This window comes from Enterococcus quebecensis (assembly GCF_001730365.1).
GTDB classification, from domain to species: domain Bacteria; phylum Bacillota; class Bacilli; order Lactobacillales; family Enterococcaceae; genus Enterococcus_L; species Enterococcus_L quebecensis.
Genome location: NZ_MIKB01000016.1, coordinates 115,343 through 173,013 on the forward strand (window position 1 = coordinate 115,343; position 57,671 = coordinate 173,013).

Annotated in this window: 52 protein-coding genes (2 of these 52 running past the window's edge); 36 read left to right on the forward strand and 16 right to left on the reverse strand. The window is 34.7% G+C overall.

The window, feature by feature from the left end; translation table 11 throughout:
* The 8 genes from BCR23_RS11740 to BCR23_RS11770 form a co-directional block, all read left to right on the forward strand.
* A protein-coding gene (locus BCR23_RS11740; protein WP_069635673.1) for a sensor histidine kinase crosses the window boundary here: on the forward strand, positions 1–380 show its end. The gene continues 1,009 nt to the left of window position 1, outside the view; the window shows 380 of its 1,389 coding nt (coding positions 1,010–1,389); its start codon lies off the left edge, out of view; it ends in the stop codon at positions 378–380.
* Between the two features lie 87 nt (positions 381–467).
* Positions 468–737, forward strand: a complete 270-nt coding sequence (locus tag BCR23_RS11745; RefSeq protein WP_069635674.1) for a hypothetical protein — start codon at positions 468–470, stop codon at positions 735–737.
* 275 nt (positions 738–1,012) lie between these two features.
* Entirely contained in the window at positions 1,013–2,770 is a 1,758-nt protein-coding gene (locus tag BCR23_RS11750; protein WP_069635675.1) for an immunoglobulin-like domain-containing protein, read from the forward strand.
* Positions 2,771–2,910: 140 nt separating this feature from the next.
* Positions 2,911–4,656, forward strand: coding sequence for an immunoglobulin-like domain-containing protein (locus BCR23_RS11755; protein ID WP_069635676.1), 1,746 nt, complete (start codon positions 2,911–2,913; stop codon positions 4,654–4,656).
* A gap of 163 nt (positions 4,657–4,819) precedes the next feature.
* A complete protein-coding gene (locus tag BCR23_RS11760) occupies positions 4,820–5,395 on the forward strand; it encodes a TetR/AcrR family transcriptional regulator (protein WP_069635677.1) in 576 nt (191 codons plus the stop codon).
* A gap of 109 nt (positions 5,396–5,504) precedes the next feature.
* Positions 5,505–7,199: an oleate hydratase gene (locus BCR23_RS11765; protein WP_069635678.1), complete on the forward strand. Its 1,695-nt coding sequence runs from the start codon at positions 5,505–5,507 to the stop codon at positions 7,197–7,199.
* A gap of 186 nt (positions 7,200–7,385) precedes the next feature.
* Complete coding sequence (locus BCR23_RS14790; protein ID WP_167352176.1) at positions 7,386–7,562, forward strand: hypothetical protein; 177 nt, start codon at positions 7,386–7,388, stop codon at positions 7,560–7,562.
* A 524-nt stretch (positions 7,563–8,086) separates the two neighbouring features.
* On the forward strand, positions 8,087–9,610 hold the full coding sequence (locus BCR23_RS11770) for a helix-turn-helix domain-containing protein (RefSeq protein WP_069635679.1): 1,524 nt from the start codon (positions 8,087–8,089) through the stop codon (positions 9,608–9,610).
* A gap of 9 nt (positions 9,611–9,619) precedes the next feature.
* Here BCR23_RS11770 and BCR23_RS11775 read toward each other — a convergent pair whose 3' ends face one another.
* Positions 9,620–11,119, reverse strand: coding sequence for a helix-turn-helix domain-containing protein (locus BCR23_RS11775; protein WP_069635680.1), 1,500 nt, complete (start codon positions 11,117–11,119; stop codon positions 9,620–9,622).
* 367 nt (positions 11,120–11,486) lie between these two features.
* Here BCR23_RS11775 and BCR23_RS11780 point away from each other — a divergent pair, with 367 nt between their 5' ends.
* The 18 genes from BCR23_RS11780 (at position 11,487) to BCR23_RS11865 (ending at position 30,540) form a co-directional block, all read left to right on the forward strand.
* On the forward strand, positions 11,487–12,077 hold the full coding sequence (locus BCR23_RS11780; protein WP_240482553.1) for a winged helix-turn-helix domain-containing protein: 591 nt from the start codon (positions 11,487–11,489) through the stop codon (positions 12,075–12,077).
* A 198-nt stretch (positions 12,078–12,275) separates the two neighbouring features.
* Positions 12,276–14,741 (forward strand): L-type lectin-domain containing protein, encoded by a 2,466-nt coding sequence (locus tag BCR23_RS11785; RefSeq protein WP_143140064.1) that lies wholly within the window; start codon positions 12,276–12,278, stop codon positions 14,739–14,741.
* A gap of 17 nt (positions 14,742–14,758) precedes the next feature.
* Entirely contained in the window at positions 14,759–15,127 is a 369-nt protein-coding gene (locus BCR23_RS11790; RefSeq protein WP_069635683.1) for an LPXTG cell wall anchor domain-containing protein, read from the forward strand.
* A gap of 3 nt (positions 15,128–15,130) precedes the next feature.
* Positions 15,131–15,937 (forward strand): WxL domain-containing protein, encoded by an 807-nt coding sequence (locus BCR23_RS11795; RefSeq protein WP_069635684.1) that lies wholly within the window; start codon positions 15,131–15,133, stop codon positions 15,935–15,937.
* A 30-nt stretch (positions 15,938–15,967) separates the two neighbouring features.
* Positions 15,968–16,732 carry a WxL domain-containing protein gene (locus BCR23_RS11800; RefSeq protein WP_069635685.1) on the forward strand — a complete coding sequence of 255 codons (765 nt, stop codon included), beginning with the start codon at positions 15,968–15,970 and terminating at the stop codon, positions 16,730–16,732.
* Between the two features lie 115 nt (positions 16,733–16,847).
* Positions 16,848–17,927, forward strand: coding sequence for a WxLIP family cell surface protein (locus tag BCR23_RS11805; RefSeq protein WP_069635686.1), 1,080 nt, complete (start codon positions 16,848–16,850; stop codon positions 17,925–17,927).
* A 21-nt stretch (positions 17,928–17,948) separates the two neighbouring features.
* On the forward strand, positions 17,949–18,614 hold the full coding sequence (locus BCR23_RS11810; RefSeq protein ID WP_069635687.1) for a hypothetical protein: 666 nt from the start codon (positions 17,949–17,951) through the stop codon (positions 18,612–18,614).
* Between the two features lie 21 nt (positions 18,615–18,635).
* Entirely contained in the window at positions 18,636–19,391 is a 756-nt protein-coding gene (gene lepB / locus BCR23_RS11815; protein ID WP_069635688.1) for a signal peptidase I, read from the forward strand.
* A 24-nt stretch (positions 19,392–19,415) separates the two neighbouring features.
* On the forward strand, positions 19,416–20,048 hold the full coding sequence (gene lepB / locus BCR23_RS11820) for a signal peptidase I (protein WP_071870057.1): 633 nt from the start codon (positions 19,416–19,418) through the stop codon (positions 20,046–20,048).
* 28 nt (positions 20,049–20,076) lie between these two features.
* Positions 20,077–22,677 carry a YfhO family protein gene (locus BCR23_RS11825; RefSeq protein WP_069635689.1) on the forward strand — a complete coding sequence of 867 codons (2,601 nt, stop codon included), beginning with the start codon at positions 20,077–20,079 and terminating at the stop codon, positions 22,675–22,677.
* Positions 22,674–23,648 carry a DUF5067 domain-containing protein gene (locus tag BCR23_RS11830; protein ID WP_069635690.1) on the forward strand — a complete coding sequence of 325 codons (975 nt, stop codon included), beginning with the start codon at positions 22,674–22,676 and terminating at the stop codon, positions 23,646–23,648. The genes BCR23_RS11825 and BCR23_RS11830 overlap by 4 nt, the downstream gene beginning before the upstream one ends.
* Positions 23,645–24,391 carry a hypothetical protein gene (locus tag BCR23_RS11835; protein ID WP_069635691.1) on the forward strand — a complete coding sequence of 249 codons (747 nt, stop codon included), beginning with the start codon at positions 23,645–23,647 and terminating at the stop codon, positions 24,389–24,391. Before BCR23_RS11830 ends, BCR23_RS11835 begins: the two co-directional genes overlap by 4 nt.
* 88 nt (positions 24,392–24,479) lie before the next feature.
* The gene (locus BCR23_RS11840) at positions 24,480–26,153 is read left to right on the forward strand and encodes a glycosyltransferase family protein (protein ID WP_069635692.1); all 1,674 of its coding nucleotides are present in this window, start codon (positions 24,480–24,482) and stop codon (positions 26,151–26,153) included.
* A gap of 49 nt (positions 26,154–26,202) precedes the next feature.
* Positions 26,203–26,616: a GtrA family protein gene (locus BCR23_RS11845; RefSeq protein WP_069635693.1), complete on the forward strand. Its 414-nt coding sequence runs from the start codon at positions 26,203–26,205 to the stop codon at positions 26,614–26,616.
* Between the two features lie 80 nt (positions 26,617–26,696).
* A complete protein-coding gene (locus BCR23_RS11850; RefSeq protein ID WP_069635694.1) occupies positions 26,697–28,283 on the forward strand; it encodes a hypothetical protein in 1,587 nt (528 codons plus the stop codon).
* A gap of 37 nt (positions 28,284–28,320) precedes the next feature.
* On the forward strand, positions 28,321–29,049 hold the full coding sequence (locus tag BCR23_RS11855; protein WP_069635695.1) for a glycosyltransferase family 2 protein: 729 nt from the start codon (positions 28,321–28,323) through the stop codon (positions 29,047–29,049).
* A gap of 21 nt (positions 29,050–29,070) precedes the next feature.
* Complete coding sequence (gene glf, locus BCR23_RS11860; RefSeq protein WP_069635696.1) at positions 29,071–30,186, forward strand: UDP-galactopyranose mutase; 1,116 nt, start codon at positions 29,071–29,073, stop codon at positions 30,184–30,186.
* Between the two features lie 135 nt (positions 30,187–30,321).
* A complete protein-coding gene (locus tag BCR23_RS11865; RefSeq protein ID WP_069635844.1) occupies positions 30,322–30,540 on the forward strand; it encodes a hypothetical protein in 219 nt (72 codons plus the stop codon).
* 150 nt (positions 30,541–30,690) lie between these two features.
* Here BCR23_RS11865 and BCR23_RS11870 read toward each other — a convergent pair whose 3' ends face one another.
* Entirely contained in the window at positions 30,691–31,425 is a 735-nt protein-coding gene (locus BCR23_RS11870; protein ID WP_069635697.1) for a class A sortase, read from the reverse strand.
* Between the two features lie 265 nt (positions 31,426–31,690).
* Here BCR23_RS11870 and BCR23_RS11875 point away from each other — a divergent pair, with 265 nt between their 5' ends.
* Positions 31,691–32,473 (forward strand): hypothetical protein, encoded by a 783-nt coding sequence (locus BCR23_RS11875; RefSeq protein ID WP_083241963.1) that lies wholly within the window; start codon positions 31,691–31,693, stop codon positions 32,471–32,473.
* Between the two features lie 89 nt (positions 32,474–32,562).
* Here the strand turns inward: BCR23_RS11875 and BCR23_RS11880 are convergent, their stop codons facing one another.
* The 5 genes from BCR23_RS11880 to BCR23_RS11900 all read right to left on the reverse strand — a co-directional run bounded on the left by BCR23_RS11880 (position 32,563) and on the right by BCR23_RS11900 (position 35,555).
* A complete protein-coding gene (locus tag BCR23_RS11880) occupies positions 32,563–32,964 on the reverse strand; it encodes a DUF1622 domain-containing protein (RefSeq protein ID WP_069635699.1) in 402 nt (133 codons plus the stop codon).
* A 372-nt stretch (positions 32,965–33,336) separates the two neighbouring features.
* Positions 33,337–34,071 carry a class I SAM-dependent methyltransferase gene (locus tag BCR23_RS11885; RefSeq protein ID WP_069635700.1) on the reverse strand — a complete coding sequence of 245 codons (735 nt, stop codon included), beginning with the start codon at positions 34,069–34,071 and terminating at the stop codon, positions 33,337–33,339.
* Between the two features lie 65 nt (positions 34,072–34,136).
* Positions 34,137–34,517: an ACT domain-containing protein gene (locus BCR23_RS11890; protein WP_069635701.1), complete on the reverse strand. Its 381-nt coding sequence runs from the start codon at positions 34,515–34,517 to the stop codon at positions 34,137–34,139.
* 20 nt (positions 34,518–34,537) lie between these two features.
* Complete coding sequence (locus BCR23_RS11895; RefSeq protein ID WP_069635702.1) at positions 34,538–35,005, reverse strand: GNAT family N-acetyltransferase; 468 nt, start codon at positions 35,003–35,005, stop codon at positions 34,538–34,540.
* A gap of 184 nt (positions 35,006–35,189) precedes the next feature.
* Positions 35,190–35,555 carry a hypothetical protein gene (locus tag BCR23_RS11900; protein ID WP_069635703.1) on the reverse strand — a complete coding sequence of 122 codons (366 nt, stop codon included), beginning with the start codon at positions 35,553–35,555 and terminating at the stop codon, positions 35,190–35,192.
* A 249-nt stretch (positions 35,556–35,804) separates the two neighbouring features.
* Here BCR23_RS11900 and BCR23_RS11905 point away from each other — a divergent pair, with 249 nt between their 5' ends.
* The 3 genes from BCR23_RS11905 to BCR23_RS11915 all read left to right on the forward strand — a co-directional run bounded on the left by BCR23_RS11905 (position 35,805) and on the right by BCR23_RS11915 (position 38,028).
* Entirely contained in the window at positions 35,805–36,569 is a 765-nt protein-coding gene (locus tag BCR23_RS11905; RefSeq protein ID WP_069635704.1) for a C39 family peptidase, read from the forward strand.
* An 89-nt stretch (positions 36,570–36,658) separates the two neighbouring features.
* Positions 36,659–37,357, forward strand: coding sequence for a glucosamine-6-phosphate deaminase (locus BCR23_RS11910; RefSeq protein ID WP_069635705.1), 699 nt, complete (start codon positions 36,659–36,661; stop codon positions 37,355–37,357).
* 110 nt (positions 37,358–37,467) lie between these two features.
* Complete coding sequence (locus tag BCR23_RS11915) at positions 37,468–38,028, forward strand: DNA-3-methyladenine glycosylase I (RefSeq protein WP_069635706.1); 561 nt, start codon at positions 37,468–37,470, stop codon at positions 38,026–38,028.
* Between the two features lie 143 nt (positions 38,029–38,171).
* Here BCR23_RS11915 and BCR23_RS11920 read toward each other — a convergent pair whose 3' ends face one another.
* Positions 38,172–39,635, reverse strand: coding sequence for an AcpB/EbpR/MafR family transcriptional regulator (locus BCR23_RS11920; RefSeq protein ID WP_069635707.1), 1,464 nt, complete (start codon positions 39,633–39,635; stop codon positions 38,172–38,174).
* 391 nt (positions 39,636–40,026) lie between these two features.
* Between BCR23_RS11920 and BCR23_RS11925 the strand changes: the two genes are divergently transcribed.
* Positions 40,027–41,511: a lytic polysaccharide monooxygenase gene (locus BCR23_RS11925; protein ID WP_069635708.1), complete on the forward strand. Its 1,485-nt coding sequence runs from the start codon at positions 40,027–40,029 to the stop codon at positions 41,509–41,511.
* Between the two features lie 166 nt (positions 41,512–41,677).
* On the opposite strand, the gene BCR23_RS11930 is transcribed toward BCR23_RS11925, so the two are convergent.
* Both BCR23_RS11930 and BCR23_RS11935 read right to left on the reverse strand, forming a co-directional pair.
* The gene (locus tag BCR23_RS11930; protein WP_069635709.1) at positions 41,678–42,028 is read right to left on the reverse strand and encodes a DUF4260 family protein; all 351 of its coding nucleotides are present in this window, start codon (positions 42,026–42,028) and stop codon (positions 41,678–41,680) included.
* The gene (locus BCR23_RS11935) at positions 42,028–42,453 is read right to left on the reverse strand and encodes a MerR family transcriptional regulator (protein ID WP_069635710.1); all 426 of its coding nucleotides are present in this window, start codon (positions 42,451–42,453) and stop codon (positions 42,028–42,030) included. The genes BCR23_RS11930 and BCR23_RS11935 overlap by 1 nt, the downstream gene beginning before the upstream one ends.
* A gap of 164 nt (positions 42,454–42,617) precedes the next feature.
* On the opposite strand from BCR23_RS11935, the gene BCR23_RS11940 reads away from it, so the two are divergent.
* Positions 42,618–43,238: a GyrI-like domain-containing protein gene (locus BCR23_RS11940; RefSeq protein WP_069635711.1), complete on the forward strand. Its 621-nt coding sequence runs from the start codon at positions 42,618–42,620 to the stop codon at positions 43,236–43,238.
* Positions 43,239–43,291: 53 nt separating this feature from the next.
* Here BCR23_RS11940 and BCR23_RS11945 read toward each other — a convergent pair whose 3' ends face one another.
* From BCR23_RS11945 to BCR23_RS11955, 3 genes are all read right to left on the reverse strand, one after another.
* The gene (locus tag BCR23_RS11945; RefSeq protein ID WP_069635712.1) at positions 43,292–44,965 is read right to left on the reverse strand and encodes a glycoside hydrolase family 13 protein; all 1,674 of its coding nucleotides are present in this window, start codon (positions 44,963–44,965) and stop codon (positions 43,292–43,294) included.
* Between the two features lie 117 nt (positions 44,966–45,082).
* Positions 45,083–46,732 (reverse strand): glycoside hydrolase family 13 protein, encoded by a 1,650-nt coding sequence (locus BCR23_RS11950; protein ID WP_069635713.1) that lies wholly within the window; start codon positions 46,730–46,732, stop codon positions 45,083–45,085.
* Positions 46,653–48,518 carry a glycoside hydrolase family 13 protein gene (locus BCR23_RS11955; RefSeq protein ID WP_069635714.1) on the reverse strand — a complete coding sequence of 622 codons (1,866 nt, stop codon included), beginning with the start codon at positions 48,516–48,518 and terminating at the stop codon, positions 46,653–46,655. The genes BCR23_RS11950 and BCR23_RS11955 overlap by 80 nt, the downstream gene beginning before the upstream one ends.
* A 370-nt stretch (positions 48,519–48,888) precedes the next feature.
* Here BCR23_RS11955 and BCR23_RS11960 point away from each other — a divergent pair, with 370 nt between their 5' ends.
* From BCR23_RS11960 to BCR23_RS11970, 3 genes are all read left to right on the forward strand, one after another.
* Complete coding sequence (locus tag BCR23_RS11960) at positions 48,889–50,124, forward strand: extracellular solute-binding protein (protein ID WP_069635715.1); 1,236 nt, start codon at positions 48,889–48,891, stop codon at positions 50,122–50,124.
* Between the two features lie 96 nt (positions 50,125–50,220).
* The gene (locus tag BCR23_RS11965; protein WP_069635716.1) at positions 50,221–51,576 is read left to right on the forward strand and encodes a carbohydrate ABC transporter permease; all 1,356 of its coding nucleotides are present in this window, start codon (positions 50,221–50,223) and stop codon (positions 51,574–51,576) included.
* A gap of 6 nt (positions 51,577–51,582) precedes the next feature.
* Positions 51,583–52,422, forward strand: a complete 840-nt coding sequence (locus BCR23_RS11970) for a sugar ABC transporter permease (RefSeq protein ID WP_069635717.1) — start codon at positions 51,583–51,585, stop codon at positions 52,420–52,422.
* A 38-nt stretch (positions 52,423–52,460) separates the two neighbouring features.
* Here BCR23_RS11970 and BCR23_RS11975 read toward each other — a convergent pair whose 3' ends face one another.
* The 3 genes from BCR23_RS11975 to BCR23_RS11985 form a co-directional block, all read right to left on the reverse strand.
* A complete protein-coding gene (locus tag BCR23_RS11975; RefSeq protein ID WP_069635718.1) occupies positions 52,461–53,096 on the reverse strand; it encodes an NAD-dependent epimerase/dehydratase family protein in 636 nt (211 codons plus the stop codon).
* A 119-nt stretch (positions 53,097–53,215) separates the two neighbouring features.
* A complete protein-coding gene (locus tag BCR23_RS11980) occupies positions 53,216–54,040 on the reverse strand; it encodes an endonuclease/exonuclease/phosphatase family protein (RefSeq protein WP_069635719.1) in 825 nt (274 codons plus the stop codon).
* Positions 54,041–54,124: 84 nt separating this feature from the next.
* Positions 54,125–56,302 (reverse strand): PTS transporter subunit IIBC, encoded by a 2,178-nt coding sequence (locus BCR23_RS11985; protein WP_069635720.1) that lies wholly within the window; start codon positions 56,300–56,302, stop codon positions 54,125–54,127.
* A 183-nt stretch (positions 56,303–56,485) separates the two neighbouring features.
* Between BCR23_RS11985 and BCR23_RS11990 the strand changes: the two genes are divergently transcribed.
* A protein-coding gene (locus BCR23_RS11990) for a glycoside hydrolase family 65 protein (protein WP_276205080.1) crosses the window boundary here: on the forward strand, positions 56,486–57,671 show its 5' portion. 1,154 nt of this gene lie beyond the right edge of the window; 1,186 of the gene's 2,340 nt are visible here — the first part of the coding sequence; it begins with the start codon at positions 56,486–56,488; its stop codon lies beyond the right edge, outside the window.

Below are 57,671 nucleotides of genomic sequence, written 5' to 3' on the forward strand. Positions count from 1 at the left end.
CTTTTGAGGTGAAATTAGAAGAGGTAATGATTGATTGCAATAGAGAAGAGATGAAGCGAGTGATCACGAATCTTCTGAGCAATGCTGTGAAATATACGAAAAAAGGCGGGGTAGTCACTATTCTTTTGACATCAAGGTCTCTGGTCATTGAAAATCAGTGCACGCCATTGGAACAAGAAGAAGTTGATAAGATATTTCTCCCCTTTTATCGACCTGACTATGCTCGTGCGAGAAAAGATGGAGGAACGGGATTGGGATTGTATATTGTCTCAAAACTATTACTGAAAAATGATATTGCATTTACGTTTGAACCAATGGAAAATAAAACTGGCATGAAATTTACACTAACATTTTCTTCTGGTGTTAAATCAATAGAATAATACAGGTAAAATCCACAGTCCATGCAAATAGAATCTACATTCCTCTGATAAACTAACTGTATTGAGAGATTTAGGAGGAATTCAGTTATGAGAAAAAGAAGACTTGCTTTACTAGTATTATCAGCGGTACTAATGGTTACATTAACAGCTTGTGGTGCTAAAGCCGAAAAAGATACAGAAAATAAAGGTGAATTAAAAGGGGAAAAAATAGATAAAAAAGAATCAGATGTTGTCAGTGAACGTACAGAAGAAATTGATGGTCAAAAAGTGACCATTAAAACATTTAAAGACGGCACAGAATTAACACTTCCAGAAGGTATAAATCTGGATGATGTAGATATTCAAGGTTTGGACTAGTAGAAATAGTTGTTTCAAGATGAATAGAAATAAATTGTAATAAAACATAAAAAGGCATAGCCAAAGCTATGCCTTTTTATGTTTTTAATTGTGGGATAAGGAGGATTCGAAGGAACTTCAGTTGTGTGTAACAATTGACATAAAAAAGTTATTGAACGAGTTTCCAGTGAGCATTTTTTATCTATATCATATTTATATAAAATTTTTATATACTTCTTTTTGTAATTATAATTATACATATGGTATGATTATATATATTGTGAGGAGGAGAGAGAATGAAACATAGAAAAAGTGTTACGTTAGTTAGTTGTTTGGTGTTACTTACTTCATTTGGCAGTAATTTTTCACTGCTAGCGACAGCACAAGAGCAAGAAGCAGGGAAAATTGAATTAAAAATGGTCAAGAATGAACTGATTGCCTCAGATTCTTTTAAGCTAGGGCAAGATAACTACGTGACAGGTTCGGTAGATAAAACAATCAAAAAAGTAGAATTGCATGTCAATGGAGTATCTGTCAGTAAGGGGAAAATATATATAGAAGAAAATTTCAATACTTTTGAAATCGCAGCAGAACAAGTCATCAAGAATCTAGATGATAAGGTAGAAGTCGTGGGGTTAACGAGTAGAGGCAAAGAACTAGCACGCCAAACTGTTTCAATAGAAAAAGCCGAAATTATATTAACTGCCAATGACTTTACTCTACATGACGAAGAGATTACCGGAGTGGCAGGAAATAAAATGGATGAAGTGTCACTATTAATTGATGGAGAAATCATTGATACAGTCAAAGTCGAGTCAGACCAAACATATGTCATGCCGATTGAAGAAGATGATATTAGAACTGTTGAGGATCAGGTGGAAGTTGTTGGTTCCACTTTAGGCAAAGAATTAGGAAGAGTTTCTGTAGCGATCAACCCACTTGGATTAGATGGGATTATTCCAGACTATATTCTGGGACAGGTAAACAAAGTGACGGGAGAGTTGACAGGAAAAGATTTGGCGAAAGCCAAAAAAGTTCGTTTATTCGTAAATAAGAAACGATATACCGAAGCAATGATTAATCCAGATGGAACATTTGAACTAGACGCAACAGTGTTTATTACAGATATCAAAGATAACGTCCAAGTTTCAGTAGTAAATGAAAAAGACAATGAAATCGGACGCTATCAAGTTAAAGTAGTAACGAATGAAACAATTGAGAAAAAAGCTATTAATGAATGGTTCCCAGATCCAGTGATGGCACAATTGATTGCGGATAAATTAGGTAAACAACCAACAAATATAGTGGAAAAAGATATATTTTTAGGTATCACTGAGTTTAGTTTTAGGGCAAAAGTTTATGATTTAGAAGGGATGCAACATCTAAAAAAACTAAGGTATCTTAATTATTACGGTAGTGGGGAAAGTTTAAGAGAGGTAAGTGATATAAGTAAGTTAAGTAATTTAACATCACTCGTTTGGCTTGACTTGTTGGATGCCCCCATTAGTGATGTTCGTCCGTTAAGAAATTTATATAATCTTGAAACGTTGCTATTAGATGGAAACAAAATTAGCGATATTAGTTCTTTAAGCAACTTAAAATCTCTCAGAGCACTCCGTATAAGTAATAATCAAATAAAAGATATCAGCGTATTGAGGAATTTTACTAAGCTGAAAGAAATTAATTTTTCTGATAATCAAATCAGTGATGTTAGTCCATTAAAAAAACTTGAACGATTGGAGTCTGCTGATTTTAGTAATAATCAAATCAGTGATATTAGTTTTTTGGACTCACTACCGATAATATTTCCAAATTTTTATGGTCAAAAAATCACGTTACCAAAGCAGAAACTATCTGCAGGAAATCGTCTGGAATTGACTAGTCCGGTTCAAATTTCTAAACTGATTAATATTAGTGATAATGGAAGTTATACAGCAGAAACCAACCGGCTAACTTGGGAGAATTTAAAGGATTCAGGGGAAGTAAGCTATGAGTTCAATGGGAAACTTAATTGGAGATTTTATGGCACTGTAACGATTCCTTACGAAAAATAAAAAGAATGTCGTTGTTGGTAAGTTAAGTCAGTTTTTATAAATAGCTAAGGAAACAAAACTGTTAATTTAAGAACATTATTTTTGTTCATAATAGTATTCATGTGGTTTGCTTAGATAGATACTTACAAGGAGGAGCTAAAATGAACTATAGAAAAAGTGTTACGTTAGTTAGTTGTTTGGTGTTACTCATTCCATTTGGCAGTAATTTTTCATTATTAGCAACAGCGGAAGAACAAAGCTCAGGAAAAATTGAATTGAAAATGGACAAGAATGAACTGATCGCTTCTGACTCTTTTAAGCTGGGGCAAGATGACTATGTGACAGGTTCGGTAGATAAAACAATCGGAAAAGTAGAATTACATGTTAATGGATTGTATGTTGCTGAAGGAGATATCTTTGCAGACGATACTTTTGAAATTGAAGCAGAACAGGCGATTAAGAGTATAGATGATAAGGTAGAAGTCGTAGGATTAACAATTAATGGTAAAGAAATAGCTCGTCAAACTGTTTCAATAGAAAAAGCTGAAATTTTGTTAAACGCTAACGACTACACTTTACATGATGAAGAAATTACTGGAATTGCAGGCAATCAAATGGATGAAGTTACATTATTAATAGGCGGAGAAATTATTAAAACAGTCAACGTCAAAATGGATCAAACCTACAACATTTCAATTGAATCAGACTATATCAGATCAGTTGATACTCAAGTTGAAATCGTTGGTTCCACACTTGGAAAAGAGTTAGGTAGAACGCCAGTTGCTATTAATCCAATTGGAATAGATGCGAATATTCCTGATTATATTTTGGGACAAGTCAATAAAGTAACAGGGAATTTGACTGGTCGAGATATAGCGAAAGCTAAGCAGGTTTCTTTATTTGTAAACAAAAAACGTCGCACAAAAGCAACGATTAATCCAGACGGAACATTTGAACTAGACGCAACAGTGTTTATTACAGATATCAAAGATAACGTCCAAATTTCAGTAGTAAATGAAAAAAACAAAGAAATCGGACGGTATCAAGTTAAGGTAGTAACCAATGAAACAATTGAGAAAAAAGCTATTAATGAATGGTTCCCAGATCCAGCGTTGGCACAAATGGTTACGCATAGATTAGGTAGACAACAATCAACGGATATAGTTGAAAAAGACGTATTTTTAAGTATCACGGAGCTAGATTTAACGAGAGAAGTTTATGATTTAGAAGGAATGCAATATCTTAAAAAATTAATGTCTTTTAATATTTATAGCAATAGTAACAATTTAAAGAATGTAACTGATATAAGTAAGTTAAGTAACTTGACATCACTCATTTGGCTAGAGTTGGCAGGTGCCCCCATCAGTGATGTCAGTCCGTTGAGAAATCTATACAATCTTGAAACTCTTGTTTTAAAAGATAATAAAATTAGCAATATTAGCTCGTTAAGCAACTTAAGATCTCTTAGAGCGCTTAATATGAGTGAGAACCAAATAAAAGATATCAGTGTATTAAGGAACTTTACGAAATTGATTGATATTGATTTTTCTGATAATCAAATAGAAGATATAAGTGCTTTGAAAGATCACACACGATTAAGGTATGTTAATTTTGATAGAAATCAAATCAGCGATGTGAGCGTCTTTGGACCTTCTACAAATCCGAGTGTTGGAGATCAAAAAATCACATTGCCTAAGAAGAAACTATCTGCAGGAAATCGTCTTGAACTAGAAAGCCCCGTATCCATTGATAAATTAAATAAAATTAGTGATAATGGAAATTATATATCAGAAACAAATCAGCTAACCTGGGAGAATTTAAAGGATTCAGGGGAAGTAAGCTATGATTTTCAGGGTAAACTTCATGGGAGATTTTTCGGCACTGTAACGATTCCTTACGAAAAATAAACAATAGTAACTCTTAATTTAGAAATGAGTCATGACTTTTCTAAATTAAGAGTTTTTCTATATTCACAACCATTAACAATCCTTAAAAAAATCTACACAATCTTATATTTTCACCCATTTTTTTGGTATGATGTATCTAACTAAAAAAAGCGAGGAAAAAATTATGAGTGAATCACAAATAACCAAAAAAGCCATTTCATCCGCATTGATCGAATTATGTGGTCGAAAATTATACAGTAAAATTAGTGTTCAAGATATCACCAAAGAAGTTGGATTAAATCGCCAAACCTTCTATTATCATTTTACTGACAAAAATGATTTATTGCGCTGGATCTATACTCACGACGCATTAATTTATTTAGATTCCCCAGACGTAAGCATTGATAACTGGGAAGAGCAAGCGCTAAAAATGCTAAAAGCAATCCAGTCGAAAAGTGATTTCTACTATAATACAGTCAGTTCAGACTCAGATATATTGAGAATATGCTTTTCAGCAATCACCAACAAACTTTTCATCAATTTATTCAATCAAGTCGATAAGGAAAATCAGTTGTTACCAGAAGACAAAGTATTTTATGCACGTTTCTTCTCCTATGGCTGCAGTGGTGTTTTGATTGATTGGATTTTAGGTAGTTATAAAGAATCGCCATTGGAAATTGCGACACAGCTGTTTCGCTTAGCAAAAGACACAGAATTCTTCTCTTATCGGTTATACGCACAGGAAAATGAATTATTGTGACAAACTGTTTAAAGTGTCTAAAAAGAAGACGGAATGGAAAGGCTATCACAAGACTTTTATGAGAAATCGTTGTACGCTAGGTTCAATAAAATGAATCGGAGGGATTCTCATGAAAAAAAGTCACATTGGATTAGCTGCAGCAGGTGCATTAGGTGCAGCCTATCTTGCTAAAAAAGTATCCGCTGAAAAGAAAGTAGAAAAAGTTGCTGAAGTAGAAGAAGAAATCAATAGCCGATATTATGGAGACAAACAAGTGTATCTAATTGGTGGTGGGATTGCTACAATGGCCGCAGCAGCTTACTTGATTCGTGATGGGAACTTTAACGGAAAGAACATCCATGTGATCGAAGGCATGAAAATCCTAGGCGGCAGTAATGACGGCATCGGTACGAACGACAAAGGGTTTGTTGCTCGTGGTGGACGGATGTTAAATGAAGAAACCTATGAAAATTTCTGGGAACTATTTGATAGTATTCCATCTCTTGAATGGCCTAATCATAGTGTGACAGAAGAAATTTTAAACTTTGATCATTTGCATCCCACTCATGCACAAGCACGTTTAGTGACAAAAGATCAAGAAATCGTTGATGCTCACACGATGGGATTTGACAATGAAGATCGACTAGCAATGACGAAATTACTAGCAGCTTCTGAAGGAAGTTTGGATGACATGACTATCGAAGAATGGTTTGCTCCTCACTTTTTTGAAACCAATTTTTGGTATATGTGGCAAACAACCTTTGCCTTCCAAAAATGGAGCAGTGTTTTTGAGTTACGTCGTTATATGAATCGAATGATTTTAGAATTTTCCCGTATTGATACTTTAGAAGGGGTAACGAGAACTCCTTTGAATCAATACGATAGCGTGATTCTTCCTTTGAAAACATTTTTAGACAAACATGGTGTTGATTTTACTTTGAATGAAGATGTTATTGATCTGGAATTTAAACCAGGTTCAGAAATTACTGTTACTGCGTTGAAACTAGGAAATGGTGAGACTATTGAACTTGCTGAAGATGATGTTGTGATTATGACGAATGGGACAATGACGGATAGTTCAACGGAAGGAGATTGGAGCCATCCCGCACCAGCTGTTACTGAAGAATCCCGTTCTGCTAGACTTTGGCGTAATATTGCTAAGAAAAAAGCAGGATTAGGAAATCCTGAACCCTTTTTCGGTAATGAAGCTGAAACAAACTGGGAAAGCTTCACTGTCACTTGTCGCGGAGATAAATTATTAAAACGAATCGAAGCTTTTTCTGGAAACATTCCAGGATCAGGCGCATTAATGACATTGAAAGATTCAAGTTGGTTGATGAGTACAGTTGTTGCGGCTCAACCACATTTTAAAAACCAAGATGCTAATACAACAATTTTTTGGGGGTATGGCATTTACACGGATAAAGTTGGGGATTATGTGAAAAAACCAATGCGTGATTGTACAGGAGAAGAAATTCTATACGAATGGATCTGTCAGATGGGCTGGGAAGCTGACTGGGAAGAAATCATTGAGGACATCGTTAATGTAATTCCTGCATATATGCCTTATATTGATGCACAGTTCCAACCACGAAAAATGACTGATCGACCACAAGTTGTTCCTGAAAATAGTACGAACTTTGCTATGATCAGCCAATTTGTAGAAATACCAAAAGATATGGTATTTACGGAAGAATATTCCGTGCGTGCAGCCCGAATTGCAATTTATACACTGTTTGATATCGATAAAGAAATCATTCCAGTAACACCTTACAACCGTGATCCTAAGGTTTTGGCAAAAGCTACACAAACGATGTTTAGGTAGAAAATAGTTATTTATATCAGGAGGATTAACTGGATATTGAAAAACTAAGAGACTAGGACGAAATTCTTTAAATCTTAGAAGTTTATGTGTTCGAAGTAATGCATAGTCTACATTCGTATCAGTATTCACTCTGATTTTAAGGGTCTGAGGTATAACTCTTCGAGTTATACCTCAGACCTTTATTTTATGTTCCTAGAACGGATACTATCAGAAAATGAAGTACCGAAACCAGTTGATGGTGCAAAAATATACGTGCGAGCAAGGAGTTTGACAGGAGAAGTTTCCGATACACGGGTTCAGAGGCTAGGTACAATGAAGCGACGAGTACCGATGCAAAAAATCAATCTGACTCTTGGTATATGAGTGGTTATCCCTATGAGGTAGAAGAATAAGCTACAGGTTACAGCTAGATTAGCGATAGATAAAACAGCAATTGATGAGGGACAGACAGTCGCTTTTACGCCTACTTTTACTAATTCAGCTTGGATCTTAAAGCGGGCGCATTAAAAAGTTTGGGGAAATACCATGCTGAAGTGGAACCAACTTTGGAAGACGCTAAGTAGAGAAGGTGTTAAAAATAAGAAAGAGAAATTACCAACAAATAATTTCCCTTTCTTATTTTTTTCTTTCTGCATAGCAATAAAAGTATGAAAATAAAATGTCAAGATGAATATTTAAAAATAATATCATTTTTTGGTCGGAAAAATTATCATTTTTTGATAAAAAAAATTCTGAAAAAGAGTAAAAAAAAAGAATTAAGTTATTGCATAATAAGCATCTAGGTAAATAAATTTCAATGTTTATTAAAAAAAAAGTAAAAAAAGAAATAAAAAAAGGAGAATAAGCGATATTCTTATATAGGAGAAAACCTAATTTAGGAGGGGAAAATGAGAGCTTTTTTAGATGAATCGTACGATAGAAAGTTGAAAGTTTTAAGTTATATAGACAATCAAAGAAAAATAGTAAGTATAAAAAATATATCTGAAAACACAAACCTTTCTGAAAAAACAGTTTTACAAATTATCAGACAGTTCGAACAAGAATTTTCTCCATCTTCCGGCCAATTTCAAATTAGCTATGTTAACAAGACAATCAAAGGGATATTTGCAGAGAATCTAGATGTAATGTCAATTGCGGCAACGTATTTAAAAGAGTCTATCCTTTACAAAATTATTTATAATATATTTTTATATGAGAAAGTAGACGTAAAAAAATTTTGTGAGCTAGAGTACATAAGCGCATCAACCTTTTCTCGTTATCGACAAAAACTAGCTTCTATTTTAAAAAAATTTGATTTAAAGTTATCTCGCGTTAACAAAATTGCTGGTGATGAACTGAAGATCAGAAATTTCTTTTTTTTGTTTTTTTCACACGCATCGAATCATTGGGTATTTAATTCACAAGAATATAGAGAAATTGAAGCGAATATCTATAAAAAGGTGAAGTCATGGTCTATTTTGAATAATGCGAAGCAAGCGAGAGTTTGTTTGCTCATATATATAAGTAATATTCGATCTTCCCAAAAGCATAATTGTAATAACGGGATATTGGTAGAATTATCTCAAAAATCAGAATTTGATTATAAAGAAGCTTTAGTAGAGTATTTTTCGTCAAAGAAAAATCGCTCACAAGAACAAATCTGGCAGGAAATAAGTTTTGTTCAATTATTTATGTATAAAGAAGATTTAGTTACAGAAAAAATAAACTTTGAAGAGTATACTTCTTTTTTCAATGAAGAAAATTTTCCCTTTGTAGAAAACAGTAATCAGCTTACAGAGCAAATCATTGAGACTTTTTTTTCAAGCTTTACAGGAGACCTAGCCCAACTTTTTCTTAGAATTAGGCAAGAAATAGACAAAATGCATCTAGTCTTATCAACTTGTTATATAGATACAAACATATTCAGTTATATCTACGATCCAATTAATTGTTACTACCGTGATAAAACAGAAGAAGAAGTGATTGAAGCGATAAAACAAATATTTGATAATTCACAATTATCTCAGAGTTATAAAAATTGGTGGATGGAATTAAATATAGATGAATCATCACTTCTTGAATATGTCTATTGGGTTGTGTATATGCTATTAAACGAAATACAAGAATACACATTTCCTCCTGTAAAGGTAATGGTTCAAAATTCGAAATTTTTTGCAGAAACAATTATTGCAAATAAATTAGTTTTGGTTTTTACAGATCGAATCCAGTTAGTTTCTGATTTACGTGATCAACCAGATGTATTGATCACAGATATTTATCTGCCCGAAGTATCGGAGAATACAAGGGTGGTATTTGCTAATTCATTTTTTAGTTTAAGTGATTTCAACAAAGTGATTGATGAAATTAAGCAAGAGATTATAAAAAAATACAGTCATCGAACTATTGTGCATCCGCTTAGTAATATTTCTTGAAAAAAGAGGTTATTCAAAACAAGAGGTATTGTGTAATTGAGAATTAACAAACGCAGACAAAGTTTTCCAAATGTTTGGGTCGAATGGGTTGTCGAAGTAAAAGAAACTATTGTTGTCGATATTACCTTCGTAACAGTCTGAAATAACAATGTCGGCATCATTGATAGTTTTTGAGAAATGTATAACTTGTTCACCGAAAATAGTTAACAAATTAGTTTTAATATTACCGACTGTATAAAAATTTTTCGAGTATTGACAAAAAATTTTTAAAGGTTTGATTTTTTTAGAGCTATCTATAATGTAATACAAAAGGTTTACCATGTAATTTACCAACCCATCGGAAATTTTTTTATTGGAAAAAGAAACGTCTTTGAAAAATGAACGAGTGAGACTATAAAGTTCTTTTTCTACTATGTAAAATTCATCGTCATCACTATCCAGTGAAAATTGGCGTTCTTCTTGTTCCCATAAAGTCTCATAGTCAATTCTAATATATTTGATATAAAGTAGGGCAATCATTAAATGATAGAAGAAAAATTGAAAATCCTCTGTATCTATTAAAAGATTATACTTTTTTTGAAGTAGGGTGAGTAGCTTTTTACAGATAGCAGCTAATGGTAAGTCTGAATCAATAAGCAATTGAGCAGTTCGTTTTTTTGTTTCGTTTGTATCAATATCACTGATGAAAAATCTAGCTAAGTAACCAAAATAAGCTTGCTCAGTTTTGAGCTCATCATCAGATAATACATTGTCGAAACTTATTGTAAAGGTTGTAGGGTTTTCGTTGTTCAAAATTAATAAATATGAAAGAAAGTCTTCCTCTATAATGATTTTTTCTTGCAAATATAGGATTCGCCAGTATGTAATATTCTGAAAGTAACGAATTCTAGTATCTTGAGACGGGGATAAAGTCGTTGAGATTGGAGTAGGCAACTCTTCAAAATATTTAGGCGATCGATAGAATGGCCAAAACAATCCTTTTAATATTGACCAGTAACCAAAAAAAAGAAAAAAGCGAATGTCAGATTCTTTGCCATAAATATTTGTTTTATTTGAATCATCACCAAAAGCTGTCTTTATATTGAAAGGTTTTAAAATCCTGTTTAAGGAGGTCAAATTTTTATAAGTATAAGAAGGGCTCAAGTTCACACTCTGGGCTAAAGATTCCAAAGAACTATAGTTTTTATCAGCAGCAGCAGCAAAAATTGTATATTCAGGAGATACAGTAATGTAGTAGAACCTTAAATAATCAATGACATAAGCGACATTCATGGATTCAGGAATAGATATAAACAATAGTGTTGATTTTTGATTGATTTGAACAAATTGATTTGGAAATGCTTGGGTCAAATCTTCATTTATCTGTTGGATGTAACGATAAATTGTACTTTTTGAATCACCGTTCTGGTCAATGATCTCTTGAATACTAATTCCATGTATACTAAAAACTATTTTTTTGAATAAATCAAACTTATTAGCTTCATTTTTTTTCATAAATTTTTTATTCATAGTTATATCGCTCCTTTTGAAAAGTATAAAAACTATATATTTAAGTGATTATAGTGAAATATAACACGAAACCATTTAAATGTTAAAAAATTTGTTGTTAAAGTTAAAAAAAAACCGTTCTTTTCAAAAAATCCTAAAAAAAAAGTATTTTACGGAAATAAATCAAGGATAAAAAATGTATAATTACAATATAATTAAATGAAAATTAAAAACTATTTTATTTAAGAAAGGATAATTAATCATGTACAACATAGGAATTATACCAACAAATGAAACAGTAACTGATACATACAAGAACCAACTAAACAATACTTCTTATCATATACATATCTTTTCAGCTGATGAGGTCTTATCGGGAGCATATCTTATGGATGCATTAATAATAGAAGAAACTTCAGCTTTGAACCTGAAAAATACCTGTGAACTAATTTTAGAGATTAGAAGAAATTTCAAAGCATTGATCTGGGTTGTTTCTCAAAATCTTTCTAAAACAAGTAAGATGGTTTATCTACAGTTGGGAGCAGATGGAGTAGCAGATAAAGAGATAGAACAAGAGGAATCGATTTTACAACTTTCAAATTTATTGAAAAGAGTGAAAGAAAAGACTATAGGAGATGAAAGTGAAAGAGATCGATTTGATATAAAACCTTCAGAAGGAGCTCTAGATTTGGTTCCGGAGAACTTAAGTGTGATTGTAGAAGGGAATACAGAAGTATGTTTAACAAAATTGGAGTTTCAAATAATTTCTTATTTAATTAATCACAATGGAAAAGCCGTGACATACGAAGAAATTTATCAGCATGTGTGGAAAGATGATTATAACAACTGCCAAGAAGGAAACAAGCAGTATCGAGTTAGCAATTTAATTTTTCACTTACGTAAAAAGTTAGAAAAGGATTCAACTAAGCCGGAATATATCAAAACGATCCGTTCTAAAGGATATATGTTGGATTTATAGAAATAAAGAGTTATGCAAAGATTTATAAATTCGGCTTGTCACATATTAAAATTGTCAACAAAAATGGAGGATTTCCTGTGATTAATCAAACGATTTACTTAGTACTCATCTAGACTAGAAAGGAGGTGAAATTAAAAGATGTTTTGTAATTTTAATAAAATAACTTTTTTCTGCGCTCTAGCGTTTGGATTAATCCTGTTGTTACCTTCACAGGTGGAAGCTGCTTCAGAAATAGCTCCTCAGAGTGTTCCATTAGATAATATTTTTACAGTACCGGAGGGAGCACACAGTACTGTGAGGGGAAATACCGTCATAATAACTGATGCTGAAACAAATAGAGTAGGAAGTATATTTTCAACGGAAGCGAATAAAGTTGATTTAAGTAAAGATTTTGATGCTGAGATGTATATCAATTTAGAAGGTGAAGCAGATGGTGTTGCTTTTGTATTCCATAATGATCCGGATCGAGTTTCATACTTTACGGGAGCGGTTGGTAATGCCATAGGGGCGTATGCGAATGCAAAACAATCCTACATCGAGACCGCTTGGTCGGGGAAAAAGACATTGGTAGAACAACTAAAAAATAGTTTTGCTATTGAATTTGATACGTATTATAACGGTGATTCTTATGATTATGATATTTTAAGGAATTTGGATGGATATGGTCGTGAAAAAGGACATGTGGCTTATGCTTTTCCTGACAATGTAGATTCGTATCTATTTAAATCAACTCCATATAACGAGTTCATACTTGATCATGCGGGGCTTCAATATCCAGATTTTTCTCTAGGAGATGGAAAATGGCGATTGTTGAAAATTCATTGGACAACTTGGGATAGGCTAGGTAATGGAGTACTGACTTATGAGTATGAAGGTCTTCAACCTGTTAAAGCAACAATTCCAAAAAGTACGTTCAAATTTGCTCAAACGGGTGATGAAAAAGTCTACTGGGGATTTACTGGTTCGACAGGAGCTTTAACCGAAAAGGCAATGGTGGCATTCCGTTCGGTTCCTGGTTTAGTTAATTATGAAGAGAATATAAAATTTTTAAATTCTAAAGGACTTCCAGCAAACATGGATAAAGCCGTTGGACCAAACGAAGAGCTTACTGTGCATTATTCAGGTAAGTATGTTGGTGGGTTACAAAACTTACTATCACCAAGTTTAAATCTTACTTTATCACAAGGGCAAATCTATCAATCAGGATCATTAACTGTAAATGGTAAAAGTGTGAATCCAACTATTCTAGGGGATACTTTAAAAATAACCTCGTCTGATCTGTCACTAATCAATAGTGATTTGGATGTCAAATTTAAAGTTAAAAATACTGGTTTAATGGTAACTACTGATCAAAGTGTTAAAAGTCAAGTAACAGGAGCGAACTATATATCACCTGACCTTCAAAGCTTATACAAAGTTGATGCAATAAAGCCAAAGGGTGAAGGTAAACATACCATAATCAATTATGGTGATGATAAAGCAATTACAGATGTTTTAGATTATACGAAGTTCCTGAAAGATTGGTCTGACGATATTACATTGAAAGAAAATGTAAAGGTCTCTTTAAAAGCAAATCAAGATATCCAAGGTTTGGTAAGTGCGCTTGGACCAGATAGTTTTCTGTTGGAATTAACCGATGAAGTTGGAAATAAGACTGACGTTACAGTTCCCATCTTTATAAAAGATTCAATTGACTCAGTGTCACCAGACAATAAACACTTGCTCCAAGCAGATGATTTTACAGTATTTTCTGCAGATTATCCAGCAACTAAAGCTGAGATCGAAAAAATGATCCGAGAAAAAAGCTATCTCCATGTGTGGCGATTTGATCCTTTACCAGCAATGCAGCTTGATAATACTTTAGTAAGTGTCACTTCCACAACACTACCTGGACTTAACGGTTCATCCGTAGTTAAAGAAGGTGTGTACAAGGTTACTCTATCTTATGGTACAGGTGATTCTAAAGTAACAAGGATTATTGACGTTACCATAAAAAGTAGTATCGGGAAGATAACTGTTGGCTTTGTTAATGAGGTAGGTCAAAGCATAGATAAAAATCCAGTGAAACTTGTGTTGGAAGGTAAGGTAAACACTACCATGGATTTAAGCGAAATACCTGAGGTGAAAAAAAGAATAGCCGATATCGAAAATGAACACTATCGCCTTGTAAAACGGCCAGATAATGAAAAAGCCGTAGCGATTGTGGGAGAGAATGTTGAAGTGAAGTATGAATTTACGGGCTATCTATCTATTGTTACAGCGCCAACAAGTTTAGATTTTAAAGTACAACCATCCTTTATTGGTAGTAAGAAAATATCTGAACCAGATGTTATAGGGGCGAATTTGGTAATTTCAGACACGCGAACAAATAAAGTAGCCTGGAATTTGAAAGCTAAAATCACTAATAATCTTCAAAATGAAGACGGTTCTCAGGAAATGACGAATGTCATCAAGTATAAAAATGCTACGGATGAAGTCACGCTAAATGATGTAGATAACATTATTTATACACCAGATACGATTACCACTAATGAATACGATATTACAGAAGAGAGATGGAAAAATAGAAAAGAAGGGTTTTTCCTCGATTTTCCAGCAGGTTCTTTAAAAGCATTGGGAAAATATAAAGCACAATTAGAAATTACATTGGAAAATGCGAAATGATGAAGAGGAGGGGAACGATGAAAAAAAAGGGTTGGTTGATTTATTCTATATTGTCACTGTTCATAGTAGGAACAAGTTTGATCACTAGCGCTAGGGAGATGAACGCAGCAGATGGAGGAGAAGCGCCTACACAAGGCGAAATTACTTTATTCGATGATTCTTCGGAAGCGCCGAAAACTTCAGGAAGTAGTGAAGTACAAAAATCTTCTGACAGTGTTAGTGGCGGTTCTTCTTCCGTAAAACCAAAAGGAAAGTTTCCCTCAACTGGTGAATTAGTGAAAGCTGGATTATCTGTTGGTGGATTAACGCTTATAGCTGTAGCAGGTATTTTCTTAGTTATGCAAAAAAGAAACAAAGCACAAGAAAATAATGGGGAAGGAGAATAAGAAATGAAAAAAATTCATTTGTTTTCTATGGGACTCCTCCTTGTGATTGCCTTAACAACTGTGCCAAGTTCTTATTATGCACAAGAAAACTCAAATTCAGGAGATATGAACATTACTCTTGACACTGTTGACCCTAAATTGGGGGTCATGGATCCTGAAAAAAAGAACGAAAAATTAGCTGTTGAAGAAGGAACTTATGGGAAAACTAGCGGTCCATTACGCATCGATTTCGTACCCAATCTTGGTTTTAGCAGTAATAAGATTTCAGCTAATGACATCAGCTATTCAGCAGACGCACTTTTATTCAAAGGGCAGATTGCGCCTCGTGGCAGCTTTATTCAAGTTTCCGATTATAGAGGGAATGCTAATGGATGGACATTACAAGTTCGACAGGAAACGCAATTTAAAAATCAGAATAAAGAGAACAGCCAACTGAATGGTGCTGTCATCTCTTTAGATAAATCTTGGATCAATACCTCTAATGGTTTTGGCCAGACCCCGAATATTTCAAAAGAAGTCATTCATTTGAATAATATCGGTGAAACGTACACATTGGCAGAAGCAAAAAAAGGAACGGGAGCAGGAACATGGAGCATCGTATTTGGTGCGTCACCTGACAATCAAGTTAATCAAAATCCGACTATGACACCTCGATTAGACAAAGAAGGAAAACCAGTAATAAATCCCTCATTAGATAATCAAGCCGTTTACATGAATGATGCGGTTAGCCTAACTATCCCAGGAGCTACTAAAAAAGATTCAGGGACTTACTCAACGGTGTTAACTTGGATTATATCCGAGTTGCCATAAATAAAAACATATTCTTAGGAGGAAACACAAATGAAATTAACACACAAATTATGCGGAGCTGCTTTAATAGCTGCTGTAGGAGTATCAATTGCTATTCCAAGTACTACGAAAGCTGAAAACAATCCATTTAAGTCAGATATGGATATTCAATTCACTCGTAACACGGCTGACGATACAGATACAACAAGACCAAATATTTCTGGTGATGACAATGTCTCTGGTTCAATTACAAGAAATCCAGTACCAGTCGGCGATTTCGGTATTATGGATGTTACACCATTAAGCTTTGGTGAACAAAAAGTTGTTACAGATGGTAATGACCGTACGTATTGGGCAAAAGACTATACAGAGGCAGCAGGGGTTATGGCTAACAACGTTTTAATTAAAGACGTTCGTAGTACATTTAACCATGCGTATACATTAACAGCACAAATCACTAAAGAGTTGACAGCGACAATCAAAGATGGTGGCGTGGACAAAACAAACACACTTACTGGTGCTGAATTGTTATACAAAAACTTAAACATTCAATCTGATGCACCAACTGAATTGAGATTAGAAGATGCTGCTTTATCAGCAACAGCTACTGTAACAACAGCTGCCCCTACAACATTTGTTAACAATACAAGTGCTGTTAAAGGTCAAGGTAAAACATACATTTACTTTGGTAAACTTGGTGCAGCAAACGCTACAAAATCAAGCGAATCAGTACAATTAAAAATTGGTAAAGAGCAAAATATCATGGCTGGTGACTATAAAGGCGAAATCACTTGGGTATTAGCTGAAAGTAAATAAGCTTAACTAGTTGAAATGACCTATCACTTGTATAAGTACTAGTGGTTCACCGATCCGCTTCTAGTGGATCGGTGCCTTATTTTTAATTAAAAAGAGCTATGGAAGGGAAATAAATATGAGACGTCAATTGAAACAAGTAATTTTTTTCATTTTTTACATAACAAGTTTGGTTATAGCTATACCACAAATAACATATGCTGATGAATCAATTGATACATCGGGTATTGGTTACAATTATCGAATAATCAAGCCTAGCAATCAAGTTGGGGATACTGGCTACTTTGATTTACGTATGGAACCAAATCAAAAACAAACAGTAGAAGTTGAGTTATACAATATCACTGACAAAGAAATGACTATAGAAATGGCTGTTAATAGTGCAAAAACAAATAGTAATGGTGTGATTGAGTATGGACCAACGACGATCAAAAATGATCCATCTTTAAAATATGATATCAAAGATATTGTAAAGGTTCCTGAAAAAGTTACGATTCCTCCAAATGACCAGACAAAAATTTCTGTAGAAATTACTATGCCTGAAGAAAAATACGATGGTCATATTTCTGGAGGGATTTATCTAAAAAGAGCAGAGACAGAGGAAGAAAAGAAAGCAAATCAAAAAGCTAAGGGTGTAATTAACAAATATGCTTTTTTGATTGGAATATTGCTAAGTGAATCTGACACAAAAGTTCAACCGAATTTACTCTTTAATAAAATTTATCCAGATTTAACAAATTATCGAAATGCATTTATGGTTAATTTTTCTAACACTGAAATGAATTATGTTGAAGGAATGTCAGTAGATGTTCAAATCTTCAAAAAAGGATCAGATGAAGCGCTATATGATTCAAAAAAAGCGAATTATAGAATGGCTCCTAACTCAATGATTGATTTTCCAGTTAGTTTAAATGGAGAGGAATTTGAAGCGGGTGATTATACGGGGCATATTTTAATTACTGCAGGTGAAAGAAAATGGGAGTGGAAAGAAGATTTTAAAGTAACCAAAGAAGATGCTGAAAAGTATAATGCGCAAGATGTCTCATTAGTACAAGAAAGAGGGATTAACTGGAAAATGATTGCTATCATTGTTGGTGTTATCCTACTTGTATTAATTATTATATTTAGTATGGTACGTGTGTTTTCTAAGAAAAAAAAGAAACAAAGAAACAAAAAATCACTTAAAAAGAAAACATAATAAGCAAGGGGGCTACTAGATATGACCGTGTTGGATTGGTTGTTCGTTGGTTGCTTGTCTACAGCCGTTCTTACTGTTTTTTTGGGCATATTCTCGATTGTTTTATTTTTCCTAACAAATAAAGAATATAAGCTTATAAAGCAAAAACGACCAAAAAATAAACAGAAAAAAAAGCGTTGGTTACGAATGCGTCGTCGACTAGAACAAAAGAAGAAACAATATATTAAACGATTTGTGGTTGCAATGATCATTTCTGGAATTTCTGTAGGAACGGGATTATATGCACGTTATTATCAGATGACAAATTTATCTGCAAATGATGGAAATGCAATTATTCAAAGCTATTTCTTAATGGATGAAATAAATAAGAATTTAATAGGGATACAAAATGGTGCAGATACTAAAAAAACGAAAGATAAGTTATTAGAACTTACGTCATTATTAGCGTCTTACGGAACAACAACGCCTTCTAATGCTTTGTCAAAAGATGGTCAGAGGATATTGAATCGTTATTATGCTCAGATACGTGATTATAGTACAGGATTATACTCTCAAAAAGAAGAACAATTGAACGATGAAGGATTAATTCTTGAGTACTTAGAAGATTCCAAACGTATTACTGGCACACAAAAAAAGATTTTTAAACAATTTAGTATAAACGAATCTGCACTAAAACAGAAGAAGTAAGGTAATGAAGGGGGTTGTAATATGAGCACAACCAAAGAAAACGCACCCTCTAAAAAAGCAAAAAAAAAATCGTCAAAAGTCGTTAAAAGTCGTCGCGTTGCTCGACTCAAAAAAGAGGCGAATAATGGCAAGAAAAATGCACTATTAAAAAATGAAAAAAAGTTCTTTATTAGTGAAAATAAAAAACGAAAAAAAGCAAAACAAAATCTTAAGAAAAAAAAGTCTCGTAGAAAAAAGCGTTGGGGTATCATGCTGAAACAAATATTCTTAGAATTTGGGGCTAGTTTAGTTTTATTAGGAGTTCTTTTGTACTTTATTTCGTTTTTTGTTTTTTCTATCTCTAAAGTGGAGGGTTACTCAATGACTCCTTCATTAAATAATGGAGAATGGGTTTTTGTAAGTAAAGTAAGCCAAGTGAAAAGATTTAAATTGGTTTTGTATAGGGATGCTGAGAGTAAGGAGTTAGCAATCCGTCGTGTTATAGGATTACCTGGTGAGCAGATCTATTATGAAAATGACGTATTGTATGTCAATGATAATGAAGTTTTTGAGCGCTTTATAGTTGAACCAATTGGTCGTGCGAAAAACCATAGTACGAAATACACTGAGGATTGGCATCCTGAAATACCTGTGATACCTAAAGGGAAATACTTGATTTTAGGAGATAATCGGCCTTACGCCATGGATAGCAGAAGCTATGGATATATTGATGAAAAAGAAATTGAAGGAATTGTTGAAATGCGGTTGTTACCAATTCATCAAATTCAACAATTTTAAAATTATGATTAAAGGAATGCATCTATGGAAACAGAAAAAAAATCCGTTCTAAGGTTGATTCTTAGTTCTAAGAAAATTAAACAAGATGACAAGATCGTGAGTAGAAAAAAGAAGTTTTTTCAGCAAATCTGTTTTCTTTTATTGATTGTAGTATCTGTTTTTTTTCTTATAAGAATAAAAGCACATATAGTTAGTGGTGACTCGATGTTACCTACACTAAAAAATAATGACCGCTTACTTGTGATGAAAGGAGAATATCCATCTAGGTATAACTTGATTACATTTGTACCCAAAAATAAAGAAAAAGAGTCATATATAAAGAGAGTTTTAGGGTTACCAGGAGATCGTATTTGGTTAGATCAAAATAACCTATATATTAATCATCAAATGTCCTCAAGCAATCTAACTCCAGAAAATGAATCTGCTCTTTTGGGAAGTGAGTTACCAGATGGCACGCTAAAAGTACGAGTATCATGGGAAGTAGCGGCAAAGTTACAAGGAATTTCTTCGATTCCTGAACATCAATATTTTGTTTTGGGAGATAATCGTCGACACTCTACTGATAGCCGTCAGCTTGGATTGATCGATTTTAAACAAATAGAAGGTGTTGTTCGATTCCGCTATTATCCTTTAGATAGACTGGGGTCAATAAACTGAATTATAAGTAAGGATGTGACTACATAAGATGAAAATAAAATCGTTTTTGAGAAATAATGGTTGGGCTATTTGCTTAAGTATTTTGATTCCAGTGATTATTATGGGAATTAGTTATTATCAATTAGGGATTTATCCAACGAGTGACAGAACGATTTTAGCTAGTGATGGATTTGGTCAGTTAGTTAATTTTTATTCAGGATTTAATAATGTTCTCCATGGAAAACAATCTTTCTTTTATACATGGTCAGGGTCTCTTGGGCTAAATTTTGTTTCGTTGATGAGTTATTACGTCAATAGTATTTTTAGCTTCCTAGTATTCTTTTTTGATAATAGACAGATGCCAGATGCTATGTATGTGATTTTATTAACAAAAATTGGTGGGATGGGTCTTAGTTTTTGGGTATATGCCCACAATACGTATCGTTTACCTCAATGGGGAAAAGTCTGTCTTAGTGTTTGTTATGCATTAATGAGTTTTACAGTCGCATATTCAATTATGCTGATGTGGATGGATGCGTTAATTTTCTTACCATTAATTTTATTGGGCATTCAAAGAGTGATGGATGAACAAAAAATCATCCTGTTATTCGCTACATATTTTATTCTCTTTATTACTAATTATTATACAGCTTTCATGGTCGGTGTCTTTTCATTTCTGTATTTTTTTGCCCGACTACTTACAAATTGGAAACAATATAAATCCAGTATTGTTCCTTATCTGATTACCTCTGTATTAGCCGGGGGAGCCTCGATGATTATTATCTTGCCATCGGTTATTGATTTGAAGATGAACGGAGAAAAATTAGATTCAATCAATCAAATTTTTACAAGCGATTTAGGACCTTGGGATTTTGTTATCAAAAGCATGCCTGGAGTTTATGATACATCGAAATATGGTAGTGCACCGTTTATTTATATTGGTTTATTACCGCTAATATTTTTTATTTTCTATTTTGTTAGTAAAAAAATTCCATTAAGGAATAAAGTGATCTATGGAAGTTTAGTGTTATTTATGGTAGCGAGTGTCTATATTGAACCGTTGAATTTATTTTGGCAAGGAATGCATTTTCCAAATATGTTTTTATTTCGATTTAGTTATCTCTATTCTACTGTTGTCATTATTTTGGCAGGTTTTGGTATGGAGATGCTTGAAAAAAAAGATATTCCTTTGTTTGTTAATATCTGCTTGAGCCTGAGTGGATTGTTCTTATTAGCGGTCATTGTATCGAATAAAAAACGATATGATTTTGTTACTCAGGAATCACTTGTTCTTACGTTAGTATTTTTATCAGCGTATCTACTTTTATTTTTAAGTAAAAAGAAAAAACATAAATTTCTTAAGTTCATGCCTGTTGTTCTTATCCTATGCATTAGCCTTGAAGCATTTTTTAATACTACTCAAATGATGGGAGGTATAGATAAAGAATGGGGTTACACTAAAAAAGAGGCTTATACAAGATCATATAAAGATATAAATAAATTAGTGAATAAAACGACTTCTATTAATGATTCTTTTTATCGATTGGAAAATTTAGATTCTGTTACAAGGACAGATAGTTTTAATTATAATTACTCTGGTGTGACCATGTTTTCATCTGTACGAAACCGTCGCTCTTCTAAATATCTGGATAATCTTGGGTTCCGTTCACCAGGAACTAATTTAACGATCATGTATCCAAACAACACAATACTAATGGATGGCGTTTTGGGTGTTAAGTATAATTTATCGAAGCAAAATCTCGATAAATACGGATTTGAAAAAATTGATTCAAGTGGTGAGTACACATTGTACGAAAATAAAAATGCATTACCACTTGGGATGTTAACAGATGAAGGGATTTATCAAGATAAAAATAATAAGACGCAGACAGCCTTACTTCATCAGCTATCTAAAATTGATCAACCGTTATTCCAATTTACAGGACTGAAAGAAGTTTCCAGAGAAAATATGTATGTCAAAGAAGAAGGGGATTTTACCTTTTATTCAGAACAAATGGCTAACAAAGCACAAAAAATCACATGGGAAGTGGATGTTCCAGCCAATACTCAGGCATACCTTAGTCTAGATCCTGGACAAAGTAGTGATATGTGGCAAGCCGATGTAGAAGTAAGTGTGAGTGGACAAAAACGAACCAATAGTCTAACGACAGTAGGAACTTACTATAATCTTGGATATCATTCAAAAGCGGAAAAAGTAAAAGTGAGTGCAAAATTTAATGGTCAATCCATCATTCGCCTCATTCGTCCATCTGTTCTGGTTTTAAAAACAGATACTTTTGATAATGCAATGAATGAAATCAAGAAAAAAGAAGTTGCTTTTGAAGTAAAAGGGAACAAGGCAAAAGCTGAAGTAGCTTTAGAACAAGAGCAAGTAATATTTACAACGATTCCATATGATCAAGGATGGCAAGCCTCGATTGATGGCAAACCAGTTGAAATTGAAGCAGTACAAGATGCGTTGATTTCTGTGAAGGTTCCAAAAGGAAAACACGAGGTGGTATTAACCTTTTATCCTAAGGGGATGAAGTTGGGAAGTTTGTTATTTCTTGTTTGCGTTATCGCATTTTGTCTCTATGTATTTTGGTATAAAAAAATGAGTCGAAAAATAAATTTGGAGGAGAATGAATGAAAAATAAACGACTATTTAGCGTTATGTCACTAGTATTCTTGTTTACTTTGATCGGATGTACTGGACAACTTGATAAAGAGGTACAAAACTTTGAAGATGGAGGCGTGTCATATGAAATGCAGCTTCCTTCAAGTTGGAAAAAAGATAATACAGGCAGAATGGATTATGGATTAAAAACGGCTATTAGTGGTGAAGATACACGCAGTAATTCTTATATGTTTATTACTACGGTTCCAGTTGCTGAGGTAGCGCAAGAAGGATTTGGTGAAAAGACTAGAGAGCAGTTACGTGAAAGATACAAGTATAAAAAAGCAAAAGACATTTTTATGAAGGAAGTTAAAATAAATGGGAATCCTGCCTATAAATACACATTAAATACGATGTTTAAAGAAAAGAGTGTCTGGGCTCAATTTTATTATATATGGACAAAGCATGGATTTGTTCAGGTTACCTTTTATTCCGCTGATGACAATTCTTATAAGAAGCGTTCAGAAATGATTGATGCATCTGTTGAGACATTAAAAGAAGTTGATTATGATTCTAAAAAAGCTGCAGAAGCCCAAAAAAGTCAAAAGCAAGAAGAGGGCGATGTTATTACTATCGAAAATAAAGAAATAAAAATGGAAACAACAGGTGTTCGTAAGATTACCGGTGAGGGAAACAAAAATCTCTTAGCTATCCGTTATACCTTTACAAACTTGAATTCAACTCCAGTGGAGCCTTCTATTTGGAAGACGTTAGTAACTGCAACACAGAATGGGCAAGAGTTAAGTGTTGGTGAGCTTCCCCAAGACACGTCGTTTTTAGATGTGAAAGAATTAGCTGATGAACAGTCAAAAAACGTAGAAAAAGGAGAGAGTCTCGAAAGTGTGGCTTTTTATGAACTCTCTGATGATAGTTCTGTAGAGTTGGCATTCTCTCAAGAAGCGTTTCCAGAACTAAAACCGGTTAGAGTGGTGGTGCCAAAATGATAAGAAATAAACAACTATTCATACTACTTCTTCTAATAGTAGTAATAGTTACTTCAGGATGTTCTAAAGGTAATCCCCACAAACGACTATCTAAAGATGACCAATCTCTTGTCTGGATTAGTGATAGAGAAAGAGCTTTTGGAGATTCTGACTATGTCGATTTGAAAACAGAAGAAGAAGCTTTTAAGGTTTTGAAAAATAAATACAAAGTAGCCATTCCACCGTATTATGAGCAAGCAAAGAAACTTGTGGCCAAAGATATTACTACAGATGCTGTTCAACCTGGAGAGACCAAGTATTTAATTTTAGCGAGAGACAAGGAAGTAGAATTTAGAACGGTGTATACATTCTATCAAGAGGAAAAATTACAAACGATGGCTGTAATAAATTTTTATTACACATTTTCTTCGGATGCTAAAAAAGCACGATTAGAAAGACAAGTAGTCAATATAAAAATTGCGCCGGCAAATGGAAAACTTCCTAAAGATAATTATAAAGAAATAACACAAGACTTAGGAGCATTAATGAAGTTGCCAGAGCCGACTATTAGTGAAGGGATCCAAGGATTTGAAAAACAGATCAAGGAATCTGGTAAGCAATTTAAAAATGAATCTGTAGCAATAGTCACGAACAGCGTTGGATTAAATAAGAACGAAGAGTTGGCTAAATCAATTTCAGCTATTTACGATGGTGGAGGAAATTTAAAAGAAATCTATGCTGAAATATGGGACCAGACTGAATAAAAAATAGAAGTTTTTAGAAAAACATCATTGAATAAACATTTTTTGAGCCGAAGTAAATGAAATTGAAAGTGGAGAGGGAAAGTAAAGAATGTCAGATAATAAAAAAGGAGACTGGACTAAACGAATTGGGCAGTTAACGATAAATCATCGTTATATTCTATTTTTCGTGATTAGCTATCTAAGTATCTATTTCTCTTATATTCAAGGTGGGAAATTATATCAGGGTCATGATAGTGATTTTCACTTAAGTAGAATTGAAGCGTTGTATATTGCGATCAGCAATGGTGATTTTTTTCCACAAATAACCTATTTTTTAGCAAAAGGAATGGGGTACGCATCAAGTATATTTTATTCAGATATATTTTTGTATCCCGCAGCCTTGCTTCGGCTAATTGGTTTTCCATTAGGCTTATCCTATGTATTTTATATATTATTGGTGACCTTTTTTACGTTTGTGATCGCGTATCATTCTTTTCATTCAATTACTTATGATAAGAAAAAAAGTTTAATCTTTTCATTGTTGTATGGTTTATCTTCTTACAGAATAGCGGACGTTGTTACACGCGGTGCATTGGGGGAAGTTTTGGCTTTGATGGTACTACCGATAGCTTTTGCTGGAATGATACAAATAATTAGTGGGGATGAAAAAAAGTTTTATATTTTATCCATTGGTATGGCAAGTTTGTTTATATCGCATATCATATCAACAGTTATTTTTTGTCTATTTATTATTGGCTATCTTATATTAAATATCAAAACATTGATTAAAGATAGAAAAAGAGTATTGTATCTTTTTTATGCAACCGTATTGACACTATTAATGGTAGCGGTGAGTGTATTACCGATTATTGAACAGCTGACTTTTCAACAATTAAAAGTTCAATCTGAACAGATTTTCTATTTGCAAAAAAGCGCAGAAAACTTAGTGGATTATCTGAAATCAGCTATCTTAAATCAAGGGTATAACAATTTAGGGTGGTTGATTATTGTCGCATTATTAGTGCTATTGATCAGGATAAGATCTCTAACTACTCAAAATAAACAATTTTTGGTGTTAGGAATTGTTTTCTTATTTTTAGCTACGGATTATTTTCCCCACTATTTGTTTCAGGATACAGTTTTTAATGCTATTCAATTTCCGTGGCGCTATTTTATAATCATAACACTGTGCATCACATGGGCACTGGCAGATAGTTTTGAGGATATATTACCGCAGAAAAAAAATACGCAAGTTGTAGTTATTTCATGTACCATTTTTCTTTTACTATTTAGTTCTATTCAATATCAGATAACAGGAAGAAAAGATGTTCGATTCGATTATGACTACTTTTCTCAATTAGATGGATTTAATTTAGGCGCTGGAATGGAGTATCTTCCTTCTGATATGGATTATGTGAAGACTTTAAATGAAATATCTGGTATTTTTACACGTTCGAAAGAAGCTGAAATTTCTAAAGCAACACGTAATTACAATGAACTTTCTTTTATATATAGAGTTGAAAAACCAACAAAAGTTACTTTTCCTATCATTTACTATAAAGGTTATGACGTTCAATTAACGGGTTCAGGTGAAATCAGTAAAGTTGAAGAGAGTCAAGAATTTAAAGGGCTGTGTGAAGTAACTGTCTCTGGTGAAGGTAGAGTGAGGTTCTGGTATAAAGGAACAATGATTCAAAAAGTATCGTTGGGTATAAGTTTGCTTACATGGCTATCCTTAGCAGGATATCTCATAGATAAACGTAAAAAGAAAAGTGCGGGCTAGTAGTGAGTATAAATTAAATTTTTAGAGAATTCATATGAGAGGCTATGTTATGAGTAAAGTAGGGGGGATTTTCAAAGTTTTTTTAACTAGAGAAACAATAACATATTTTATATTTGGAGTTTTGACAACTTTGTTGAATGTGCTAGCTTTTTATCTATTGTACACTTTCATTGGAATAGATTGGACGTTATCTAACTGTTTTGCATGGATGATAGGTGTTACCTTCGCTTTTATTACTAATAAGCTGTTTGTTTTCCAAAGTCAGAGATACCAAATGGTACAAATGATAAAAGAAGTTGTGGCATTTATTATTGCTAGACTGTTTTCTTTAGGGGTAGAGATGGTAGGGATGTTCCTTTTTATTGATATTTTACTCATAAATGGAATAAGTTCGAAAATAGTTATGGGTGTATTGGTTATTGTTATCAATTACGTGTTAAGTAAGTTAGTAATTTTTAAATAGCTTAAACTTTTCTCGATAGATAAAGTATCTCAATCAATAAATATGTGGATGAGTCGATATAAAAAGAATAGGAGTTTTTTATGAAAGTTTTAAAAGACAGAATAGTAAAGGGAAGAATGCTTGAATGGTTGACACTATCAATGGTGTTATTATTGCTAACTACTAAAAGTTCACCATTTTTTTTGACAAATGACTGGGTAGATTCAAATGCTTTTTTTACAGTTGGTAAAAGCATGATGCAAGGACTAGTTCCCTATAGAGATTTATTCGATCAAAAAGGACCATTTTTGTATCTGATTTATGGAGTTGGTTCAATTATAAATTCAAAAGGATTTATTGGTGTTTTTATTATTCAATGTTTGGCAATGATGATTAACTTATTTTATTGTTTTAAAATTTTAAAATTATATTTGTCAGAATCAATGAGTATAGTACTGACTATACTATTTCCAGTATTTATTTTGAATGAGTATTACTATAGACAAGGTGGTAGTCCAGAAGAATTTTGTATTCCTCTTTTAATGATCTTAATTTTTCAGATATTAGATGGATTTAAGAAAGAAAGACAGTTTCTTAAATTTTCAAAAGGGGTTTATTTCTGGCAGGGATTGACTGTTTCGGCAATTTTTCTTATTAAGTTTTCTTTGTTAGGTCCTTGGATTGCTTTTTATTTGTTCTTATTTGGCTATTACTTGGTAAAAAAGGAATATCGAGAGTTAATTCCATTTTTTATATATTCTGCATCGGGATTTCTTTTAGGAATACTACCGTGGTTAGTATATTTTGTTATCAATGATGCTCTGGTTGATTTTTTTAATGTATATATCGTGGTTAATAGTGGTGTATATAATGACTCATCTGGGAATATAGTAGAACGTATTGCCTATGTTATAGGTGCAGCTTCTGAGCGTATTAAAGCTAGTTTTTTCGGATTATTTGTTATTTTTCCGACACTAATGTTTATTCCTGTTTGGAAAAAGTTATCTAAGCCAATTAGTCATCGTTTATTTATGATGATAATCATCCTATCAACAGTTTTTTTCATATACATGGGGTTGAGATCGTATGAGTATTATTTTCTATTTATGATGCCATTTGGATTATTTAGTTTAATTTTAATAGGGCAGATAGTGAGTAAGTATAAAAATAGTTTAAGTGAGGTTTTTGAGTTTAAATTGAATGTGAATATTACATGGATCTTGTTTGTATCTATCCTTGTTGTACTTGGTTCTAATTCAACTATCAGAGAATCTCTATTCTTTCCCAATAATGACACAGTTTCTACAAATGAAATGGAACAGAAAGTAACTGCGCAAGAGTTATTTGCACAGTATATGCACAGTAAAACACCTAATCCTACACTTTTAAATTATGAATTTTTAGATGGAGGTTTTTATTTAGCTGCAGACATACTGCCTAGTGAAAAATACTTTATTTTACTTAATTTAGATCACAGAGTGTACCCAGATAATGCTGCTGGACAAATTCGTGCTATCCAGAGAAAAAGTGTTGATTTTGTAGTTATAGAAACTCAAACAAATTATGATGAAAAAAACTTTAAAGGTACAGAATTAGGAAAAAACTATCAGGTCGCTATGAGCCATGATCAATCAAGAGACAAGGTCAATCATACATATTGGTTGTTTGAAAAGAAACTATCTGAATAGGTAAGTAAGAAATAGACTTTCAAAAGTAGGTGGAGGAATGAAGCAAGATAAATTATTCATTGTTGTACCAGCATACAATGAAGAGGAAAATATTGAAACGGTAGTTAAGGATTGGTATCCAATTACTGAAAAGGTACAGGGGGGATCGGAGTTATTAGTAATTAGTGATGGCTCCAAAGATCAAACTTTTGCAATATTGAAAAAATTAGAGTTGAAATATCCAAATCTTACAGCTGTTGAAAAGAAAAATAGTGGTCATGGTGGAACAGTTTTATATGGCTATCAATATGCGATAGATCATGGGGCGGATTTTATATTTCAGACAGATTCGGATGGTCAAACATTGCCAGAAGAGTTTTGGTCAATGTGGGAAAAGCGCAATGAATTTGATATTCAAATAGGAAAAAGAAGCGGCCGACAAGATGGATTTAGCCGTGTGCTTGTTACAAAAGTTTTAAAACTAGTATTATTTCTATTTTTTGGAAAATGGGTTGAAGACGCCAATACACCATTTCGTTTGATGAAAAGAGAAACACTAATTCCATTACTGGATAATGTTCCGACAGATTATAATCTTTCTAACGTGTTGCTAACAGTGTTATATGAAAAAAATAATAAAAAAATACGTTATCAAAAGATCACTTTTAAACCAAGACAAGGTGGAGTAAATAGTATAAATCTTAGGAACATTACTAAAATTGGCTGGCAAGCTATCAAAGATTTTAGCATGCTCAGAAAAAATGTTATTCGACATTCTGAAGTTTAAAATAAAAAAAGGGGGGATAGAATGTATGATTATCTAGTTGTTGGAGCTGGTTTATTCGGGGCAACGTTTGCATACGAAGCTGCTAAGCGTGGGAAGCGGATAAAGGTTATTGAAAAAAGAAATCATATTGCAGGGAATATTTTTACGGAGGAAATTGAAGGAATTCAAGTGCATAAATATGGTGCTCATATCTTCCACACCGATAACAAAATGATTTGGGAATATGTTCAGCAGTTTGCAGAATTTAATCGATACACCAATTCACCTGTAGCGAATTTTCAAGGTGAAATATACAATTTGCCTTTTAATATGAATACATTTAATAAGTTGTGGGGAGTTATCACGCCAGAGGAAGCTAAAAATAAAATTGATCAACAAAAACTAGTGCTAAAAAATAAAAGACCATCAAATTTGGAAGAACAGGCAATTTCGTTAGTTGGTACAGATATTTATAATAAATTAGTGAAAAACTATACTGAAAAACAATGGGGAAAAAGTTGCAAAGAATTACCCTCATTTATAATAAAAAGATTACCCGTACGTTTTACTTACGACAATAACTATTTTAATGATACGTATCAAGGAGTACCGATTGGAGGCTATACTCAAATCGTTGAAAAGATGTTGGCTTCGGATTTGATTGATGTAGAATTGGAAACTGATTTTTGTGCGGATAAAGAGAATTATCTGAAAAACTATCCTAAAGTTATTTATACGGGAATGATCGATCAATTCTATGATTATAGATTTGGATCGTTAGATTATCGTTCTCTAGCATTTGAAACGAAAGTCTTTAAAGATGTTAAGAACTTTCAAGGGAATGCAGTAGTAAACTATACTGATGATCAAACTACCTATACTCGAGTAATTGAGCATAAACATTTTGAATTTGGGAATCAACCAGATACGATTGTTACGTGGGAGTATCCTGAGGAATGGACTTCAGATCGAGAGCCATACTATCCAGTTAATGATATTAAGAATACTAATATTTTAAAACAATATCGTGAAATTTCAAAAAAAGAAGAGAACATTATTTTCGGCGGTCGTTTGGGTCAATACCGTTATTACGATATGCATCAAGTAATACAAGCAGCGCTTAATGTGGTGAATCACGAGTTTGATAAAAATGTGTAGTTGAGTGTTACTTCAAATTTAAGACTAAAGTTGGATGTTTCTCTTAAGGAAAAGCTTTACAATTAAAAAGTAAAGTAGAAGCGATAAGAGAAAAGTTATCAGATGAAGGAAAATGAGATTGGGGAAGTGTGGATCATGAAACGTTTATATAAAACAGTTATTTTTGAGATGAGTATGTATTATGGTGCATTGTCTATTGTTCTACCTTTGATTTATGCAGTTACTTATCATGTACCTTTTATGTCTGTTTTTAGCGTAGAATGGTTTGCGGTTACATTGTTTATCTATCCAATTGTACTGATAGTATCAATGATTAGATACAGTTATCAAAAGCTGAGGAAAGCTAGTCATTAATAAATGAATAGATGTTGAAAAGGCTAAGAAGAGCGTTTATTTTTTGATTGAAAACAGTAAGGAAAAGCCATAGCATCAAAACATAAATATTTATGTTTTGATGCTATGGCTTTCTTATGAAGGAATAGTAGAGGCAGGTAATCATCAATCCTATAACGTCATCTGTTCCATCTGGAATGCTTCAGTCATTTCTTTTGTCGCTTCTTTGATTGGTGTTACTGATTCTAATTCTCCTTGGACTGCAATTCGAGTAATTGCGTTCATGTCACCACAAGTGATTAATGTAATCATTTTTTTACCAGGTACATCATCGATCAACTCTACACGTGAAGGATCAATTTTTTCTACATAATTGATTTTATAGGTGTAAACATTGTTTAGGTCTGTTGTGTAAATCAACTCACCAGGTTTTGAATATTCTAATGGTGAAAATAAAGAGATCATATCTTGCACACGATGACTAGCTAGTGCATAATTGCCTTTCCCCATTTCCTGATCTGGCTTCATTGTTCCAGCACCAGTCAGTAAAACAACGTTATCCAATCCTCTGAAAATCGGTAAATTGATCTTTACATCTGGAAGAGCTACAGCTCCGATTACAGGCAAGTTTTTATTTTCAAGCTGTGCTTTCAGTACGGCTTCGGTGCTCAGTGATTCAACTGCGGCAAAGTCGAAAGTCGTATCTTTTTCATTATTTTTTTTGATTTCTTCGGGGGTCAAATTTTTAATAGCATATGACTTTCCGTTTTGCTGGATTAGCATATTTCGAATTTGTGTATTAAAAACAAGAGCCAAGCCAACAATCAGTAATAAAAATAAGAATATGTTGATCAGCCAATTTCGTTTTCTGTTTTTCTTTTTAGGGCGTAATTTTTTTGAGGCCATATTCTCCCTCCTTATTGTCTTAGTGTATCATAAATTAAATTGAAACCCTAGTTTTAAATATTATTTTTTCATGAAAATTATTTCGAAAAAAGAACCTTAAAAAGATGATAACAGAGACGTTAGGTGAGATAAAAAGCTTTATTTAACAAAAGAATACTCCATTTTTAATTCTTTGTAACTGAATCTTAAAATAAAAGACACAAGCTTTTATTTATAAAATATTGTAGAATATAAGTAGAAAACTATTTTGGGGGTGATGGAACAAATGTTGGATTTGATTTATGTACATATCGATATGACAAGTAATGCGGTTTTATCTAAAGGAATCACTCATACAGATTTCACCCGTTCCATTGTTCATCACCCGAAGAACTTACTTTTACTGAACCCTTCAGCAGAAGAAGGTGAATATGATATGCATAGCGGATTAAAAATTATTCGTGGAGAAGAGAATGTAAATCAATATTTTTCCACAGTTCATCGCCAGAAAATGAACGAAGAAATTAAATGGATCGATTTTTCGGATGTAGCGATGCTCAAAGAGTTAACACCATTAGAAATTTCGGAACTTCTTTATTTTGGCCATATGAAAACCAGTCTTCATTCACCGTTCTTTTATAAATTACAAAATGATTTCGTTTTTTTTGAGTTTGTGGATCACATGACGCGGGTTTATTATCGTTATATCGATGAGTTTTATCGGATTTTAGCAGATAAGATTACTAGGGTGATCTTGGAGAAAGTCAATGATCGGAAAACCTTCTTTAAACGAGGCGTTTCTGTTGAAAAGCTAGATGGAGAACTACTGAAAGAAATGAAGTCGATTTTACAAGAAGGTGTTGTTTTTTGTTTTGATCAGATGGATATCAAAGGTAAGGAATATCATATTCCAATCCATGTAGTGGAAGATTCTTTATGGAAGACGAAGAACTTTGCTTATAGAAATGAGCCAGTAATTGCTATACTGGTCTACAATACAGCTAAACGAACATGGCGTTTGATGCAAGAAGATGATTTTGGATTGACGGATTTTCCAAGACATGCATAAGAATAGAAAAAACGATCAAAAAAGTGAAACTTTTTTGATCGTTTTTTATGTATATACAATTTTAACAGTTCTTCTATTGAAAAGGCGATCTAGTCAGCTTGTTTTTTTTTGTCGGTTTCATTTTCCTTATCTTTCAAAGCATCTTCAATTTCTTTATGCAGGAAGTAGGAGATCACTGTTCGGATTACTACTAGAATGGCTAATTTTAAAATATCTTGAAAGGTTGGTTTGATAATGGATTCGATGATATCAGCTGCGATCAAGATTTCTAAACTAAGCAGAATGTAACTGCCTAGAAAGCTTTTAATGAAATTATTTTGCCGTGCCATGACGATACGATTTCGATCGATACGTTCACTTTTTAGAAAATCAATGCCGGCCATAATAACGCCCCAAATTAAAACAATAATTGAAAAAATATTTAAAGCCAAAATGAACAAATCAAAAAAAGGGATTAAATTATCCATGATCATTTGAGCTAAATCGTGCATATTGTTTTCCTCCTTTTGTTTTGTAATTTTAGTATAGCAGTTCCTATTTGTTATTACCAATGGCGTGAGTCTTGTAGTAGGTAGTGGCAGGTATAAAAGGAATTTTTGATTTGGGAGAGAAGTACCCGTATATTTTAGTTATTGCTTTATTTGTTTATTTCGTTCAAGGACAGTTAGTAGAATGTGGTGCTGGTTAGTCTTTATGGACTTTTGTTGGTTTTTCCAGTTTGGGTTATACGTATTTTTTGTTGGAAAAATCGGTTGCTTTTCAAGAAAGTTAGAAAAATGAAGTGGTTAAATCTGATCCCATAAATAGAAAATAAAGATGAGGCAAAAGCATTTGTTTAGAAGTGCTTTTGCCTCATTCTTTTGTTAATTTATTTTCTTAGCAGAGACTAGTAACATCATCGGTCTGCGTAATTCATTTCTCATTTCAGCGCTTGATTCTAGCATTTCTGGAGCGGGCATGGGTTCAACTAAACGAGTGATTTGAAAACCATTTGTTAAGAGTCCGTCTAAATAGGTAGTTAGGGTCTTATGGTATTTCATCACTGTTTCACCTAAGAAGATTGTTTCACGAATGCTTTCATCAAAATAGCGATCTACAGGCCAATAGAGAGGGGCTCCGTTTTGGTTATAGATCCAGTCTTCTGTTCCTTGGGCTGTAAAAATTGGATGTTCTGTTGAAAAAATAAAATCGCCGCCAGGATTTAAACAATGATTGACTTTTTTTGCGATAGCCTCAAATGAAGGGACATAATGCAGAGCTAATGAGCTGATTACAATATCAAAGGTTTCTTTTAAGCCGTCAATTTCATCCATTCCCATTAAGTGGTAACTGATTTTAGGAGAATCGGTCATTTCTTTGGCTGTTTCAATCATGCGCTCAGATAAATCAATTCCTATCACTTTTTCAGCACCATTTTCAACTGCGTAACGGCAATGCCAGCCGTAACCGCAACCGAGATCTAAAACCGTTTTTCCAGTAAAATCTGGGAGTAGTTTTTTTAGTTCATGCCATTCGCCAGCCCCTTCTAGTCCTTTTTTTGAACGATCCATTTGGCTGTAGGCTTCAAAAAAATCGGGGTTATCGTATTCATTTTTCATTAGCTAGTCTCCTTTAGTTTTTTTTATTGCATCAGTTTGGTAGAAAAATACTTATAAATATAAGGCTAAAATGTATGACCACAATTTTTCAGTACGTGTATTGCTTTATCTTTATCTTTATTTTTGATCAAAAGGTAATCTGTATTATATGTAGACAATGCGAAGATGGAAATCTGATTTTCTGCTAATGGGTTGGCCAATTGAGTCAAAATACCAACTAGTGAGAAGTCCAGTTCACCTGCGATTTGAATAATGAACCAATTATTATCAACAGAAAGTGCTTGTTCTGTTGGTAGTGTATTTGTAGGCACAATGATTGAACACTCGTCTTTTGTATAGGCAATACTTTTAAACCCTAGAATTTCATGGAACGAAGTAGGAATCTCAACGTGGGCTGGGAATTTCATGATTGTATAAGTAGTGTCGTCCCATAATTTTAGCTGCATTATTTTCCCTCCAATTTCTTTTAAATAGAAATTTGTAAAAAGACTTGAGAACCATAAATAGGTGGGAGCGTATTTCCGGTATCCTTGAAACCAGCATGTTTACATAACGGTTGAGTGAAAGCTTTGTCTTCATTAACAATGATTGTAAGTTGGTTGATTTTTGGCCAGTGTTGACGAATAAAAGCTGGTAATAATTCAAATGCTTGCTTGGTGTAACCAACACGAAAATGCCGATAATCTATTGAAAGGTCCTGTACTAATAGGTGGTGTTCATTGCTGGAGTAAGGACTGCCTCCTTTTGTTTCATAAAGAGTTAAAAAGGCAACTAAAGAATCGTCTTCAAAAACTAGAACAGCATGACGTTGTGCATTTTTTTTAGTTAAAGAAATAGCGATTTTTGGTTCACGAACATAGCGAAGTTTTCTTTTTGATAAGCAGTAATTGTCAATGAGTTGTTGGTGTGTATCATCATACATTGTAAGGTACATGATTTTTCCTCCGGCTTCTTCTATTATGCTTGTTCTTCAGTAGATAGGAAAAAAGTTATTCTTGAGCATATCTAGTATAACTTTTTTATAGATATTTGTGCAGCAGTTTGTATACAAATAATTAATTGAAAAAAGAAAATAGTCAGACGGCGAAGCTTAAAAAGGTTCACCATCTGACTATTGTTTATTTTATTTGCCGTTTGTCATTTTTTGACAACGTGCTGACTTTCTTTATATGTTCAACAGGAATCATCCGAATTTGTTGGTTATCTTCTTGTAATCGCAACATAATTGAATCAGTGATGTTTTTGGAAACGACCCATCCGGAAACTGTTTCAAATTTTTGAGAAGTTGGTACTTCTTTTAATTGTAAAACAACTAAACTCTTTTGAGCAGAAGCGACTTGTAATTTCTTAAGAATTTCTTCACGTTCTTTATTTTTACTCTTCTTATCTTTAGAGTCTTCTAAAAAGGCCGAAAAGAAACTTTGGGAAGATTGGCTGATCAATTTTGAAATGCTTTTCATTGTTGATTTATGGTTATTGTCCATTCTTCTACCTCCTTCACGAATTTACTGTTGCTATCAGACTCTGAATAATCAGATACTATCATTCTACCTAAAAAAGACAAAAAATTCAAGAAAATATGTTCGGTATAATTTTAATAAATAATTATTCTGACTTGCTTTTTTCGTTAGATTCAGTAATATTAAGAAGTACCATTTACATATTATATGTGTAATTCGTTTTTGAGAGTATAAGCCCCATCGATACTTTCAATTTAATAGAGGGAGATACTGATGAAACAAAAACAGACAGAGAAGTCAAAAGTTTCCGTTATAGCGTTACTTATAGTAACAGCATTTGCAGGAGCAATTTTAGCCAAAGTTGCCCCGATGGAAGAAGGACATGGCTTTTCATCTTTATTCCATAATGAAGCAACGGATAAAGTAATGACGACTGAATCAAGTGAAAAAGACAAAGAGCCGGAAAAAGTGAAAAAACTTACCTATACTGAACAAGTCAATGAAGATCTTAGTCAAGGGAAATTTACTAATCGGATGCCAATTAACTTGTTATTGCAAACAGACGACAAATGGAAAGCAACACCATATGGTATGGATAATCCTGAAGGAAACACATTAGAAATCAATGGTTGTGCAATTCTTTCTTTAGCGATGGTCGCTTCGTTTTTAGATAATAAGCCAAGTACACCGCAAGATATTTTGAACTGGTCAAAAAATGATTACTTTATGGTTGGGGAAGGGACAGCTTGGTCTGCTTTTTCTGATTTTGCGATGTTAAAAGGTTACCAATTTGAAGATCTTGAAACGGATATCACAGCAGTTGAAGAACATTTAAAACAAAATCATCCGGTGATTATTTCAGTAAAACCAGGATTGTTTACGAAAACAGGTCATATCATGGTACTTAGTGGTACTAATAATGGGAAGTTCTGGGTGAATGATCCCAATGATTCTGAGGAAAAAGGTCATTCGAAAAAAGAATTTACAGCAGACGAATTAATGAATGAAGCGCTGAACTTCTGGGCAATATATAAGTAAACATTTTTATGAATGTTCAAAAACCATTGACATGGGATGGTTCCCACATTATACAATTAAAGTATAAAAAGGGAATGGAGTGAACAAATATGAAAATTATTATCGAAAAAGACTTTGAAGCGATGAGTGAAACTGCAAAGAATATTTTATTAGGATGCATGAGTCAAGATAAACGAATTAATTTATCCATTACAGCAGGAAATACGCCTGTTGGTGTTTATAAAAGCATGATAGAGATCGTAAAAGATTCACCAAATTATACGAATGTTCATTATTATAATTTTGATGAAATTCCTGTAACAGATCAAGCAGAAGGTATCACAATCACAGATTTACGAAAATTATATTTCACTCCTGCAAACATCAATGAAGCCAATATTCATCCATTGACGGTTGAAAATTATGCACAACAAGATAGACGGTTAGCTATGGATGGTGGTTTAGATGCTATGTTGATTGGTTTGGGTGGAGACGGACACTTCTGTGGGAATATGCCAACAACAACAAGCTTTGAGAATTTAACGTATAAAGTCAAAGTGTCTGGAGAAGAGCCGTGGTTTGTGCCAGATATGATGGAAAAAGGGTTGGAGTTTGTTACCATGGGTCCAGTTAGTGTTATGCGAGTAAAACATTTGATTTTGATCGTGAACGGCAAGAAAAAAGCCGAAATGGTTAAAAACGTGTTACAGGGTCCAGTAACAGAAGAATATCCAGCCTCTGTTTTACAACTACATCCTAATTTTACGGTTATTCTAGATGAAGAAGCAGCAAGTAAATTAGATAGATAACTGTTTGAAAAAGAACAAGGACATTGTTTCCTTGTTCTTTTTTTTGTTCCGTTTACAAACGTTTGTTCTCGTGTTATTCTTAGGTAAAAGATAAAAGAATGGAGAAGAGTATGGAAAAAGTACGGTGTGATTGGGCAAATGGGAATGAATTGGAAGAAAAATACCACGATGAAGAGTGGGGAAGACCTGAGCATGATGATCACAAACTATTTGAAATGTTGATTTTGGAAAGCATGCAGGCAGGTTTAAGTTGGTCAACGATACTAAAAAAAAGAGTAACATTAACTAGTGCCTATGATCAATTTGATTATGTAAAAATTGCCGAGTATACACAAGAAAAAATTGATTCCTTATTAGAAGATCCTGGCATTATTAGGAATAAGCTAAAAATTAATGCCACAATTAATAACGCACAGGTATTTATGCAGGTTCAAGAAGAGTATGGCAGTTTTGATACCTTCATCTGGTCATACGTAGACAACAAACCAATTCAAAACCGTTGGAAAGAGATCGGGGAAGTTCCAGCATCAACAGAATTGTCTGATAGAATAAGTAAAGACTTGAAGAAAAAAGGGTTTAAATTTTTGGGAACAACTACGGTCTATGCATTTATGCAGGCAACAGGTATGGTGGATGATCATTTGCTTTATTGTTTTAAATGTAAAGGATAGAAGGTTGCCTGAAGCTCTTTTTTGAAAAAGATATTTGAGTGAGATGTTGGAAATCACAGTAAAAAGAATTAACTGTTATAACGACAAAAAACCAGCTTAGCCTAATTTTGGCTAAGCTGGTTTTATTGAAAGTAAAAGGAAAGTTAGTTTTTATCAAAATGATCTTCATAAACTAGCATCAACTTGTTGAAACTTTTCGCATCAGGAATCAGTGGGATTACAATGATGGGAATATTATTAATGTAGATTTCTGGAATATTTGTGATAATACAATCATATTCAGAAGCTTCTTTCTCCAACTCTTCTAAAGATGTAACGTATAATGGTGTGCAAGAGAAGCGGCCTCTCGAATAATAGGTAATTCGTTCAGAAAGTACATTCATGTAGTCCATACCAGAGTTAAATAAGAGGCAGGCTTTCATTGTTGGTATTGAGTATTCTAAATGGTCGAGTAGATTTGGCCAATGTGTAAATAGAATCGAAATTGCTTCATACACCATATAATCCTTATAAGGACTCGAATAGAAAATTGCTTGTAGAGAATGAATGAGTTCCATCGGGAAGTGACCGTAAAGGTTTTTGATTCCTGCGAGAAATTCTTTATTTTTGTCGTGTAAAATATAAGTTCTACCATTGATCTGACAATCCAAATTATAGAGTCGCATAAAAATATCATCAAAATCTTTGCATGTACAATCCATCTTTTTTTCAAGTTCTTGTAGAAGAGTTTTGATTTTTTCGTACTTTAAATAGGCTTGACGATCGACTTCGATCATTTTATGTGCGGTGTCTAGGGAGTCAACATATTGATCGCTAAAAAATAAAAAGTACATAGTGTTTAGATTGTCTGGAGATAAAGGTAAATGAAATTGACTATAAAACTCATCACAAGCATATGTATCATCAATAATCGGAAATGTTTTTTCCGGAATATCATAAAGTTGATTTTCACTATTATATTTTAGTAAATGAATAACAGTGTATGTGTAAAAACGTAGACGATTCAATAAAGAAAAGTCTATACTGTGTGATTTGACATTAGGAGTCGCTTGATTGATGATTTGAAGACCGACTTTATCTAAAATTGGTAGCTGAGCATTTGTTAATAAGCTTTCAGCTACTCCGTACTTCTCATAAAAATAGTGCTGCATAAAATTACAAATACTATGTGGATCACCAACAAGCTGCATCTTTTTTAGATTGATCGTAAAACCTTCTATTTGAAGATGTTGATTCACACGCTGAACAATTCGTTTGATTGTAGAGACGCTAGTATAAAGATCATCAGCTAAATCAATGATGGTAGAGAAATTATGTAAGAATATTTTTTCTATTAACTGAAACTCCACGCTATTTTTTAAAAATTTTTGATAAATACTTGTTTTGCAGAAGCCGAAATTTGTTGCTAAGCGGATGCCATATTTTTTTGAGGACTCAATTGTTGCTGGAGCGAGCAGAGCTTCTAGCTCAACAATATCCGATTTTAGTGTTTTTACAGGAACATTTAAAGATTCCGAGGCTGTAATAAAAGTGACCCATTCGTTATCAGCTAAAATTTCCATTAACTCTAATTGGCGTTTGGATCGAGAGGAAAGCATTTCTTTCATTATATCAAACCTTTCTTTTTTTTATTTATAATTTTTATATTTGTTCAATGGTAGATGAAATAAATTTCAGGGTGCACCTTATTTTAACTTGAAACATGTTGTTTTGTCTATATATCAACAGATAATAACGTATGTCTTTTAAAAATAATTAGAAATATATAGTTCACTTTTTTCTTTTTAAAAGAAAAATATGACCTTTTAATGTTATGTTTTGAGATAACATTTGTGATAAATACAATATTTTGTTTCGAATTAATTTATATTATGTTATAAGTATTAAATTTAACCAACTCTTCCTTTTTTGTGACCATAAATGACCCTTTATCTTCTGAAATGACGTTTAAAATAGGGGTAAGGCAATTGAAGGCCGAATAATGAATGGAGGAAAATTATGAATAAGAAGTTATTAGGATTAGCATTGATGTCATCAATTATTTTGGGTGGAGCAGGTCTGTTAAGTGCGGATGAAGCAGATGCCCATGGATATGTAGAAAAACCAGCAGCGCGTGGTTATCAAGGATCATTAGATAAAAATACAATCGGTTGGGGTCCAGCACTAGAAAAGTATGGAATGGTTATTACAAACCCTCAATCTTTGGAAGCACCTAAAGGTTTCCCACAAGCAGGACCGGCGGATGGACGTATTGCTTCAGCGAATGGTGGATTAGGACAAATTTCTGACTTTGTATTGGACAATACTGGTTACAATCGTTGGACAAAACAAGAAATTAAAACTGGTATGAACTCATTCTCTTGGCATTACACAGCACCTCATAGCACGTCTAAGTGGCACTACTACATTACTAAAAATGGTTGGAATCCAGAAAAACCATTAGCAAGACAAGATCTACAATTAATTGGTGAGGTGAAACATGATGGTTCACCTGCTTCAAATAATAAAACACACCAAGTAAATATTCCTGCTGATCATTCTGGCTATCATGTTGTTTTAGCGGTCTGGGATGTTGCGGATACGCCAAATGCATTTTACAATGTAATTGATGTGAATATTAAAGGTGGGGGCGAAATTACACCACCAGTTGAGGTAGCACCAGCAACACCAACAAACGTAAAAACAGCAGATGTAACTACTTCTTCACTTAAATTAACTTGGGATAAAGTTGAAAATGCAAAAGAATACAATGTTTATCGTGATGGTAAAAAAGTTGCAACAGTTGGCGGTACTCAATTTAATGATGCTAACTTAGCTGAAAAAACAACTTATTCTTATCAAGTTGAAGCAGTTGGAACAAACGGTAAAATCTCTGAAAAGAGTGCAGCAGTAAAAGCAACAACACAATCATCAGCAACAGAAGATAACCAAAAACCAACAGCTCCAACAAGCGTTCACTCAATGGGAACAACAGAAACATCTGTAGATTTAATGTGGTCAAAATCAACACACTTCTTAGGCGTTAAAAACTATGAAGTATACCGTGATGGTAAAAAAGTTGCAACAACAGAAAAAACAAGCTTTAAAGATACTGGGTTAAAAGCAAATACAACATACAAATATACAGTAAAAGCAATCAGTGTTGGCGGTAACGTATCAGAATCAAGTGCTGTATTTACTGTGAAAACAAAAGAAAAAGAAGCTGAAACTGGTAAAACAACATGGGACAGCAATAAAGTTTATACAGAAGGCAATAAAGTTATCTTTAACGATTTAGAGTATCAAGCGAAATGGTGGAACAAAGGCGATCGTCCAGATAAATCAGATGCTTGGAAACTTCTTTCAGACAAAGTGATGGGCTGGGAATCTAATAAAGCTTATAGCGGCGGAGATAAAGTGACTTACAATGGTAAAACATATAAAGCAAAATGGTGGACACAAGGCGACCGACCAGACAACTCATCTGTTTGGGTAGTAGCTTAATCAATAACTAATACCTGTATAATATAGTAATAACCGAACAAAATAATTACGACATAGTACAAAAAAAGAAACGCTAGATAAGCTGCAATACAGCTTATCTAGCGTTTTTTTTGGGGGAATTATAAGGAGATCGTAAATACTAGTGTATCAAGTAGGACAATAACTATTAGAGATTTTGAATATGAGTGTGTTTGAATGTATCGGGATATTTAAGTCCATATCCTAATATCCTATCTATAAAAATATGCGCACACCAAACCAGAGAGATTGCTAATAACAGTGTTGTTTGGGTGGGTAAGTAAATGAAAATAAGTAGTACTGGGAAAACTAAGTTATGTCCTAAATTATATATTTTTGCCCCGAGAGATGGATTGCTTAAATAGCCAACCATTGTGATATCTGGCAATAAGAGAAAAAGAAAAAAATAGAAAACTGGAAAACCAAAGTAAATAAAAAGGGTCAGTGTTAACAGAAAAAGTATGCCATTTTCTAGTTGTAAGATTGTTTTATTTGTCATTATTTTTCCTCCTTCAATCCGTAAGTGGACAATTGGTCAATCAAATCGAATAGTTCAGCTTGGTTTTTTGCATAGTTGTTGTTTTCGATTGTTGCTTTCAATTTAAGTAATAACTGGTATGCCATTTCATAAAAAGTCATTTTTTGTTTGATGAAATCAATTTTGTTAGCTATAAATTCAGTAGAATTGTTGTTGCAATGGCTGGAAATAGGTTGTCTTTTTAATTCCAGCAAATAGCTAATCTCTTTGATAGAGAAATCTAATTCCTTCAAAGCTAAAATCATTTTTAGATCTTGTTGATCTGTGTCGGTAAAATTTCGATAACCATTTGGTTGGCGTTCAGGTTTTAGTAAACCAGCTTTTTCATAGAAACGAACAGTGTCGGTTGGAAGTTTAAATTTTTGAGCGAATACAGTTATATTCATGGAATTTCCCTCCTGTAGAGCAAGTGTAACATTGGATATAGCTCCATGGTCAAGGGAGAAGCTGTGCTCAAGTCAAATTTTTCTTTGATATTCTTTTGTCAATTGGTATTAGGTGAAGTAAAATGGTATCAAAGTGGTTCGGATGTTAAAAGGAGACGGGAACGATGAAATTTGAATGGCGAAAACAAGAAAAGGAACTTTATTTACCGAAAGCAAGACCGATGGAAATCACAGTACCAAAGCAGAAGTTCTATACGATTTCAGGGAAAGGTGATCCGAATGAACCTCAATTTGGGGAAGAAACGGCTGCTTTGTATGCAATGTCTTATGGTATCAGAATGATGCCGAAAAAAGGAATTGTGCCAGAAGGTTATTTTGGATATACGGTATATCCTTTAGAAGGGATCTGGACACTGTCGGATGAGTCAGTGGCGGCTGGTAGGGAATTTAATAAAGCGGATTTGGTATACAAAATCATGATTCGTCAGCCTGACTTTGTGACAGAAGAATTAGCTCTAGCTAATTTGGAACAAGTTTCTCAAAAAAAATTCAATCTAAATAACCAGAATGTAAAATTTGAAACAATAGAAGATGGAAAATGTGTTCAAATGCTCCACGTTGGTTCTTATGATGATGAGTTTAAAACGTTTGAAATAATGAAGCGATATTGTGATGAACGTCAGTTGGTTAGAAGGACGTTTGCTCATAGGGAAATCTATTTGTCTGATCCGAGAAAAGTAATGCCGGAAAAAATGAAAACAGTGTTGCGTTATTTCATTGAATAGGATGACTAAAAACACCAAAGAGAAATCGCTTGTTTTCTCTTTGGTGTTTTTATTTAAATTCCTGTATTTCGGTAAACGTGAGCTTCGTAATCTGAAAGGATCATTTGTTGTTCTAAGGGTTTTGTATCCGATGTTGTTAAGATTTCTTCCCAATTGGAATAATCTAACGTGTTTGGGAGTGTAACTGTTGTTTGTTTTCGATCTAGTTGAACGAGAATCAACCAACTCTCTGAATCAGTCGTTCTCGTATAACAAAAAATCGTTGGATGATCAGGTAAAAGTAGGTGGAATTCACCATAAATAAGAGCGTTTGTCTGCTTTCTTAAACGAATCAATGTTTGATAATGATGGAAGATACTGTTGTTTTCAACATCTTTTTGGGCAGCGTTTATCGTTTGATAATTGTCGTTAACTTTCAGCCAAGGTTCAGTTGTTGAAAAGCCTCCGTGTAGGGAGTTTTCCCATTGGAAAGGTGTACGGCTGTGATCTCTGGACCAATTAACGGCGATTGCTAAAGCGTCTTTACTCATCGTTCCTTGAGTTAGCAAAGACTGATAAAAATGAATCGTATCAGCAGCGTTAAGTTCTTCGATTGACGTGAAAGGGTAGTTGGTCATGCCGACTTCTTGCCCTTGATAAATAAAGGGTGTCCCTTTTAATAAGAGTAGAACAGTTGCTAAAGCTTTAGCAGCTTCAGATGAATCATCTCCGTAAACAGAAATGCTGCGGGGAGTATCGTGATTCTCTAAGTATAAGGCGTTCCAGCCATTGTGAGCTAAACTTGTTTGCCATTGGTTTAGGGAGTGTTTTAAATGAGGGATAGATCCCTTTTGTCGGCCAATTTCACCGATTCGCTCGCAATGTTCTAGTTCGAAAATCATATTAAAATACCCATTCTCGCCGGTCCATTCAGCTGCTTCTTGATGAGGAACGCCACTGGCTTCACCGACTGTCATGATATTGTACTCGTTAAAAATAGCTTTTAACTCTTCTAAATAAAGTTCAATACCGGCGACATTCATAAAAGGAGCCCATTGATTGTCTGTAATCTTAAAGTGCCAAGGTTCTTTTTGGATATGACTGATAGCGTCTATCCGAAATCCATCAATACCAAGATCTAGCCACCAACGGATCATTTGATAAATCTCGTGACGAACACGAGGATTTTTCCAATTAAGATCGGGCTGTTCTTTTGCGAATACATGAAAGTAAGCTTGTCCGGTCGTTTCGCAGTACGTCCAAGTGGAGCCGCCAAAAAAGGATTGCCAATTATTAGGTAGTTGTTCTTTTGTAGCATCAACCCAATGGTAGTAGTCGCGATATGGGTTATCTAACGATTTTTTTGATTCTAAAAACCAAGGATGTTGGTCGCTAGTATGGTTTATAACCAGATCCATGATGATTTTTAAATCTAGCTCGTGGGCTTCTTTAAGCAATGTTTGGAAATCTTCCATTGTGCCGAAATCTTCGTGAATAGCCTGGTAATCAGAAATATCATAACCGTTATCTACATTCGGTGAAGCGTAGATCGGGTTGATCCAAATGAAATCGACACCTAGTTCTTTTAAGTAAGGAAGTTTTTGGCGAATTCCATTAAGATCGCCGATACCATCATGATTGCTATCTTTAAAACTGCGAGGATATATTTGATACCCTACAGCGTTTTTCCACCAGCTATTTTTTTCTAAATTAGTCTTTTGTTTTACTTCTACTGCAGTGTTAGACATGTTGAATTCCTCCGAGTTTTAAAAGTGTAACAGGTTCGTTTAGCTCCGACAGGAAAATGTGAAAATGTGAGGGTGGTGTTGCTTTGGAATGCACATTTCCCATTTTTTTTCGAGGGGCTAGTTTACGGAACTAGCTAGATTGACTACGAAAGATTCGTAAGGGTCTAATGTTCTTTCGGAAAGTCGAGTATACGTTTTTTGAGTATTTGCAATAATGGTTTCAGTTGGGGTTTCATCTAAAGAAAATACTTGTTCTTGGTCTGAAAAGTTGCAAACAATCAGCCAACTTTCGTTTTGATAATGCCGATAATATGCGAATATTTCTTCTGCGGTATCTTCTACTAATTCAAAACTGCCCCAAACGATTAAAGGATGTTTTTTACGAAGTTCGATCAGTTTTTGATAGGTGTAAAAGATTGAATTTTTATCTGCTAGGTCTTTGGCAACATTGATTTCGTGATAGTTTTCATTGACTGCTAACCAAGGTGTCCCAGTTGTAAAACCAGCGTCTTTAGTATTATCCCATTGCATCGGAGTGCGTGCGTTGTCCCGTCCTTTGGTGTTGATGGCAGTCAGAATTTCTCTTTTAGAATACCCTTTTTCAACTCGATCAGCGTACATATTTTTACTTTCGATATCTTCGATTTCTGTGATGTCGTGAATAACGCGGTTAGTCATACCGATTTCTTCCCCTTGATAAATATAAGGGGTTCCTTTTAACATATGCAATAAAATCGCTAGCATTTTGGCGCTTTGTACACGATAGGTACGATCATTTCCCCATCTTGAAACGATTCTAGGGAGATCGTGATTATTCCAGAATAGTGAATTCCAACCTTGATCGCCGAGTTCTGTCTGCCATTTTGAAAAGACTTTTTTTAGTTCTGATATTTGCAATGGTCGTAAGTCCCATTTGCTTTTTCCTGGTTCTTCGTCCAAACCAACATGTTCAAATTGGAAGACCATGGACAGTTCGTTTCTTTTTGGATCGGAATATAGTTTTGCGATTTCTGGTGTGGCGCCCCATGTTTCACCCACCGTTAGCAAGTCTTTTCCTCCGAATGTTTCAGCGTTCATTTCTTGTAAATAGTCATGAAGTTTTGGTCCGTTTCCAGTGATTTTTTGGTCGGGAATTTTTCCGACTAGATCGATGACGTCCATTCTGAAACCGCCGATACCTTTATCAATCCAAAAGTTCATCATATTGTAGATGGCGTTTCGAACAGAAGGGTTTTCCCAATTTAGATCGGGTTGTTTTTTGCTGAATAAATGTAGATAATATTCTCCAGTTCCTTCATCCAATTGCCAAGCTGAACCTAAAAATGTTGATTCTAGGTCATTTGGAGTTTCGCCGTTGAGACCTTTACGCCAGACGTAATAATCACGGTAAGGATTCGCTTTGGACGAGCGTGACTCGATGAACCAAGGATGTTCATCGCTTGTGTGATTGACTACTAGATCCATAATAATTTTTATCTCTCGTTTTTGTGCTTCTTGAATTAGCTGATCCATGTCTGCCATAGTACCGAATTCTGACATGATTTGTTCGTAGTCGCTGATATCATACCCGTTGTCATCATTAGGGGAACGGTAAACGGGGCTAAGCCAAATAGCGCTGATACCTAAGTGTTTTAAATAATCTAAACGTTGGATAATGCCAGCTAAATCGCCAATACCATCACCGTTGCTATCTTGAAAGCTCCTTGGATAAACTTGATAAACGACGGCTTCCTGCCACCAGTGAGTGTTTGTTTTGTGTTGTGTCATTGTGTCTAATCCTTTCTGCTGTTTCTATTGATACGACAAAGCCGTATGGAGCAAGTTCGATTGTTGTTTCATCTAGTGATTGAGTTTGAATAGAGAATAAAACTTGTTCTTTTTCGATATAGACTGGTAGTTGACCAGTGTTGAAAATGCTGCGAAGCATTTTTCCTTCATACTCGTAAGCGAAGTCGATGATGCCCGTTTGTTCGTCAACTTCATGCCAGCGTAATTTTCCTTCTGATAAGAGTGGTTGATGTTCTTTTCTGAATGCAATCAATGTTTTGAAAAATTCATACATGTCTTGATCTTGTTTATCTGGATCCCATATCATGCATTTGCGACAATCTGGGTCGCCTGCGCCATCCATTGCGTACTCATCTCCGTAATAGAGACAAGGGACTCCTTTTTGTAAAAAGGTAAACGCTAAGACTTGTTTCATGAGCTCTTTGTTGTTCTTGGCGACTGTCAACAATCGTGGAGTATCATGAGAATCAAGTACATTGAACATGATTTGGTTGGTTTGTTCACGATAAAGCATTAATTGGTGATTGAGTTCGGAAACTAGTTTGCTTAGTGGAATTGTTTGGTATACGAAGTAAGAAAGAATCGCATCCGTAAAAGCGTAATTCATTACTCCGTGAAACTCATCCCCGTGTAGCCAAGCTTGAGATGAGTGCCAAATTTCTCCAAGAATATAAATGTCTGGCTTAGCCTCTGTGCAAACATCATGGAATTTTCGCCAAAAACGGTGATCCACTTCATTAGCCACATCTAGACGCCATGCGTCGATGTCGAATTCATCGATCCAATAACGAGCGATTTCTAGTAAATAGTCCTGTACGTCTTTGTTGGCAGTGTTTAATTTAGGCATATGAGGTGTAAAGGCAAAAGTGTCGTAAGTAATATCATTGGAAAATTCGAAATTAGCAGTTGGTGTATAGCTAACTGGGAATTTGTGAATATGGAACCATTTTGCATAAGGTGAATCTGCACCATTTTTGACAACATCCTGCCATTGAGGAGCAAAGTCTCCCATATGGTTGAAAACAGCGTCTAACATGATGCGAATCCCTCTTTTATGACATTCTTTTACTAGTTTTTTAAAGAGTTTTTTATCTCCAAATGCTGAGTCGATCTCAAAATAATCAATGGTGTCATATTTATGATTACTAGCGGCTTGGAAAATCGGACAGAAGTAAATACCGTTGATTCCTAAATCTACAAGGTGATCTAAGTGGTCTAAAACACCTTGCAAGTCACCGCCGAAAAAATCATCTCGTCCTGGGTGTTCTTTGCTGTTCCAAGGTAAAGTCCCTTTAGGATCGTTTGTGGGGTCACCGTTTGCGAAACGTTCAGGGAAAATTTGGTACCAGACGGTCTCTTTTACCCATTGAGGGGCTTTGAAACGGTCTGCTTCATGAAAATAAGGTAGCTTAAAATAATTGTTGGCCATTTTTAAAGTGGCTTCTTGGTAAGGGAAGAAGCCGTGATCACCGTAAAACAACACTGTCCCATCCATTCCTTCTATTTTGAAGGCGTAACTCAAGCGTCTGTGAGGTGCTGATGTTTCAATTGTCCAGTAATCATGCGTGCTGGTGGATAGATATTTTTCCATTTGGCTCGTTGATTTGAACCATTCGCTGTGTTCAAGTTGATAAGGATCGCCATTGATTAACGCGACACTTTTTATATCGCTTCTGCCAGTTCGTAAGCGAATATGCATTTTGTCTGCTGTGTATAAATAAGCGAATTCGCTTTCGGGTTGGTGATGGATTGCTGCAGTGTTCATCTGTTTTTCCCTCCTGTTATCGACTGTTTCCTTTTTAGTCTACTTTTCTAAAAACCACCCATAGTATGACACATAAGAAAAACGTTTTCAATATATTTATCGCAATCGATTGCATTTTGTTTGATTTGAGCAGAATATTTATTGACAGGTATAGAAGTATAGTTGAGAAGGCTGTTATAGTCTCTTTTTTTAATTGAAAAACCTTTATATCATAGTTTTTTTTGTTTTTTGCAAAATATGTCTCTTTGTTAGTGTCTGACCGTTTTTCAACTATTTTTATAATTCATTTACATTTCACTTGACATTTAATGCAATCGATTGCACAATGTAAAGGAATAGAACAGCAAAAAATTCCTAGGAGGAACAAAAGATGAAAAGAAACATGAAAAAGCTTTTGACATTAGGGGTAACAATGACAGCGGCAGCATTTGCACTTGTAGCTTGTGGTGGTGGATCGTCAGATGAAAAGAGTTCTGCCGGAAATGAAAACGCTTCTATAAAGCTGTGGGTGGATGTTGCGTTTGTAGATACGTATAAACCATTAGTAGAGCAATTTGAAAAAGAGCATAAGGGTTGGAAGGTAACTATTAAACCAAGCGAATCAGCGACTGCTCAAGAAAATCTAAAAAAAGATCCAAGTGCAGCGGCGGATGTTTTTATGATGCCTCATGATCAATTAGGACAAATGGTTGATGCAGGAATTATTTATGCTAATACAAAATATGAAAATAGTGTTAAAGAAAATAGTACAGAAAGTGCAGTGGAAGCTGCTACTTATGATGGTAAGCTTTACGGCTACCCGTATGGCGTTGAATCGCAAATTTTGTATTACAACAAAAGTAAACTAGCTGAAAGTGATGTGAAAAGTTGGGAAACATTGACTTCGAAAGGAAAGTTGGGGGCGAACTTTGGTGAAGCTGGAGCTAACTACATCTTCACGCCTTTATTTATGTCTAATGGCGATGAGCTGTACGGTAAAAACGGGGAAGAGATTAACGGGACGAATTTTAACAATGATAAAGGTGTTCAAGTTCTGAAGTGGGTTCGCTCGCAAAAGGAAAATTCTGGCGTGATCCAATCAAATGCTGATGCGCTTTCTAATTTAGGGAACGGTAAAATTGATGCGTTCTTATCTGGTCCGTGGTCTAAATTAGATGTGGAAAAAGCTCTAGGAGATAATTTCGCTGTTGCTCCATATCCAACTGTTGATTTAGGGAATGGTTCAGTGCAACAAAAAGCATTCTTGGGCGTGAAATTATTTGGGGTTAATGCATCTACTAAAAGCCCGGTTGCAGCGATGGCTCTAGCTGATTTCTTAACGAACAAAGAAAATCAATTAACTGTTTTTGAGAAGAACGGCACAGTGCCTGCGAATAAAGAAGCTCAAGCGGAAGAGAAGGTTAAATCTGATAAAGTGGCAGAAGCCGTGATGACGATGAGCGACGGGGATCATTCTGTTATTATGCCGAAACTTCCGGCGATGGTTTCGTTCTGGGGACCAGCGGATGCGGTAATCAATGATACGTATAATGGGAAAATCGCTGAAGATCAATATTTATCAAAATTAGATAAATTAGTTCAAGATACCAGTAAATCAGAGAAATAATTCTTCACCGATTAAGGTGAGTTTGAGGCTGGAACAAAACTCCATGAGCTTTGTCTCAGCTTCTTTTCTTATTTAAAGAACAGGAAGTGAAATGTTATGAAGTTAAAAGCAAAGACGGATGATCAGATTTCTTTTAGAGAATTATTCAAAAAAGGAGATGCGGCTACAAAACTTTCTTATATTTTTATGGGGATGGCTAATTTAAGGAATGGTCAAATTATTAAAGGTTTGCTATTTTTGCTGTTGCAAATTGGATTTGCAGCATGGTTGGTCGTTAATGGTTTTCATGCGCTGTCAATGTTGCAAACGTTAGGAACAAAATCTCAAGGTTGGGTCATGGATGAGGCGTTGGGAATTGAAGTCCAGCAACCTGGTGATAATTCGATGTTATTATTATTATTTGGAATTGCTGCAATTATTCTGATTTTACTTTTTATTTTTCTGTATATCGTAAATTTAAGAAGTGCTCGCAAAATATATCTATTGAAACAAACGGGGCATCGTTTACCGACGTTAAAAGAGGATTTAAATAGTTTATTGAATGAGAAATTTTATATTACTTTGATGAGTGTTCCTTTATTGGGCGTTCTGGCCTTTACGATTTTGCCGTTGCTTTATATGATCTCTATTGCATTTACTAGTTATGATCATAATCATTTGCCGCCGAAAAATCTGTTTCATTGGGTTGGCTTTGCTAATTTTGGCAATGTACTTACAGGAGATATTGCAGGGACGTTCTTTCCAGTACTGACTTGGACGTTGATTTGGGCTGTTTTGGCGACAGCAACGACATTTTTCTTTGGGATTTTGTTAGCTTTGTTAATCAATGCTAAAGGGGTCAAAGGGAAAAAAGTTTGGCGGACGATTTTTGTCATCACAATGGCTGTTCCACAGTTTGTCAGTTTATTATTGATGGCGAATTTGTTTAATGGTTCTGGACCAGTCAATGCGCTCTTGCAAAATTGGGGATTGATCGATCAACCGATTCCTTTTTTAACAGATGGGTTAATGGCAAAAATCACAGTTATTTTCGTGAATATGTGGGTTGGGATTCCTGTGACGATGTTGGTAGCAACTGGGATCATTACGAATTTACCAACGGATCAAATTGAGGCAGCTGAAATTGATGGCGCAAATAAGTTGCAGATTTTTAGAAATATTACTTTTCCTCAAATCTTGTTTGTCATGGCGCCTAGTTTGATTCAGCAGTTTATTGGAAATATCAATAACTTTAATGTAATTTTCTTGTTAACTGGTGGGCAACCAGCAAATAGTAACTATCATTCTGCTGGCGAAACGGATCTTTTGGTTACGTGGTTATATAAGTTAACAGTGAACGCTGCTGATTATAATTTAGCATCTGTTATTGGGATTATTATTTTTGTCCTTTCAGCAGTCTTCTCGTTGTTTGCCTACACGCGGAGTAGTTCGTTTAAAACGGAAGGAGCGTAAAAACGTATGAAATCGAAAAAAAGAAAAACCTTGATCATTCATTATCTGTTATTGACAGTTTTGTCTATCGTATGGATATTTCCGATTGTCTGGATTGTTTTAACGAGTTTTCGGAGTGAGGGTGGCGCTTTTGTAACGTATTTTATCCCTAAGCAGTTTACTTTTGAAAACTACAAAATGTTATTAACTAGCAGTACGTATCCTTTTGTTCAGTGGTTTTTAAACACATTGTTTGTGGCGGTTTGCAGTTGTATTTTATCGACATTGATCACCATTGCGATGGCGTATTCATTGAGTCGCCTGCGTTTTAGAGCGAGAAAACCGTTTTTGAAATTGGCTTTAGTATTGAATATGTTTCCTGGGTTTATGAGTATGATTGCTGTTTATTATATTTTGAAGGCGATGAATTTGACGGGTAGTTTGTTGGCGTTGATTTTAGTGTATTCGTCTGGTGCAGCGTTAGGTTTTTATATTGCGAAAGGGTTCTTTGATACGATTCCGATGGCATTGGATGAATCAGCGATGATTGATGGTGCGAGTAAATTTGAGATATTTACGAAGATTACCTTACCGTTAAGTAAGCCGATCATCGTTTATACGGCATTGATGGCGTTTATGGCACCGTGGATGGATTTTATTTTTGCGAAAATTATTTTAGGGGATAACGTTAATAAGTATACGGTGGCAATCGGGTTGTTTACGATGCAGACAAAAGATAAGATTGATCAGTACTTTATGGCCTTTACAGCAGGATGTGTGCTGATTGCGGTGCCGATTACATTACTGTTTATCTTTATGCAGAAATATTATGTAGAGGGAATAACTAGTGGTTCTGTAAAAGGCTAGTGAAAATGAAAAAGCATTTCCGGTGAGGAGATGCTTTTTTATTTTCGTCTTTGGGTATAAAGAGAGGTGTTTCCTTCTATGACGTTGCTGATTTCAACAGCTAAGGCTGTTCTTGAAATAGGATCATATCCTTGTACGAGCTTTCGGACTCCCGGGATTTTTTTGAGTAGTTTAATCATGTTTCCGCCGATGATGGAAGAATAGCGTTTTTTATCCACAACTAAACTAGGGTAGAAAATGATACTTTGTTTGGTTTGTTTTTTAATCAATTCTTCCGCTTGGAGTTTAGACTCCATGTATTGATTTAAGAAGAAAGGTGCGCTATTGGCTGATAAGAATAAAAATTTTGCTGGATGTTCTTGTGTATTTAGATAAGCGAGAATGATTTGAACGGGTTTGTAAATAAAACGAGTATAAGTAATATTTTTAGAAGGGTCTTCCTTAAGTATCCCGATGGCATCGATAACCCAATCTGCTTCTTTAACGGCGGATTGCCAAAAATTGTCTGTTAAAACATCTGAACGAATCCAGTGGACTTTTTGTGACCAAGAAGTTGTTAGATTCGCTGGTTTGCCGCTACGGGAGATGCTTGTTACGTTATGACCTCGGTGGACTAACTCTTCAGTAAGTTTTTGCCCGATAAAGCCGCTTCCGCCAAAAATAGTTATCTTCATCTGCTCTCCCTGCTTTCTTAAAGAATGTTTCTGTAGTTAGTGTATCATTGTTTTTCAGGATGGCACAAAGAAAACGTACACTGAAGAGTTGGGTTACTCGTTAGTGTACGTTTGGCTTCTTATTGAATAGTCGCTGAAACACCAAAATGATCGCTGACCACAGGTGTATTTTTTCCATTAAATATAATTTGGTAGTTATTGACTGCTAATTTTTTTGACGTGAAAATGTAATCAATTCTCAATTTCTCTTGATTGTCTCCCCAACCATCGATTGCTTTTTCTACTGTATGTTCACCGATTGTTTTTTCAGCAGTCAAAAAGCTGTCTTGCAATTGTAAAGGGCTGCTTAGAACGAGTTCATAGCCAGTTTGTTTAGCTGAGGCTGGATTGTTAAAATCTCCCATGATTACTAAAGGAGAAGTGTAGCTTTGTAATACCTTTTCGGTTTGCTGCCATTCGTAAGAGAAGCCCTCGTGCTCGTCTAGCCACCAAGAGTAATGGCAACTTAAAGCGGTGATTGGTTTATCATCTAGTTTTGTTTGACCGATCAATAAGACTCTTCTGCGATAGTTAGCAGGATCTTTTTCAGTAGATATGACAACTGCTTCAGGTTGAATTGATTGTTTTGAGAGTAGAGCGACGCCTTCGTGGTAAATAGAATACCCAATATGATTATACGCCCAACTCCAATGATAGTGATAGCCTTGTTCTTTTAAGTATTGAACTAAAAGGTAAGCGAAATTATCTTCATGGACAGGAAATTGCTCTGCTGTTGGATGAAAGTTGTTGTCAGTAGTGATTGGAAGGCTATCGATCCGTTGGTTGACTTCTTGTAAAGCGATCAACAGGTAGTCTTCTTTGATAATTTGGTCGGCTACTTGGTGTAATTTTTCCAAAGGCTGATTTTCTAACCAACTGTGTGTGTTTAATGTTAATACGTTCATGTGTACTCCTCCTGATGATAGAAAACAAGGGTAGGATAAAACTCTTTGAGCTTTATTCCACCCCTTGTTAAAGCTGAAGTGAACTTAGATTTCTAAACGCCCGATCGCGGTTTTAGGGTTTTGTTCACCCGTTTTATCTAAGTGGAAAGTTTTGATTTTTTCGCCGTTTGTGAAAACAACGATCATTGTTGTTTGTTTACCAGCGGCTTTGATTTTTTCTAGATCAGCTGTGGCAATGGTTTCGCCAGCGGTTACTTTTTGCCCTTCATTAACATGAATTGTAAAGGCTGCTTCTTTCATTTCAACCGTATCAAGTCCCATATGGATAAGAACGTCAATTCCTTCTTCTGTTTGGATTCCTAATGCATGTTTTGATGGGAAAATACTGCTGATAACACCATCAATCGGAGCGTAAATTGTTTCAGTTGATGGGATAACAGCGAAACCATCACCCATCATTTTTTGTGAGAAGACAGGATCGTTCACTTGATCAATAGCAATCACTTCGCCTTTAGCGACAGGAAGGATTGTTTTGGTAATGTTTAGATATTCTGCTTTTGAGACTGTTGAATCAGATTGAGTGACCTGTTGTGGTGTTGGGATAGTAACATTGGAATCCAATAAATCTTGAATATCTGATTTTAAGACATCAGCTTTCGGACCGTAAACAGCTTGAACACCATTATCTTTAACGATCAACCCCATAGCTCCTGCTTTTTTCCAGGCTTCTTCTGTTCCGACTTTATTTTTATCAGTTACGCTCACGCGCAAGCGAGTCATGCAAGCATCTACATCAACAATGTTTTCTTTCCCACCTAATAAGTGAACAATTTCAATGAGTTGGGGATCAATTCCACCTGACTCTTGAGTACTTACTGATGATGAATCTGTTTGGGTATCGTTGTTATCGTAGTTTCCATTTCTGCCAGGTGTGGCAAAGTTAAATTTTTTGATCATAAAATTAGCAATAAAGTAAGTGAAAACACCGAATAGTATAGTGCAAAGAATGAAATTCAGTAAATCGCCGCCTAAACCAGCTTTTAATGCTAATGGTGTTCTAGTCAAAAGTTCAATGTTTCCAAAAGAATGAACACGTAAATTGACAATGTCAGCCATCGCAAAGGCAGCTCCTTGGATCAGTGCATAGACAACGTATAAAGGAACAGCTGCGAACATAAACATAAATTCTAAAGGTTCGGTAACACCAGTCAAAAACACAGCTAAAGCGGCTGAAAGATACATTGATTTATAACTTGAACGTTTGTCTGGATCGACATTACGATACATTGCTAACGTCATTCCCATCAAAATACCAGAAGCCCCAATCATTTGTCCAACTTTAAAGCGAGCAGGAGTCCAATTTGATAGCACGTAATTATATTGTGAAGTATCGCCGAGTCCTTTTAGGTTGACTAAATCAGTGGCCCAAGCTAACCACAGAGGATCTTGTCCAAATACTTGCGTCCCTGCTTGTGCGCCAGATAAAATCTCATAAGTACCGCCAAGTTGTGTGTAATTGATTGGGATCGTCAACATATGATGCAGCCCAAATGGCAGTAGTAAACGTTCAAGAGTTCCGTATAGAAACGGTGCTAAAATCGGTGCAGTATCTTGAGATTGAGCAATCCATAGCCCGAAGTTATTGATTCCCGCCTGAATATAAGGCCAAATAATTGCTAAAAGAATAGAGACAATCGTTGACCAGAGGATAACAACGAATGGTACGAAACGTTTCCCGTTAAAAAATGAAAGTGCATCAGGCAGTTTTCGATAATTATAGTATTTATTGAAGGCCATTGCCCCTACGAAACCAGCGATAATCCCGACAAATACACCCATATTTAGAGCAGGAGCTTCTAATACGCTAGTGAAGAATCCTTTGACCATTATTTTAGTGCCGAATAATGTATGAGTGAATGCTTTGTCGTCTGCTAACATGTCGCTAGTTACGCCAAAAATCGAACCCGTGATTCGGTTGATTAAAATAAAAGAAAGTCCGGCCGCAAATGCACCGCCAGCACGTTCTTTTGCCCAGCTACCCCCAATTGCTAATGCAAATAAAATGTGTAAGTTGCCGATGACACCCCAACCGATATTTTCGATAACGCCGCCGGTTGTAGCGAGTATCGCCCAATCGGGATTGATTAAAGGGATGGTCTTTCCGATGCTGATCATGAGACCCGCTGCCGGCATTACCGCAATCACGACCATTAAAGCTTTACCGAACTTTTGCCAAAACTCGAAACTTAATAATTTTTTCATTCTTTTTCTCTCCTTTGCAATTATAACGCAATCGTTTTCGTTGTTTGTAGTATAGAGCAGAATTTTATTTTTGTAAACCCTTAAATGAAATCGATTCTTTTTATTTACTTATAAAATGATGGTATCATGATATGTATAGAATATTCAACTGATAAGGGACAACGAATAAATAAATATTTGACAATGCAATCGGTTGCGTTTATTATAATGCTGAGAAGCAGAATGTTTACAGGAGGAGAGAAAATGAATCACTTATTTGAAATAGATCCATGGAAAATTGCGACACATCAATTAGAAAGAAATCAACGTCGTTTGCAAGAGTCACTGACTTCAACAGGTAATGGCTATATGGGGATGAGAGGGAACTTTGAAGAACAATACACAGGAGATCATCACCAAGGCACTTATTTAGCTGGTGTTTGGTATCCAGATAAGACAAGAGTAGGTTGGTGGAAGAACGGTTATCCTGATTATTTTGGCAAAGTCATCAATGCGTTGAATTTCATTGCTATGGATATTTTGGTAAATGGGGAAGCCGTTGATTTAGGTGTTCAAGAACCGAAAGATTTCTATTTGGAATTGGATATGCAGAATGGTCTATTGACGCGTACGTTTATTCTTGAAAATGCAAATACAAGTGTGAAATTTCGATTTGAGCGTTTTTTAAGTATTGTTCAGCAGGAGTTGGCCGTTATTCGAGTAACGGCAGAAGTTCTTAAAGGGAACGCAACTATTCAAGTTGTTTCAAAAATTGATGGTGATGTTCGCAATGAAGACAGTAACTATGATGAAATGTTTTGGGAAGCTCAGCAATCAGGTTTTGAAGATACAGTTGGTTTTTTGACTACTCGAACGATTCCTAATCCGTTTGGTATTGAACAGTTTAGTGTAACTGCTGCAATGAAACATTTGACAGAGGCTGAACTGGGCGTGTCTGAGACAGAATCATTGAAGGTACAACAAGTATTTCAGGCCAATCTTGCAGAAGGTGAAACAGTCAGTATAGAAAAACAAGTGATTGTTTTGACTAGTCGTGATGTGCTGGAAGCGGAACAAAAAGTAAAAGCGGTTCAATTACTACAAGAAAACACGAAAAATTTTGATGAATTATTAAAAGAACAAAACGAAGCTTGGGCGAAGCGTTGGGCTCTTGCTGATGTAGTAATCGAAGGAGACGCTGCAGCGCAACAAGGCATTCGTTTTAATTTATTCCAATTATTTACAACCTATTATGGTGAAGATCAACGGTTGAATATAGGTCCCAAAGGTTTTACTGGTGAAAAATATGGCGGTGCTACTTATTGGGATACCGAAGCCTATGCTGTGCCTCTTTATTTGGCTTTAGCCAAACCAGAAGTGACGAAAAATC

What these genes read in the sequence shown, in the direction of transcription:
- BCR23_RS11920 (WP_069635707.1), bottom strand. Translation starts at nt 39,635, where the DNA reads ATGAAAGAAATGCTTTCCTCTCGATCCAAACGCCAATTAGAGTTAATG.
- BCR23_RS11925 (WP_069635708.1), top strand. Translation starts at nt 40,027, where the DNA reads ATGAATAAGAAGTTATTAGGATTAGCATTGATGTCATCAATTATTTTG.
- BCR23_RS11750 (WP_069635675.1), top strand. Translation starts at nt 1,013, where the DNA reads ATGAAACATAGAAAAAGTGTTACGTTAGTTAGTTGTTTGGTGTTACTT.
- BCR23_RS11765 (WP_069635678.1), top strand. Translation starts at nt 5,505, where the DNA reads ATGAAAAAAAGTCACATTGGATTAGCTGCAGCAGGTGCATTAGGTGCA.
- BCR23_RS14790 (WP_167352176.1), top strand. Translation starts at nt 7,386, where the DNA reads ATGTTCCTAGAACGGATACTATCAGAAAATGAAGTACCGAAACCAGTT.
- BCR23_RS11775 (WP_069635680.1), bottom strand. Translation starts at nt 11,119, where the DNA reads ATGAATAAAAAATTTATGAAAAAAAATGAAGCTAATAAGTTTGATTTA.
- BCR23_RS11825 (WP_069635689.1), top strand. Translation starts at nt 20,077, where the DNA reads ATGAAAATAAAATCGTTTTTGAGAAATAATGGTTGGGCTATTTGCTTA.
- lepB (WP_069635688.1), top strand. Translation starts at nt 18,636, where the DNA reads ATGAGCACAACCAAAGAAAACGCACCCTCTAAAAAAGCAAAAAAAAAA.
- BCR23_RS11780 (WP_240482553.1), top strand. Translation starts at nt 11,487, where the DNA reads ATGGATGCATTAATAATAGAAGAAACTTCAGCTTTGAACCTGAAAAAT.
- BCR23_RS11835 (WP_069635691.1), top strand. Translation starts at nt 23,645, where the DNA reads ATGATAAGAAATAAACAACTATTCATACTACTTCTTCTAATAGTAGTA.
- BCR23_RS11985 (WP_069635720.1), bottom strand. Translation starts at nt 56,302, where the DNA reads ATGAAAAAATTATTAAGTTTCGAGTTTTGGCAAAAGTTCGGTAAAGCT.
- BCR23_RS11865 (WP_069635844.1), top strand. Translation starts at nt 30,322, where the DNA reads ATGAAACGTTTATATAAAACAGTTATTTTTGAGATGAGTATGTATTAT.
- BCR23_RS11970 (WP_069635717.1), top strand. Translation starts at nt 51,583, where the DNA reads ATGAAATCGAAAAAAAGAAAAACCTTGATCATTCATTATCTGTTATTG.
- BCR23_RS11745 (WP_069635674.1), top strand. Translation starts at nt 468, where the DNA reads ATGAGAAAAAGAAGACTTGCTTTACTAGTATTATCAGCGGTACTAATG.
- BCR23_RS11895 (WP_069635702.1), bottom strand. Translation starts at nt 35,005, where the DNA reads ATGTACCTTACAATGTATGATGATACACACCAACAACTCATTGACAAT.
- BCR23_RS11830 (WP_069635690.1), top strand. Translation starts at nt 22,674, where the DNA reads ATGAAAAATAAACGACTATTTAGCGTTATGTCACTAGTATTCTTGTTT.
- glf (WP_069635696.1), top strand. Translation starts at nt 29,071, where the DNA reads ATGTATGATTATCTAGTTGTTGGAGCTGGTTTATTCGGGGCAACGTTT.
- BCR23_RS11905 (WP_069635704.1), top strand. Translation starts at nt 35,805, where the DNA reads ATGAAACAAAAACAGACAGAGAAGTCAAAAGTTTCCGTTATAGCGTTA.
- BCR23_RS11965 (WP_069635716.1), top strand. Translation starts at nt 50,221, where the DNA reads ATGAAGTTAAAAGCAAAGACGGATGATCAGATTTCTTTTAGAGAATTA.
- BCR23_RS11890 (WP_069635701.1), bottom strand. Translation starts at nt 34,517, where the DNA reads ATGCAGCTAAAATTATGGGACGACACTACTTATACAATCATGAAATTC.
- BCR23_RS11880 (WP_069635699.1), bottom strand. Translation starts at nt 32,964, where the DNA reads ATGCACGATTTAGCTCAAATGATCATGGATAATTTAATCCCTTTTTTT.
- BCR23_RS11855 (WP_069635695.1), top strand. Translation starts at nt 28,321, where the DNA reads ATGAAGCAAGATAAATTATTCATTGTTGTACCAGCATACAATGAAGAG.
- BCR23_RS11770 (WP_069635679.1), top strand. Translation starts at nt 8,087, where the DNA reads ATGAGAGCTTTTTTAGATGAATCGTACGATAGAAAGTTGAAAGTTTTA.
- BCR23_RS11950 (WP_069635713.1), bottom strand. Translation starts at nt 46,732, where the DNA reads ATGACACAACACAAAACAAACACTCACTGGTGGCAGGAAGCCGTCGTT.
- BCR23_RS11915 (WP_069635706.1), top strand. Translation starts at nt 37,468, where the DNA reads ATGGAAAAAGTACGGTGTGATTGGGCAAATGGGAATGAATTGGAAGAA.
- BCR23_RS11930 (WP_069635709.1), bottom strand. Translation starts at nt 42,028, where the DNA reads ATGACAAATAAAACAATCTTACAACTAGAAAATGGCATACTTTTTCTG.
- BCR23_RS11760 (WP_069635677.1), top strand. Translation starts at nt 4,820, where the DNA reads ATGAGTGAATCACAAATAACCAAAAAAGCCATTTCATCCGCATTGATC.
- BCR23_RS11875 (WP_083241963.1), top strand. Translation starts at nt 31,691, where the DNA reads ATGTTGGATTTGATTTATGTACATATCGATATGACAAGTAATGCGGTT.
- lepB (WP_071870057.1), top strand. Translation starts at nt 19,416, where the DNA reads ATGGAAACAGAAAAAAAATCCGTTCTAAGGTTGATTCTTAGTTCTAAG.
- BCR23_RS11845 (WP_069635693.1), top strand. Translation starts at nt 26,203, where the DNA reads ATGAGTAAAGTAGGGGGGATTTTCAAAGTTTTTTTAACTAGAGAAACA.
- BCR23_RS11955 (WP_069635714.1), bottom strand. Translation starts at nt 48,518, where the DNA reads ATGAACACTGCAGCAATCCATCACCAACCCGAAAGCGAATTCGCTTAT.
- BCR23_RS11870 (WP_069635697.1), bottom strand. Translation starts at nt 31,425, where the DNA reads ATGGCCTCAAAAAAATTACGCCCTAAAAAGAAAAACAGAAAACGAAAT.
- BCR23_RS11885 (WP_069635700.1), bottom strand. Translation starts at nt 34,071, where the DNA reads ATGAAAAATGAATACGATAACCCCGATTTTTTTGAAGCCTACAGCCAA.
- BCR23_RS11935 (WP_069635710.1), bottom strand. Translation starts at nt 42,453, where the DNA reads ATGAATATAACTGTATTCGCTCAAAAATTTAAACTTCCAACCGACACT.
- BCR23_RS11980 (WP_069635719.1), bottom strand. Translation starts at nt 54,040, where the DNA reads ATGAACGTATTAACATTAAACACACACAGTTGGTTAGAAAATCAGCCT.
- BCR23_RS11810 (WP_069635687.1), top strand. Translation starts at nt 17,949, where the DNA reads ATGACCGTGTTGGATTGGTTGTTCGTTGGTTGCTTGTCTACAGCCGTT.
- BCR23_RS11850 (WP_069635694.1), top strand. Translation starts at nt 26,697, where the DNA reads ATGAAAGTTTTAAAAGACAGAATAGTAAAGGGAAGAATGCTTGAATGG.
- BCR23_RS11960 (WP_069635715.1), top strand. Translation starts at nt 48,889, where the DNA reads ATGAAAAGAAACATGAAAAAGCTTTTGACATTAGGGGTAACAATGACA.
- BCR23_RS11940 (WP_069635711.1), top strand. Translation starts at nt 42,618, where the DNA reads ATGAAATTTGAATGGCGAAAACAAGAAAAGGAACTTTATTTACCGAAA.
- BCR23_RS11795 (WP_069635684.1), top strand. Translation starts at nt 15,131, where the DNA reads ATGAAAAAAATTCATTTGTTTTCTATGGGACTCCTCCTTGTGATTGCC.
- BCR23_RS11910 (WP_069635705.1), top strand. Translation starts at nt 36,659, where the DNA reads ATGAAAATTATTATCGAAAAAGACTTTGAAGCGATGAGTGAAACTGCA.
- BCR23_RS11805 (WP_069635686.1), top strand. Translation starts at nt 16,848, where the DNA reads ATGAGACGTCAATTGAAACAAGTAATTTTTTTCATTTTTTACATAACA.
- BCR23_RS11975 (WP_069635718.1), bottom strand. Translation starts at nt 53,096, where the DNA reads ATGAAGATAACTATTTTTGGCGGAAGCGGCTTTATCGGGCAAAAACTT.
- BCR23_RS11755 (WP_069635676.1), top strand. Translation starts at nt 2,911, where the DNA reads ATGAACTATAGAAAAAGTGTTACGTTAGTTAGTTGTTTGGTGTTACTC.
- BCR23_RS11790 (WP_069635683.1), top strand. Translation starts at nt 14,759, where the DNA reads ATGAAAAAAAAGGGTTGGTTGATTTATTCTATATTGTCACTGTTCATA.
- BCR23_RS11945 (WP_069635712.1), bottom strand. Translation starts at nt 44,965, where the DNA reads ATGTCTAACACTGCAGTAGAAGTAAAACAAAAGACTAATTTAGAAAAA.
- BCR23_RS11900 (WP_069635703.1), bottom strand. Translation starts at nt 35,555, where the DNA reads ATGGACAATAACCATAAATCAACAATGAAAAGCATTTCAAAATTGATC.
- BCR23_RS11800 (WP_069635685.1), top strand. Translation starts at nt 15,968, where the DNA reads ATGAAATTAACACACAAATTATGCGGAGCTGCTTTAATAGCTGCTGTA.
- BCR23_RS11840 (WP_069635692.1), top strand. Translation starts at nt 24,480, where the DNA reads ATGTCAGATAATAAAAAAGGAGACTGGACTAAACGAATTGGGCAGTTA.